The 56,411-nt window shown below is 63.8% G+C and carries 55 protein-coding genes and 1 pseudogene (1 of these 56 only partly in view); 21 read left to right on the forward strand and 35 right to left on the reverse strand.

Features of this window, described 5'->3' with window-relative positions; genetic code table 11:
- Positions 1-15 precede the first annotated feature (15 nt).
- Positions 16-1,779, reverse strand: coding sequence for a globin-coupled sensor protein (locus C458_RS06590; RefSeq protein ID WP_008574248.1), 1,764 nt, complete (start codon positions 1,777-1,779; stop codon positions 16-18).
- Positions 1,780-1,923: 144 nt separating this feature from the next.
- Between C458_RS06590 and C458_RS06595 the strand changes: the two genes are divergently transcribed.
- The 3 genes from C458_RS06595 to galK all read left to right on the forward strand — a co-directional run bounded on the left by C458_RS06595 (position 1,924) and on the right by galK (position 4,455).
- Entirely contained in the window at positions 1,924-2,559 is a 636-nt protein-coding gene (locus tag C458_RS06595; RefSeq protein WP_004063320.1) for a hypothetical protein, read from the forward strand.
- 100 nt (positions 2,560-2,659) lie between these two features.
- On the forward strand, positions 2,660-3,241 hold the full coding sequence (locus tag C458_RS06600) for an MOSC domain-containing protein (RefSeq protein WP_008574249.1): 582 nt from the start codon (positions 2,660-2,662) through the stop codon (positions 3,239-3,241).
- Positions 3,238-4,455: a galactokinase gene (gene galK / locus C458_RS06605; RefSeq protein ID WP_008574250.1), complete on the forward strand. Its 1,218-nt coding sequence runs from the start codon at positions 3,238-3,240 to the stop codon at positions 4,453-4,455. The genes C458_RS06600 and galK overlap by 4 nt, the downstream gene beginning before the upstream one ends.
- A 289-nt stretch (positions 4,456-4,744) precedes the next feature.
- On the opposite strand, the gene C458_RS06610 is transcribed toward galK, so the two are convergent.
- Entirely contained in the window at positions 4,745-5,983 is a 1,239-nt protein-coding gene (locus C458_RS06610; protein WP_008574251.1) for a mandelate racemase/muconate lactonizing enzyme family protein, read from the reverse strand.
- 84 nt (positions 5,984-6,067) lie between these two features.
- Positions 6,068-6,514: a luciferase family protein gene (locus tag C458_RS06615; RefSeq protein WP_008574252.1), complete on the reverse strand. Its 447-nt coding sequence runs from the start codon at positions 6,512-6,514 to the stop codon at positions 6,068-6,070.
- 413 nt (positions 6,515-6,927) lie between these two features.
- On the opposite strand from C458_RS06615, the gene C458_RS06620 reads away from it, so the two are divergent.
- A complete protein-coding gene (locus tag C458_RS06620; RefSeq protein WP_008574253.1) occupies positions 6,928-7,542 on the forward strand; it encodes a hypothetical protein in 615 nt (204 codons plus the stop codon).
- 29 nt (positions 7,543-7,571) lie between these two features.
- Here the strand turns inward: C458_RS06620 and C458_RS06625 are convergent, their stop codons facing one another.
- Positions 7,572-8,798, reverse strand: a complete 1,227-nt coding sequence (locus C458_RS06625; protein ID WP_008574254.1) for an HAD family hydrolase — start codon at positions 8,796-8,798, stop codon at positions 7,572-7,574.
- Positions 8,799-8,949: 151 nt separating this feature from the next.
- Here C458_RS06625 and C458_RS06630 point away from each other — a divergent pair, with 151 nt between their 5' ends.
- Positions 8,950-9,396 carry a DUF5799 family protein gene (locus C458_RS06630; protein ID WP_008574255.1) on the forward strand — a complete coding sequence of 149 codons (447 nt, stop codon included), beginning with the start codon at positions 8,950-8,952 and terminating at the stop codon, positions 9,394-9,396.
- Between the two features lie 118 nt (positions 9,397-9,514).
- Here the strand turns inward: C458_RS06630 and C458_RS18390 are convergent, their stop codons facing one another.
- From C458_RS18390 to C458_RS06710, 17 genes and pseudogenes are all read right to left on the reverse strand, one after another.
- Positions 9,515-9,664, reverse strand: coding sequence for a hypothetical protein (locus C458_RS18390; RefSeq protein ID WP_004043442.1), 150 nt, complete (start codon positions 9,662-9,664; stop codon positions 9,515-9,517).
- A gap of 200 nt (positions 9,665-9,864) precedes the next feature.
- A complete protein-coding gene (fba, locus tag C458_RS06635; protein WP_004043441.1) occupies positions 9,865-10,857 on the reverse strand; it encodes a class II fructose-bisphosphate aldolase in 993 nt (330 codons plus the stop codon).
- 166 nt (positions 10,858-11,023) lie between these two features.
- Positions 11,024-11,500, reverse strand: a complete 477-nt coding sequence (ptfB, locus tag C458_RS06640; RefSeq protein ID WP_049896974.1) for a fructose PTS transporter subunit IIB — start codon at positions 11,498-11,500, stop codon at positions 11,024-11,026.
- Positions 11,497-13,194, reverse strand: a complete 1,698-nt coding sequence (ptsP, locus tag C458_RS06645) for a phosphoenolpyruvate--protein phosphotransferase (RefSeq protein WP_008574257.1) — start codon at positions 13,192-13,194, stop codon at positions 11,497-11,499. The genes ptfB and ptsP overlap by 4 nt, the downstream gene beginning before the upstream one ends.
- Positions 13,195-13,197: 3 nt before the next feature.
- Positions 13,198-13,467 carry a phosphocarrier protein HPr gene (ptsH1, locus tag C458_RS06650; RefSeq protein ID WP_008574258.1) on the reverse strand — a complete coding sequence of 90 codons (270 nt, stop codon included), beginning with the start codon at positions 13,465-13,467 and terminating at the stop codon, positions 13,198-13,200.
- A complete protein-coding gene (gene ptfA / locus C458_RS06655) occupies positions 13,467-13,931 on the reverse strand; it encodes a fructose PTS transporter subunit IIA (RefSeq protein ID WP_004970773.1) in 465 nt (154 codons plus the stop codon). Before ptfA ends, ptsH1 (C458_RS06650) begins: the two co-directional genes overlap by 1 nt.
- Before the next feature lie 44 nt (positions 13,932-13,975).
- Complete coding sequence (gene ptfC, locus C458_RS06660; protein ID WP_004063295.1) at positions 13,976-15,103, reverse strand: fructose PTS transporter subunit IIC; 1,128 nt, start codon at positions 15,101-15,103, stop codon at positions 13,976-13,978.
- A 105-nt stretch (positions 15,104-15,208) separates the two neighbouring features.
- Positions 15,209-16,126 (reverse strand): 1-phosphofructokinase, encoded by a 918-nt coding sequence (gene pfkB / locus C458_RS06665; protein WP_008574259.1) that lies wholly within the window; start codon positions 16,124-16,126, stop codon positions 15,209-15,211.
- Entirely contained in the window at positions 16,123-16,890 is a 768-nt protein-coding gene (gene glpR / locus C458_RS06670) for an HTH-type transcriptional regulator GlpR (RefSeq protein WP_008574260.1), read from the reverse strand. The genes pfkB and glpR overlap by 4 nt, the downstream gene beginning before the upstream one ends.
- 202 nt (positions 16,891-17,092) lie before the next feature.
- Complete coding sequence (gene leuB / locus C458_RS06675; protein WP_008574261.1) at positions 17,093-18,067, reverse strand: 3-isopropylmalate dehydrogenase; 975 nt, start codon at positions 18,065-18,067, stop codon at positions 17,093-17,095.
- Positions 18,060-18,668: a 3-isopropylmalate dehydratase small subunit gene (gene leuD / locus C458_RS06680; RefSeq protein ID WP_008574262.1), complete on the reverse strand. Its 609-nt coding sequence runs from the start codon at positions 18,666-18,668 to the stop codon at positions 18,060-18,062. The genes leuB and leuD overlap by 8 nt, the downstream gene beginning before the upstream one ends.
- Entirely contained in the window at positions 18,665-20,086 is a 1,422-nt protein-coding gene (leuC, locus tag C458_RS06685) for a 3-isopropylmalate dehydratase large subunit (RefSeq protein ID WP_008574263.1), read from the reverse strand. Before leuC ends, leuD begins: the two co-directional genes overlap by 4 nt.
- A complete protein-coding gene (locus C458_RS06690; protein ID WP_008574264.1) occupies positions 20,079-20,342 on the reverse strand; it encodes a hypothetical protein in 264 nt (87 codons plus the stop codon). The genes leuC and C458_RS06690 overlap by 8 nt, the downstream gene beginning before the upstream one ends.
- A gap of 11 nt (positions 20,343-20,353) precedes the next feature.
- Positions 20,354-21,373 (reverse strand): annotated as a pseudogene (gene ilvC / locus C458_RS06695) (ketol-acid reductoisomerase).
- Positions 21,370-22,026, reverse strand: a complete 657-nt coding sequence (gene ilvN, locus C458_RS06700; RefSeq protein WP_004043428.1) for an acetolactate synthase small subunit — start codon at positions 22,024-22,026, stop codon at positions 21,370-21,372. The pseudogene ilvC and the gene ilvN overlap by 4 nt, the downstream one beginning before the upstream one ends.
- Positions 22,023-23,801: a biosynthetic-type acetolactate synthase large subunit gene (ilvB, locus tag C458_RS06705; RefSeq protein ID WP_008574266.1), complete on the reverse strand. Its 1,779-nt coding sequence runs from the start codon at positions 23,799-23,801 to the stop codon at positions 22,023-22,025. The genes ilvN and ilvB overlap by 4 nt, the downstream gene beginning before the upstream one ends.
- Before the next feature lie 364 nt (positions 23,802-24,165).
- Positions 24,166-25,410, reverse strand: a complete 1,245-nt coding sequence (locus C458_RS06710) for a LeuA family protein (protein ID WP_239638775.1) — start codon at positions 25,408-25,410, stop codon at positions 24,166-24,168.
- A 359-nt stretch (positions 25,411-25,769) separates the two neighbouring features.
- On the opposite strand from C458_RS06710, the gene C458_RS06715 reads away from it, so the two are divergent.
- From C458_RS06715 to C458_RS06725, 3 genes are all read left to right on the forward strand, one after another.
- The gene (locus tag C458_RS06715; RefSeq protein ID WP_004063285.1) at positions 25,770-26,057 is read left to right on the forward strand and encodes a DUF5779 family protein; all 288 of its coding nucleotides are present in this window, start codon (positions 25,770-25,772) and stop codon (positions 26,055-26,057) included.
- 133 nt (positions 26,058-26,190) lie between these two features.
- Entirely contained in the window at positions 26,191-26,877 is a 687-nt protein-coding gene (locus tag C458_RS06720) for a hypothetical protein (RefSeq protein WP_008574273.1), read from the forward strand.
- The gene (locus tag C458_RS06725; protein WP_008574274.1) at positions 26,877-27,416 is read left to right on the forward strand and encodes a hypothetical protein; all 540 of its coding nucleotides are present in this window, start codon (positions 26,877-26,879) and stop codon (positions 27,414-27,416) included. Before C458_RS06720 ends, C458_RS06725 begins: the two co-directional genes overlap by 1 nt.
- 50 nt (positions 27,417-27,466) lie before the next feature.
- Here C458_RS06725 and C458_RS06730 read toward each other — a convergent pair whose 3' ends face one another.
- Complete coding sequence (locus C458_RS06730; protein ID WP_004063282.1) at positions 27,467-27,679, reverse strand: ribbon-helix-helix domain-containing protein; 213 nt, start codon at positions 27,677-27,679, stop codon at positions 27,467-27,469.
- A 135-nt stretch (positions 27,680-27,814) separates the two neighbouring features.
- Between C458_RS06730 and C458_RS06735 the strand changes: the two genes are divergently transcribed.
- The gene (locus C458_RS06735) at positions 27,815-28,141 is read left to right on the forward strand and encodes a hypothetical protein (RefSeq protein WP_008574277.1); all 327 of its coding nucleotides are present in this window, start codon (positions 27,815-27,817) and stop codon (positions 28,139-28,141) included.
- Positions 28,142-28,192: 51 nt separating this feature from the next.
- Here C458_RS06735 and aglJ read toward each other — a convergent pair whose 3' ends face one another.
- The 6 genes from aglJ to C458_RS06765 all read right to left on the reverse strand — a co-directional run bounded on the left by aglJ (position 28,193) and on the right by C458_RS06765 (position 34,673).
- Entirely contained in the window at positions 28,193-29,104 is a 912-nt protein-coding gene (gene aglJ, locus C458_RS06740; RefSeq protein WP_049896970.1) for an S-layer glycoprotein N-glycosyltransferase AglJ, read from the reverse strand.
- Between the two features lie 252 nt (positions 29,105-29,356).
- Complete coding sequence (locus C458_RS06745; RefSeq protein WP_049908235.1) at positions 29,357-30,142, reverse strand: IS6 family transposase; 786 nt, start codon at positions 30,140-30,142, stop codon at positions 29,357-29,359.
- A gap of 199 nt (positions 30,143-30,341) precedes the next feature.
- The gene (locus C458_RS06750) at positions 30,342-31,061 is read right to left on the reverse strand and encodes an FkbM family methyltransferase (protein WP_008574281.1); all 720 of its coding nucleotides are present in this window, start codon (positions 31,059-31,061) and stop codon (positions 30,342-30,344) included.
- Between the two features lie 102 nt (positions 31,062-31,163).
- On the reverse strand, positions 31,164-32,279 hold the full coding sequence (gene aglQ, locus C458_RS06755; protein ID WP_008574284.1) for a glycoprotein pentasaccharide biosynthesis putative isomerase AglQ: 1,116 nt from the start codon (positions 32,277-32,279) through the stop codon (positions 31,164-31,166).
- Positions 32,276-33,190 carry a glycosyltransferase family 2 protein gene (locus C458_RS06760; protein WP_008574285.1) on the reverse strand — a complete coding sequence of 305 codons (915 nt, stop codon included), beginning with the start codon at positions 33,188-33,190 and terminating at the stop codon, positions 32,276-32,278. Before C458_RS06760 ends, aglQ begins: the two co-directional genes overlap by 4 nt.
- A 52-nt stretch (positions 33,191-33,242) precedes the next feature.
- Entirely contained in the window at positions 33,243-34,673 is a 1,431-nt protein-coding gene (locus C458_RS06765; RefSeq protein ID WP_008574286.1) for a polysaccharide biosynthesis C-terminal domain-containing protein, read from the reverse strand.
- A 166-nt stretch (positions 34,674-34,839) separates the two neighbouring features.
- Here C458_RS06765 and C458_RS06770 point away from each other — a divergent pair, with 166 nt between their 5' ends.
- The 3 genes from C458_RS06770 (at position 34,840) to aglI (ending at position 38,040) form a co-directional block, all read left to right on the forward strand.
- Positions 34,840-36,216 carry a DolP-mannose mannosyltransferase gene (locus C458_RS06770; RefSeq protein WP_239638769.1) on the forward strand — a complete coding sequence of 459 codons (1,377 nt, stop codon included), beginning with the start codon at positions 34,840-34,842 and terminating at the stop codon, positions 36,214-36,216.
- A 156-nt stretch (positions 36,217-36,372) separates the two neighbouring features.
- Entirely contained in the window at positions 36,373-37,104 is a 732-nt protein-coding gene (aglF, locus tag C458_RS06775) for a UTP--glucose-1-phosphate uridylyltransferase AglF (protein ID WP_008574288.1), read from the forward strand.
- A 48-nt stretch (positions 37,105-37,152) separates the two neighbouring features.
- Complete coding sequence (aglI, locus tag C458_RS06780; protein ID WP_049896966.1) at positions 37,153-38,040, forward strand: glycosyltransferase AglI; 888 nt, start codon at positions 37,153-37,155, stop codon at positions 38,038-38,040.
- A gap of 8 nt (positions 38,041-38,048) precedes the next feature.
- On the opposite strand, the gene aglG is transcribed toward aglI, so the two are convergent.
- On the reverse strand, positions 38,049-38,990 hold the full coding sequence (aglG, locus tag C458_RS06785; RefSeq protein ID WP_008574290.1) for a glucosyl-dolichyl phosphate glucuronosyltransferase: 942 nt from the start codon (positions 38,988-38,990) through the stop codon (positions 38,049-38,051).
- A 116-nt stretch (positions 38,991-39,106) separates the two neighbouring features.
- On the opposite strand from aglG, the gene C458_RS06790 reads away from it, so the two are divergent.
- On the forward strand, positions 39,107-42,262 hold the full coding sequence (locus tag C458_RS06790; RefSeq protein ID WP_081603260.1) for an oligosaccharyl transferase, archaeosortase A system-associated: 3,156 nt from the start codon (positions 39,107-39,109) through the stop codon (positions 42,260-42,262).
- Between the two features lie 181 nt (positions 42,263-42,443).
- On the opposite strand, the gene aglM is transcribed toward C458_RS06790, so the two are convergent.
- Positions 42,444-43,736 carry a UDP-glucose 6-dehydrogenase AglM gene (aglM, locus tag C458_RS06795; RefSeq protein ID WP_008574292.1) on the reverse strand — a complete coding sequence of 431 codons (1,293 nt, stop codon included), beginning with the start codon at positions 43,734-43,736 and terminating at the stop codon, positions 42,444-42,446.
- A 121-nt stretch (positions 43,737-43,857) separates the two neighbouring features.
- Between aglM and C458_RS06800 the strand changes: the two genes are divergently transcribed.
- On the forward strand, positions 43,858-44,826 hold the full coding sequence (locus C458_RS06800) for a DUF368 domain-containing protein (protein WP_008574294.1): 969 nt from the start codon (positions 43,858-43,860) through the stop codon (positions 44,824-44,826).
- Positions 44,827-44,928: 102 nt separating this feature from the next.
- On the opposite strand, the gene C458_RS18055 is transcribed toward C458_RS06800, so the two are convergent.
- Together C458_RS18055 and C458_RS06805 are read right to left on the reverse strand one after the other, a co-directional pair.
- Positions 44,929-45,084, reverse strand: a complete 156-nt coding sequence (locus C458_RS18055) for a rubrerythrin-like domain-containing protein (protein WP_004041411.1) — start codon at positions 45,082-45,084, stop codon at positions 44,929-44,931.
- Positions 45,085-45,252: 168 nt separating this feature from the next.
- Positions 45,253-45,807 carry a class I SAM-dependent methyltransferase gene (locus tag C458_RS06805; protein ID WP_008574296.1) on the reverse strand — a complete coding sequence of 185 codons (555 nt, stop codon included), beginning with the start codon at positions 45,805-45,807 and terminating at the stop codon, positions 45,253-45,255.
- A gap of 221 nt (positions 45,808-46,028) precedes the next feature.
- Between C458_RS06805 and C458_RS06810 the strand changes: the two genes are divergently transcribed.
- Positions 46,029-46,217 (forward strand): HEWD family protein, encoded by a 189-nt coding sequence (locus C458_RS06810; RefSeq protein ID WP_013035288.1) that lies wholly within the window; start codon positions 46,029-46,031, stop codon positions 46,215-46,217.
- Positions 46,218-46,248: 31 nt separating this feature from the next.
- On the opposite strand, the gene C458_RS06815 is transcribed toward C458_RS06810, so the two are convergent.
- Complete coding sequence (locus C458_RS06815) at positions 46,249-46,929, reverse strand: phosphoglycolate phosphatase (protein WP_008574299.1); 681 nt, start codon at positions 46,927-46,929, stop codon at positions 46,249-46,251.
- A 108-nt stretch (positions 46,930-47,037) separates the two neighbouring features.
- The gene (locus tag C458_RS06820; RefSeq protein ID WP_008574301.1) at positions 47,038-48,258 is read right to left on the reverse strand and encodes a Cdc6/Cdc18 family protein; all 1,221 of its coding nucleotides are present in this window, start codon (positions 48,256-48,258) and stop codon (positions 47,038-47,040) included.
- 356 nt (positions 48,259-48,614) lie between these two features.
- Here C458_RS06820 and glpA point away from each other — a divergent pair, with 356 nt between their 5' ends.
- The 6 genes from glpA to ptsH1 (C458_RS06850) all read left to right on the forward strand — a co-directional run bounded on the left by glpA (position 48,615) and on the right by ptsH1 (C458_RS06850) (position 56,302).
- Positions 48,615-50,402, forward strand: a complete 1,788-nt coding sequence (glpA, locus tag C458_RS06825; protein ID WP_008574303.1) for an anaerobic glycerol-3-phosphate dehydrogenase subunit GlpA — start codon at positions 48,615-48,617, stop codon at positions 50,400-50,402.
- Entirely contained in the window at positions 50,389-51,657 is a 1,269-nt protein-coding gene (glpB, locus tag C458_RS06830; protein WP_008578209.1) for a glycerol-3-phosphate dehydrogenase subunit GlpB, read from the forward strand. The genes glpA and glpB overlap by 14 nt, the downstream gene beginning before the upstream one ends.
- Complete coding sequence (locus C458_RS06835) at positions 51,654-52,964, forward strand: anaerobic glycerol-3-phosphate dehydrogenase subunit C (protein WP_049896964.1); 1,311 nt, start codon at positions 51,654-51,656, stop codon at positions 52,962-52,964. Before glpB ends, C458_RS06835 begins: the two co-directional genes overlap by 4 nt.
- A gap of 363 nt (positions 52,965-53,327) precedes the next feature.
- Positions 53,328-54,860 carry a glycerol kinase GlpK gene (glpK, locus tag C458_RS06840; protein WP_008574309.1) on the forward strand — a complete coding sequence of 511 codons (1,533 nt, stop codon included), beginning with the start codon at positions 53,328-53,330 and terminating at the stop codon, positions 54,858-54,860.
- Positions 54,861-54,863: 3 nt separating this feature from the next.
- Positions 54,864-55,928 (forward strand): hypothetical protein, encoded by a 1,065-nt coding sequence (locus C458_RS06845; RefSeq protein ID WP_008574311.1) that lies wholly within the window; start codon positions 54,864-54,866, stop codon positions 55,926-55,928.
- A 98-nt stretch (positions 55,929-56,026) separates the two neighbouring features.
- Entirely contained in the window at positions 56,027-56,302 is a 276-nt protein-coding gene (ptsH1, locus tag C458_RS06850; RefSeq protein WP_008574313.1) for a phosphocarrier protein HPr, read from the forward strand.
- An 84-nt stretch (positions 56,303-56,386) separates the two neighbouring features.
- Here ptsH1 (C458_RS06850) and dhaM read toward each other — a convergent pair whose 3' ends face one another.
- A protein-coding gene (gene dhaM / locus C458_RS06855; protein ID WP_004063261.1) for a dihydroxyacetone kinase phosphoryl donor subunit DhaM crosses the window boundary here: on the reverse strand, positions 56,387-56,411 show its final stretch. Its footprint extends 362 nt past the window's final position; only the last 25 of its 387 coding nucleotides appear in the window; its start codon lies beyond the right edge, outside the window; it ends in the stop codon at positions 56,387-56,389.

Consider the following 56,411-nt stretch of genomic DNA (forward strand, 5'->3'; position numbering starts at 1 on the left):
GTGCAGCGGCCCGCGCTACTCGGTCGTTCCGCCGTCGTTGCTCAGGCGGTTCGAGGGCGGTTCGTCGAAATCGAAGTCGTCGAGGACGCCCTCCGGTGGGCCGTCGACGCCGCCGGCGGCCGCGTTGCCGGCTCCCGTCTCCGGGGGTGTGTTCGGTCCGGTGGCGTCGCCCGTCTCGCCGCCGAGGCGTTCGGCCGCGTCGCGAATCGAAAGCACCTGCTCGGTCTGCGAGCGGTTCGCGTCTGCGATTTCGCCGATTTGGTCCGACACGGTGGTCGCGCGCTCCGTCGCGTCGTCGACCATGCCGGCAATCTGCTCGGCGCTTTCGGCCTGGTCGTCGGTCGCCGAGGCGACTTCGCCGACGCCGACGGTGGCCTGTTCGACCGCCGCCGAGATATCCGAGAGGCTCCGCATCACGTCCTCGCCGCGGTCGATGCCGTCGTAGAGTCGCTCGGTCGTCTGCGAGAGGCTGTCGATGGTCTCCTGCGCCTCGGACTGGATGTCGCCCACCGTGCCTTCGACCTCGGCGGCGCGGGCCTGCGACTCCTCGGCGAGATTCTTCACCTCGCTGGCGACGACGGCGAAGCCCTCGCCCGCGTCGCCGGCGCGGGCGGCCTCGATGGAGGCGTTGAGCGCGAGCAGGTTCGTCTGCTCCGCGATGTCGTTGATGGCGTCGAGCACCTCGTCTATCTCCGCGATTTGGTCGTGCAGTTGCTGGACGTCCTCCGAAGCCGTCTCCGCGGCCTCGCTCACGTCGCGCATCACGTCGATGGCCTCGTCGGCCGCGTCTTCGCCCTCGGCTGCGCGCGTTGCGGCGTCGGCGCTGGTCCGCTCGACCTCCTCCGCGGTCGCCGCAATCTCCTCGACGGTCGCGCTTAGCTCCGACACTTCGGCGGCGACCGTCGCCATGTCGTCGGCCTGCGCCCGCGCCGTGGTCTCGATGTCGTCGGTCCGCTCGGTGACCTCCTCGGAACTCCGCAGGAGCGACTCGACGGGGTCGCTCACATCGGCTTCGACCTCGTGTGCGAGGGCGCGCCGACGCTCGGCGGCCTCGCGCGCCGCCTGACTGTACGAGTGGATGTACGTCTCCATCGCCACCTGCTGGTCGAGCGACAGGAGCTTCAACACGGGGAGGAAGCGCTCGACGACCTCGTCGACGGCGGCTTCGACCCGGTCGTCGCCGCCGCGGAGGCCGCTCGAAACGCCGGACGCGCCGCCGAGAAGTCCCGAGAGCAGGCCGCTGTCGGCGTCGGTATCGCCGGCCGCGTCGCCTTCGAACTCGGTGTCAGTGTCGCTCCCGACCGTGTCGCCGCCGGTGAACTCCGCTTTCACTTCGTCCGCGACGGCACCGAGAATGCCCTCGTAGTAGACCGAATACGCGCCGAGATAGAACTTCGGCCCGAGGTCTATCATATCGTGTAGCTTCCCGATACGCGCCCGCTTCGCGAAGTAGTCCTCGCCGTACTCGCCGCGACCGAGTTCGCGGAGGTAGGTCGCCTGGTCGGCCCGCAGCATTTCCGTGGTCTTCGTCGAGCGACCGAAGAACTTCGTCGTCGCGTGCTCGCCGAGGTGGTCGTAGAACTCCGCCGCGAACTCGTCCGCGAACTCGTCCAAGAGCGGTTCGAGGTCGCTCAGGCGGCGCTCGTCCGCGTCCGAGAGGCGAACGAACGATTTCCGGCGGTCGATTTCCGCCGCGTCGATATCCAACTGCGAGAGCAGCGCGTCTCCGTCGACGCGAGCTCGCGCGTTGGCGTCGACTTGCCCCGAGGAGTCTGTCATATACCTCTCTCAACAGACACCGGTATTTCAACCCTCTCCGCGGAGTATCACGAATGATAGAGCGGGGAGAGAGGGATAACCGTGAGAATCTCGTTCTCGTGGGCCGGACCGAACGTTCACGTCGCTGGCGGACCGAGAGGCGGTATGGACGCCGATTCGTTCCGCGAGTCAGTCGAGACGGCGAAGCGAACCCAACTCGACCGGCTCGGCTCGTCGAAGCTCCTGTTGGCGCTGACCGAGGCGGACCTCTCCGAGCCGGCGGTGCTCCGCGCCGCCGCGTACTCCGAGCACGCGGCCCGCGGGACGTTCGCGGCGTGGGCCGAAGACGAGACGGACGAGGAAGCGAGCGCCGCGTTCGAGGCCGCCGCGGCGCAGGAAGCCGAGCACCTCGACCGCGTCCTCGGCGCGCTCGACGAGGCGGTCGACCTTCCCGACGAACCCGGCGTGATGCACGCGTACCTCCGCGGTCGCGAGGACGCTATCGAGCGGGTCGCCGCCGGCATGGTCGGCCGCGGCCTCGTCTCGATTCGGACCCACACCCAGGTCATCGGCTTCTTCGTCAACGAGGCGGACGAACCCCGTGCCGACCTCTTTCGCGACCTGAAAGCCGAGACCGAAGAGACGCTTGCGACCGGCCTCGACCTCTTGGCCGACCGCTGTGCGACCGACGACGACTGGGAGCGCGCCCGGATGGTCGCAGAGTACGTCGTCCAACTGGCGTACGACGACTACGCCGACGGCCTCGCCGAACTCGGCGTCGACCCGAAGCCGCTCTGCTGAGTCGACGCCGCGACGCCCGGCCCGCACTGCCCCGCACCGCCCAGCCCAGCCCCGCACCGCCGACCCAATCTATTCGTGTCCCCGAGTGGTAGCCGATGGTATGACTTCCGAGGTTCGCGGGCGCGTCGAGGCGCTCTACACCGCGCCGTCGAAGGGTGAGCCGATGGTCTCCCACGAGGCCGTCTCGGTCGCGCGAGGCGGCATCGAAGGCGACCGCTACTTCGACGGCGACGGCTTCTACTCGGCGACCGACGGCTGTCAGGTGACGCTCGTCGACGCCGCGGTGCTGGACGACGCGGCCCGCGAGTACGGCCTCGACCTCGCTGACGGCCAGCACCGCCGGAACGTCGTCGTCCGCGGCGTCGACCTCGACGCCCTGCTCGACGCGACGTTCGAACTCGGCGGGGCGGAACTCCGCGGAACGAAGCTCAGGCCGCCGTGCGCGCACCTCGCGGACCTCGTCGGCGACGACGACGTGGGCGAGGCGCTCCGCGAGTCCCGCGGCGGCATCTGCGCGGACGTGCTCTCTCCCGGCCGGGTCGCCGTCGACGACGACCTCCGCGTGACCGAGGCGAACCCGCGCGAACTGGGCCGAGAGATAGCCCGCCGGCTCGGCGGCGACGCGGGTGCGGCCGACGAAGCCACGGCGAACCACGGAGAACGCGGAGACGGCCACGAATGACCGGCGACGGCGACGACGATACGGCCGCCGGAGCCCCGGTCGAGCGCGCGAAAGCCGCGCTCGCGGCGCTCGGAGCCGACGGCGACGCCCCGAGTCAGCGTTCGCGGTCGACGACGACCCCGACGGTCGCCGTCGCCCCCGGCCGCGTGAACCTCGTCGGCGGCCACACCGACTACAACGACGGCCTCTGCCTCCCGATGGCCGTCGACCGCCACGTCGCGGTCGCGGCCCGTACCCGAAGCGACGACCTGCTCCGCGCCCGCGCCGCCGATTTCGACGAGGCGGCCGAACTCGCCCCCGAAGACGACCCCGGCGGCTGGGCCGCCTACGTCGCCGCGGTCGCGCGCGTCCTCCGCGAGGATGGCCCGGTCGATGGCGCGGACCTCGCCATCGCCTCCGACGTACCCACCGGCGCGGGGCTTTCCTCGTCGGCCGCGCTCGAACTCGCGGTCGGCCGCGCGCTTCTCGCAGTCTCCGGGCGCGACCTCCCCGCCGCCGACCTCGCGCTGGCGTGCTGGCAGGCCGAGCGCGAGGGTGTCGGCGTCGAATGCGGCATCCTTGACCAGTTCTCCGCGGCGCTGTGCGAGGCCGACTCGGCGCTCTTTCTCGACTGCCGAACCCGCGAGTTCGAGTCGGTCCCCCTCGGCGACGACGCCGGCGTGCTCGTCATCGACACCGGCGTCTCCCACGAACTGACCGAGTCGGGCTACAACGACCGCGTCCGCGAGTGCGCGGCGGCGCTCGATACCCTCCGCGAGGACACCGACCGCGACCTCGACTCCCTGCGCGACGTGGACCGCAACCTCCTCGACGCCCACGCCGACGCGCTGGAGCCGATACACCGCCGCCGGGTTCGACACGTCGTGACCGAAAACGAGCGCGTCCGTCGCGCCCGCGACGCGCTCGCCGCCGGCGACCTCGACCGCGTCGGCGACGCGATGCTCGCGGCCCACGAGAGCCTGCGCGACGACTACGAGGTGAGCTGTCCCGAACTCGACGCGGCGGTCGAACTCGCCGCCGAGACGCCGGGCGTCTACGGCGCGCGGATGACCGGCGGCGGTTTCGGCGGGAGCGCGGTCGCGTTAGTCGATGGCGACGCGCTCGACCGAGCCGAGCGCGCGATTCGAGACGCCGCGCCCGAGCGCGTCGGCCCCGACGCCGACGTGTTCGCCTGTCGGCCCTCCGGTGGCGTTCGGCTGGTCGAACAGGAGTGAGCGAGCCGACGGCTCCGTGTTGAATCTCGGAAAAATGGAAACGCGGGTCCGTGAGTACGGGTTCGGCTCGGTGAGTCGTTTCACTCCTCGTCGAACGAGGCGAATCAAAGATTCGCCGGCTCGACGAGTCATTTCACTCCTCGTCGAACAGCGCAGCACGCTGTGCTGCTGGCTCGCCGAAGCTTACGCTTCGTCGAACGTAACAGACGCTACGCGTCTGTTGGCTCGGTGAGTCGTTTCACTCCTCGTCGAATCGCGTCGAGCGAAACTCGACTGATTCGACTTCGGCTTACGCCTCGTCGAACAGCGTCTCGCCGTCGACCATGTGCTCCTCGACGGTGTCCATGTCCAGCGTCACGCCGAGCCCCGGCTTCTCGGGAATCTCGATGTAGCCGTCCTCGATGACCGTCTCCTCGACGAGGTCACCCCACCAGCCCAGCTCGTAGGAGTGGTACTCGACCGCCAGCGAGTTCGGAATCGCCGTGCCGACGTGCGCGGAGGCCATCGTCGCCACCGGCGACGAGACGTTGTGCATCGCGACCGGCACGTAGTACTGGTTCGCCACGTCCGCGATTTTCTGCGTCTCGCGCATCCCGCCGACCTTCGGCATGTCGGGCGCGACGATGTCGACCGCCTGATTCTCGATGAGGCGGCGAAGCTCCGTCACGCGGTAGCGGTTCTCACCGACCGTGATGGGCGTGAGCGTGGACTTCGTGACCTCCTCCTGCACGTCGAGGTTCTCCGGCGGGACGGGGTCTTCGAGCCACCACACGTCGTAGTCTTCGAGCGCGGCGGCCAGTCGCTTGGCGCTCCCGCCCGAGAACGTCCAGTGGCAGTCGAACGCCACGTCTGCCTTGTCTTTCACGCGCTCCGTCACCTTCTCGACGATTTCGGCTTTGTGCCGAATCTCGCCGGGGCGCAGGTGGCGGTTCGCGCGGTCCTTCTCGTGGCCCGAGGGCACGTCGAGGTCGAACTTCAGCGCGTCGTAGCCGAGTTCGTCGACCACGCGCTCGGCCTCGTCAGCACAGGCTTCGGGGTCGGCCTCCTCCTCGGTGTGGCAGTCGCAGTAGACCCGCACCTTGTCGCGGTACTTCCCGCCGAGAAGCTGGTACGCGGGGATGTCGAGAATCTTGCCCGCGAGGTCGTGGAGCGCGACTTCGATGCCGGCGATGGCGGTGACGGTGACGCCCTCGACGGAGCCCTCGCCGGACATCTTCTGAACGAGGTGCTCGTACAGGCGGTCGATGTCGAGGGGGTTCTCGCCGATGACGAACGGTTTCATGCGCTCGATGAGTTCGGGGACGCCCGCGCCCCAGTAGGCCTCGCCGGTGCCGACGACGCCCGCGTCGGTGTAGATGCGGACGAGGGTCCACGGGAAGTTGCCGTCGACCATCGTCGTCTGCACGTCGGTGATTTCGACGTCGCGGCCGCCGCCGCGCTTCGCCGTCACGCCCATCGTCTCCGCCGACAGCTCTCGCATCGTGTACTCCGCGTTCGGGTCGTGTAAGTCCGCGTAGTTCTTACCCATGAAGAGTGGTTTACTCGGACGTTAGTAAAGTTTTCCCGACCGGGACAGCTCTCCGCTCGGATCTCGGGGGAACGGGACGCGAAGTCAGACCGGTGCGCGCCGGTCGAGCGAGTCGCGGAACGCCTCTCTGACGAGTGCGTCGAGGTCGGCGGGGAGGTCGAGTCGGCGGAGGTCGGTGTCGGGGTTCGTCTCGGGGTCGAGGTCGATTCCGCGGCGTCGGACCGCGAGGAGTCGCCAGAGATACGCGAGTCTGAGCAGGCGCATCGCGTCCGGCACGTCGGCGTCGCTTCTGACGCGGTAGGTCACCCACGCCGAGTCGGGCACCACGCGGTGCGGGTCCGCGAGGCCGTCGGTGAGGAGCGCGTCGCGGACGCGCTTCGTGAGCGCGAGGTCGACGACGCCGGCGTCGTGGACGTGACCGAGTTCCCTGCCAGCGACGACGAACGCCGTCCCTCCGAAGCGGTGCGGCGCGGTCTCGACGCCGGGCCAACGCGAGACGCGCGAGACGATTCTGTCGATTGCGGCGGTCATTCGACGACTGTACGCGCTCCGAGAAGATAACGACAGAGCCGAAGCGAGTCAGACCCCCGCGAGAGATTGGCTTTTGAGGTCGTTCGACATCGCGTATCCGGGCGATAACCACAGGCTTTCCGGACATTCAGTTCACCAAGAGAGTCCGTCGAAAATAGACCCTCAGAGCGGCGCGATATTCGCGGATTAACACGGGTTAGGAACGCGAATTTTCGCATCCCGTGACGAGTTCCGACCGCGCAAGCACCGCGGGTGCTGGGTTCCGCGCGGAGCGCGTCGGTCCACGGCGGCGGCGAGCGGTAGACGAGTCGTAACGAAACCCCCGGGAGACGAACAACAGTTCGAACCATGCCTCTGACCCCCACGGATGTACCACTGCGGGGAATCGACCCCGACTCTCGGGAGGCGGACAGATGAATCTCGGCCAGCTCGGCGTCGGCGTCGTCGTCCTCGTCATCGTCGTGTTCGCGCTCCTCTCCGGCGGGGTGAACACGCCCGAGACGCCCGCCCCGGCCGACGACGCCGACGTGACAGAGCCCGACGCGGACGACGCGCCGCCCGAGGACGCCGACCCCGGAACCGAACAAGAGCCCGTCGTCGCTGACGACGACGGGGCCGACGACTCGGGCGACGACGGCACCGCAAACGAGAGCGAAAGCGAAAGCGGGACGTTCGAGACGGTCGAGACCGGCGACGACGACACCGACTCGCCGACGAGGACGACCAGACCGCGTGGCAGTCCGGTCAACATCTCGACCGACGATGGCGGTGACGGTGACGACGGCTCGTCCGACGACTCGTCTTCGGACGATTCGAGTGACGATTCCTCGACCGACGACAGCACCGACGATTCGGGCGACGACGATTCGAACACCGATGATTCGAACGGCGAAGACTCGAACACCGACGACACTGACTCGTCATCGGACGACTCGACCGACGACAGCACCGACGATTCGGGCGACGGTTCGAACGGCGGCGACTCGGGCGACGGATCGGGTGACGACATCGGGATGTGCACGGTGTGAATCCCGGGCACCGTGGCAACGCGACAGCCTCAGTCGACTAGGAGATTGAGGGCGTACGCGGTCCGGAGCACCGACGCGGCGTCCCCGCGGGGAAACACCAGCTCGTCCGTCTCGCGGACGTGGTCGAGCACGCCCGGCGAGGAGTGTTCCGGGGCCGCCGCGAGCCCGCAGTCGTTTTCTGCTGCCCACCGCATCACGTCGAGGTCGGACTTCGAATCGCCCATCACGAGGACGAACGGGTCGTCCACCCCGAGCACGTCGAGCGCGGCGCGGACGCCCGCCGCCTTGTTCAGGTCGACCGCCGAGAGCTCCGCGGCGTCGGCGTGGTAGTACGCGACCGTCACGCGTTCGAGCGTCTGTGCGACGGGGTCCGGAATCTCCGATTCCGCGTCCGAGTCGGGAAGCGCGTCGCGGGCGTCGAGCACGTCGCGTATCTCCGGGTCGCGCGCCGCGAAGTACGCCCGCGCCCAGTCGGGGCCGGCGGGGTCGTCGGTGAGCGCCTCGCCGAGGAGGTCCAGCAGGTAGACGAGCGCGCCGTCGATGACTTCCTCGGCGTCGTCGCTGCCGGTCTCGAAGTTCGGTTTGAGCGTGACGTTGAACTCGTTTCCCTGCAGGTGGACGCCACCGCGGAGCGCGTCGGGGAGGTCGCGGATGACGCGTCCGCGGACCGATTCGAAGACCGACTGCACCGAGTCGTCGAGCGTCTCGTAGAGGAGGCGCTTCGTGTCCGAGCCGTGACCGGGCGTGAAGACGCCGGTGCCGGCCTCGTAGACGATGCTCACGTTCCCCGAGTGGACGAGTTCGTTGCCGAGTCCCTGAATGGCGAAGCCCTTGACGTTCTCCAAGGTCTGGCCGGTACAGATGACGATGGGGACGCCCCGCTCGTGGAACTGCGTGAGGAGATGCAGCACCTCGCGGGGAATCTCGTTGTCCGTCTGGCCCGCAGAGCGCAGCGTCTCGTCCACGTCGAGGACGAGCGCGTTCACCGCCCGTCCGTACTTCGTGTAGAGGTCGAGGGCGGTGAACGCCTGGTCCCGCGTCGCACGCGCGGCGAGTTCCGCGTAGCGGTCGCCGTCCGAAAGCGCCCGGCGGATGCGGTCTTTCTTCCCCGCGAGTTCGTCGTCGACCTGCTGCCAGTGCGACAGCGCCACCGGCGAGCCGAGCGGCGGCAAGAGGTCGACGAAGTCCTGTGCGTCCCGGACCGCGTCCGCGTCGAAGTTCCCGTACAGTCTGTACAGGAGGTCGTACCGCTCCATGACTCGGGGTCGTCACCCAACCGCATTAAAGCCGCGTGAGAGACGGGTCGCCTCGCGGCGGCTCGTCGGGGCGGGGTCGTCGGTCGGTCGCGGTCGTCCGCGGTCGGTCTGCCCCGCAACTCTGATACCGACCGGCCGACGACGTGTGCACATGGCACATTGGACCGACAGCATCGTCGGCGACCGAATGACGGTGGACCGCGAGTTCAACGAGCAGGTGACGAACTCCCGGTTCAACAGTCAGGAGTGGGGGCTCATCATGACGGCGACGGAGTTCGAAATCGAGAACGCGGACGACCCCGAGGCGGCACGCATCGTCGCCGACACCGAGAAGGTCCCGCAGATTATCCCCGAACTCGACAACATCCGCAGTCAGATGGGCGCGATGGGCGGCGGCGGCGGCAACGACTCGTCGTCCGGCGGCGGCATCGTCGACTCCATCAAGGGCGCGCTCGGGATGGGCGGCGGCGGCAAGAAAGGCGAACAGGAGAAACTGGAGGCCGCGGAACGACTCACACAAGAGTACGCCGACGCGCTCCAAGACCACCTCGAAAAGAAAGGCAAGTGGAACCAGGTCCGCGTCAGCTACCTCGAATAGCGGGGCACCCCACCGGCGGGGTGGTGCTCCTCGCGGGAGCGCTCGCGCGGTGGCTCGGGGTTAACGACCCTCCGCGAATCAGTCGATAGAACGCCCGAGCGTCGATTCCGAGTCGAGTTCAGTACTCGTCGCCGGCGTGGAACAGCGTCCGTTCGCTCGCCTCGTAGATGTTCATCAGTTCGTTGATGAGGTCGTCGTACTCCTCGTCGTCCTCGCGGAGCGCGTCGAGTCGGGCGACCGTCTCGTCGTCGAGGTGAATCTGCGGCATACCTACACCCACGCCGCGTGACACCTTAAGCGCCGTGGGGGCGTCGGATTCGACCCCTTCATCCCCGAGAGCGCCGCCGCTGGGGGAGACGTACGAAACGAAAAACCGGCGGTGTGCCGGGTGGAGACGACGGCCGGTGTCGGCCCGCGATGCGGACGCGACGAGCGCTCGACGGTGAACGAGTCACCGTCCGCGCGGCGTTACTTGAACAGCGACTGGCCGGCGCTGCCGGAGACCTCGGTCAGGTCGGCGTGCACGTCGGCGATGCGCTCGCGGATGTCGCGACCGGCGACGCGGGGGTCGAACACGTCCTTGTTCGGCGACCAGTCGGTCTCGTTGAAGAACGTATCGCGGGCGTCCGCGACGCCCTCGGGCGGGACGATGGCGTTGGGCTCCTCGTTGTAGCGGTCGTACGCGGTGCGCGTGTACTCGTACTGGTAGCGGGTGTCCTTGTTGACCTTGCAGATGCCGTGTTTGAGCATCTCTTGCAGTTGGTCGGGCTGGACTCCCGAGGAGCCGTGGAGGACCAGCGGCGTGTCGAGGCCGTGGTCGCGCAGGGCTTGCCGGATGTCGTTGGCGAGGTCCGGACGGAGTTCGAGGTCCTTGCCCTTGGCGACGCCGTGCTGCGTGCCGACGGAGATGGCCAGCAGGTCCGCGCCCGTCTTGTCGACGAACTCGACGGCCTGTTCGGGGTCCGTATAGAACGCCTCCTCGGCCTCGATTTCGTCCTCGACGCCCTTGATTTGGCCGAGTTCGGCCTCGATGAGCACGTCGGAGCCCGCGGCCTCGACCATCTCGACGACCTCGCGGCTCGTGGCGACGTTCTCGTCGAACGGCTCGTGGGACGCGTCGATCATGATGGACGACGGGATATCGAGTTCGATCTGTTGCTCGATGAACTCGAGGTCCGTCTGGTGGTCCATGTTGAGGAAGACGCCGATGTCGTACCGCTCGGCGATGGTCTCGATGTAGTTCCCCATGGCCTTCAGACCCGCGACGGCGTCGCCGTCGCCCGCGAACCGACAGGCCCCGCCGCTCATCTGCAACAGGAGGTCCGAGTCCATCCGGTCGGCCCCCTCCATGAGACCCATCATAATGTTCGGCTCCGCGATGTTACTCGCGATGAGGCCGAATCCTTCGTCGAGCGCCTCGTCGTACACTGTGGCGAGTTCCTCCCCGCCGTAGAACGGCATTATGCGTTCACCTCGGTTTCGTCAACGACTGCGAGACTAATAATGTATGGGAAGCGAGTTTCGATTCTGCACGTTTTCGTTTGTTCACGTTCGAGTTAATTTCCATCGCCCGACGGAGCGCCGCCGCTGGAAGCGAGCAAAAAAACGGAAAAGCCGTCGGCGGGAGTTACGAGAACAGCTTCTTCAGGCGGGCGAACAGTCCCTTTTCGGGGTCGCCGCCGCGGCGCACGGGCTCGTCCGACTCCGCGGTGTCGGCGTCGCCGGACGACTCGTCGGTTCCGGCGTCGGCGTCCTCGCCGTCGTCACCGCTTCCGAACGTGACCGAGCCCGTCTTGCCGGCCTCGGCGAGTTCGACGGCCTTCTTCACGACGGCCTCGGCGTTGTTCACGCCGTCTTTGACCGTCCCCTTGAGGACGAGTTTGCCGTCGAAGCGGTCGCGGCTGACAGACGTGTCCGAGGTGATGATGACCGCGTCCGCCTCGGCGACGGCGTCGGAGGTCAGTTCGTCCTGCGTGCCCATCGCGCCCTGAACCTCGACGTCGATGTCGTGGCCGAGGCGCTCGCCGGCCTGCAAGAGGTTCTCAGCCGCCATCTGGCTGTGTGCGATTCCGGTCGGACAGGATGTGACTGCGACGAGTTTCATTGGTCTAGTGTAAGGATTTCCGCGACTTCAGCCTTCGTGTCGGCCTGGAGGACGCGCTCCGCGAGGTCGCGGGCGTCCGCGGTGTCGGTCTCCGCGACGGCCGCCTTGACCTGCGGCACCGTCACGGCGCTCATGCTCAGTTCGTCGAGGCCGAGCCCGACGAGCAGTTCGGTGAGGTCCGGGTCGCCCGCCATCTCGCCGCACATGCCGACCCAGCAGTCCTCGCCCTCGGCCGCCGAGACGGTGGCGTCGATGGCGCGGAGGACCGCCGGCTGCCGGTAGTCTCCGAGCTCAGAAACGCGCTCGTTGCCGCGCTCGGCGGCCATCACGTACTGCGCGAGGTCGTTCGTCCCGATGCTGAAGAAGTCGACGTGCGGCGCGAACTGGTCGGCCATGAACGCCGCGGCGGGCGTCTCGACCATGATGCCGAACTCGGGCAGTTCGTTTGCGACGCCCTCGGCGTCGAGGTCGGCGGCGACCGACTCGAACCGCTCGCGGCCGGCGCGAAGCTCCTCGACCGTCGAGACGAGCGGGAGCATCACCGACAGGTTCGCGCCGTCGGCGCTGGCCGCCGCGCGCAGCAGTGCGCGGACCTGCGTCTCGAAGAGGTCCGCGTCCGGGCCGAGCGACCGGCGGATGCCGCGCTCGCCGAGGAACGGGTTCTCCTCGTCCGGCAGGTCGAGGTACGGGACCGGCTTGTCGCCGCCGATGTCGAGCGTTCGGACGACGACGCGGCCCCCGTCGAACGATTCGAGCGCCTCGACGTACGCCTCGTACTGCTCGTCTTCGTCCGGCGGCGACTCGCGGTCGAGGAAGAGGAACTCGGTGCGAAACAGGCCGACGCCGTCGGCCCCGCGGTCGACCGCCGGGCCGAGGTCCGCCAGCGTGCCGATGTTGGCGGCGACCTCGATGTCGACGCCGTCGGCGGTTTCGACCGCCTCGTGTCGGATGTCCACGTCGGCGGCGGCCGCGGCGGCCTCCTTGCGCTCGTCGGTCGGGTCGACCACGAGGTCGCCCGACTCGCCGTCGACGACGACTTCCGTGCCGTCCTCGACGGACTGGAGCTCCTCGCCCACGCCGACGATGGCCGGCAGGGCGAGCGAGCGCGCGAAGATGGCCGCGTGGGAGGTGCGGCCGCCCGTCACCGTGACGAAGCCGGCGACGCGCTCCGGGTCGAGTTGCGCCGTGTCGCTCGGCGTGAGCCGCTCCGCGACGACGACGCTCCCCTCCGGCAGCGACGAGAGGTCGACGCGCTCGCCGTCCGAGAGGACGCGCACGAGTCGGTCGCGCACGTCGCGGAGGTCGTCGGCGCGCTCGCCCATGCGACCGCCCATGTTCTCGAACTGCTCGACGAACTCGGAGAACGTCTGCTGGACGGCGTGTTCGGCCGGGAGCCCGCCCTCGATGGCGTCGGTGACGCCGTCGGTTATCTGCGGGTCGTTGAGGAACTGGACGTGCGCGTCGAACACCGCCGCCTCCTCTTCGCCGACGCGTTCTGCGGTCCGCTCGCGCTCGGCTTCGAGTTCGTCTTCGGCGGCCGCGCGGGCGTCCTCGAAGCGCGCCAGTTCGGCCTCCGCGTCCACGTCTGCCGGGGCCGGCGGCTCGGGGAGGTCCGCGTCCGGGCGGTACCAGACGACGGTGCCGACGCCCGAAAGCGGTGTCACGCCGATGCCGGAGAGGGTTCGTTCGGTCATAGCTTACTGTTTGGCTTCGGGCGTCGAAAGGATATCCTCTAGGGCGTCGAGTGCCGCTTCCGCGTCGTCGCCCTCGGTGACGAGGCGAATCTCCTCGCCGTGGCCGACGCCGAGGCCGGTGACGGCCAGCATGCTGGCGGCCGGAACGAGGTCGTCCTCGTCGGCGCGGCCGAGTCGTACGTCGGCGTCGAACTCGTTTGCGGTCTCGACGAACTGCGAGGCCGGGCGGGCGTGCAGTCCGTCTTCGGGGACGACCGTGACGGTCCGCTCCATCACTCGACCACCTCGGCGAGCACGTCCTGAACGGTCTGTTTGCTCTCGGCTTCGAGGAGCTTCTCGCGCACGTCCTCGTGCATGAGCGACCGCGAGAGGGCGCTCAGAATCTGCAGGTGGTCCTCGCCGCCCGCCGCGGGGACGAGAATCATAAAGAGGAGCTTCGCCGGCTTGTCGTCCATGGCGTCGAAATCGATGCCCTCGGTCGAGCGCGCGAAGGCGACCGTCGGCTTCGAGACGGCGTCGGTCTTCGCGTGCGGGATGCCGATGCCGAAGCCGACGCCGGTCGTCGCCTCCTCCTCGCGTTCGAGGAGGGCGTCGAGCGCGGCGTCGCGGTCATCGACGCGACCGGCGTCGACCGCGAGGTCGAGGAGGAACTCGATGGCCCCCTCCTTCGTCGCCGGCGGCTCTTCGAGCGATATCAGTTCGAGCGGTGTGATGGTGCTGATGTCAGTGACGTCCATTGTATTGTACTTCGTTCGAGTCTGGAAAGATTAGTTCGGTGTGGTCAGTCGTCGGAGCTCTGGGCCGCCATCTTGGCGTCGAAGTTCGGCTTGATGGCCGTCGCGATGACGGCGGTCACGATGGAGCCCAGCAGGATGCACGCGATGAACATGAACGGCTGGTTCGACAGCGGAACGACGAAGATGCCGCCGTGCGGAGCCGGCATGTTCACGCCGAGCGCCATCGAGGCCGCGCCGGCGACGGCGCTGCCCGCGACGACGCTGGGAATGACGCGGGCCGGGTCGGCGGCCGCGTACGGAATCGCGCCCTCAGTAATGAACGAGAAGCCGAGGAGCACGCCGCTCTTGGCGTTCTCGTACATCTCGGCCGCGTACTTCTGCGGCGCGATGAAGTTCGACAGCGCGAGGCCGATGGGCGGGACCATCCCCGCAATCATGACCGCGGCCATCGGCGCGGTGACGCCCTCGGAGATGAGGCCGACGGAGAACACGTAGGCGACCTTGTTGACGGGGCCGCCCATGTCGGCCGCCATCATCGCCCCGAGGATGCCCCCGAGGAGAATCGCCTGTCCGCCGCCCTGCATATTGCTCAGGAACTCGGTGAGCCCCGCGTTGGCGATGGAAATCGGAACGCCCAGCACGAACAGCATGACGGGCGTGAGCACCGCCGTCGTCGCCACCGGAATGAGAAGCACGGGCATCATCGGTGCGATGAACTCGGGCACGTCGCGCTGCTTGAACCAGCGCGCGACGACACCGGCGAGGAAGCCGGCGACGATAGCGCCGAGGTAGCCCGCGCCGGCGGAGCCGCCCTGGAGACCGATGACGTCACCGGCCGCTTGCAGGACGTTGCCCTGCTGGATGATGTACGACAGGATGAAGCCCGGTGCGAGGCCCGGTCGGTCGGCGATTGCGTACGCGATGTACGCGCCGAGGACCGGAACCATGAGCGTCAGCCCGGCGCTCCCGATCTGCGCGAGGAACCAGCCGGCGGTCCCCGTGCTGTTGAACACGTCTTGTACGTTGTTCGAAAGCGAGGCTACCGCGTAGCCCAGCGCAAGGAAGATTCCGCCGATGGTCACGAACGGAATCATGAACGATACCCCGGTCATCAGGTCCTCCTTCACCGAAGTGAGGTAGGACCGAACTGCGTCTTCTGCGTCGTTTGCCATAGTGTTGCCACCCCTACGAAAGAACGTACGCAAATGTGCTCAAAAACCCTTTCGAATATGAACGTTACTGCGTGTTTCGGTCGTTAACAAACGTTCATCCGAGAGTCACCGGGTCCGAACGGTCGTCACCTCGACGCGGGTTTCGTTCGTCAGCACGTCTTCGAGGGCCGGGACGCGGGTCCCGGCGACGCCGACGACGCGCGCGGCCGTCAGAACGCCCATCCGGAGGGCGTCGGCGTCCGACAGGCCGTGTTCGCGCGCGGCGAGGAACCCGGACATGACGGCGTCGCCCGCGCCGACCGTATCCACGACCTCCACGTCGACCGCGGGCGCAGAGAGCACCTCGTCGTCGGTGACGAGGAGCGCGCCGTCCGCGCCGAGCGACGCCAACACGTACTCGAATCCGCGCGCGTGAAGCTCCTCGGCGGCCTCGACGGCGTCGGCTTCGGTCTCGACGGTCCGGCCCGTCGCCGCCGCGAGCTCAGAGCGATTGGGTTTGCAGACGTAGTAGTCGGCGTCCAGTTCGGCGAGATACTCGCCGCCCATGTCCACCGCGATTTTCCAGTCGCCCGCGCGGGCGAGCCTGTCCACGTCGGAAAGCGACATCCCCGGCGGGAGACTGCCGCCGACGAGGAGCGTGTCGGGCTCGTTCGCCTGCGCGGTTTCGACGAGTTCGTCCACGTCGGCTGCACGAATCTGCGGGCCGTTGTGATTGAGTTTGTACTCGCCGTCGTCCGCGAGGACGGTCGTGTTCAAGCGGGTGTCCGCGTCGATGGTGACGAAGTCCGAGGCGATGCCGTCGGCGTCGAGTCGGTCGCGGACGAACTTCCCGAAGTGGCCGCCGAGAAAGCCCGAGGCGGTCACGTCGGCGTCGAGCGCCGAGGCGTACTTGGCGACGTTGATACCCTTGCCGCCGGCGGTGAACACCGCGTCGTCGGTCCGGTGGACGACGCCGGTCTGAAGCGGTTCGTCGAAGTGAATCGTGTGGTCGACTGCTGGGTTCGGGGTGACTGTGAGAATCATCGTGCAACTCCGTCGACGACGGTGACGCCCGCGCTCTCTATCTCCTCGCGCGAGTCGGCGTCGAGCGTCCCGTCGGTGATAAACAGGTCAATCTCTTCGAGCGATGCGAACTGGACGAAGCTCCGTCGACCGAGCTTCGAGAGGTCCGCGACGAGGACGACCTTCGCGGCCTTCTCGACCATCAGCTCCTTCATCCGCGCCTCGTCCTCGTTCGGGGTCGTGAGGCCGGAGTCCACGTCTAAGGCGTTCGTGCCGAGGAACAGCAGGTCGAAGTTCGTCCGCTCCATGAACGATTCTGCGGTCGGTCCCACGAGCGCCTTCGTCCGCCGGCGGAGCGTCCCGCCCGTGAGTTTGACCTCGTTGTCCTCCTCGTTCAGTTCGATGGCGAGCCGCGGCGAGTTGGTGACGCCGAGTATCGTCCCGTCCTTGGGGACCTTGCGGGCCACCTCCATCGTGGTCGTCCCGGCGTCGAAGAACACGACCTGCCCCTCGGCCAGTTCCTCGACCGCGCGGTCCGCGATTGCGCGTTTCCCTTCGAGATTCTGTACTTCCTTCTGCCCGTAGGTCTGCTCGCGCCCGACGGAGGTCACGGGGACGGCCCCGCCGTGCGACCGCTCGATGAGCCCACGGTCTTCGAGTTCGCGCAGGTCACGACGTATCGTCGCCTTCGAGTAGCCGAGATGGTCTGACAGCGACTCGACCGACCGACCGTCCGAGTCGGAGACGAGTTCGACGATGCGGCGTTTGCGCTCTGCTGGTAACATCGGTGGCGATTCCTCGTTACGAGGAAGGTAGGTCGGGGAGCAGTGTTAATTGTTTATGTTGGATTCCGCCCGTATCTGCTCGAAACAGGCGAATCCCACACAGGAACGAAAACGGGGCGTTCGTCGGTGAGAAAACGATCAGAAACGAAAACGAGCGCGTTCGAAACGAGCGTCGAATTGCCGGTTCGGTTCGTCCCGACGCTCAGAGTCGGTCGAGAATCGCGGCGGTCACGTCCTCCGTGGAGGCGTCGCCGCCGAGGTCGGGCGTGCGCGGCCCGTCGGCGAGGACGCCTTCGACGGCCGACCGGACGCGGTCGGCTTCGGCCTCGTAGTCGAGGTAGTCGAGCAGCATCGCCGCGGACAGAATCGTCGCGGCCGGGTTGGCGATTCCCTCGCCGGCGATGTCGGGCGCGGAGCCGTGGACCGGTTCGAACAGCGCGGCGTCCGGGCCGATGTTCGCCGAGGGGAGCAGTCCGAGGCCGCCGACGAGGCCGGCGGCGAGGTCCGACAGCACGTCCCCCGCGAGGTTCGGACAGACGATGGTGTCGAACTGCGTGGGGTCCAGACAGACGCGCGTCGCGAAGGCGTCCATCAGGACCTCCTCGGTCTCGACGCCGCGCTCGTCGGCGACGGCGACGACGGCGTCGCGGAAGCGACCGTCCGTCTCGCGCATCACGTTCGCCTTGTGGGCGACCTGGAAGCTGCCGCCCTCGCCGCCGACGTAGTCGCAGGCGTACTCGGCGAGTCGCTCGGACGCCGAGGTGGTGACGACGCGCGTGAGCGTCGAGAGGTCCTCGGAGAGGCGGTCCTCGTGGCCCGAGTAGACGCCTTCGGTGTTCTCGCGGAGGAACACGAGGTCCGTCTCCGGACGCAGGGCGTCCACACCGGGGTAGGCCTTCGCCGGGCGGACGTTGACGAAGGAGTCCACCGCGGTCCGAAGCGGGAGGATGACGTCCGCCGCGGTCTCGCCGGCCGCGCCGAACAGCGTCGCGTCGGCCTCGGCGGCGAGGTCGTACGTCTCCTGCGGGAGCGCCTCGCCCGTGGCTTCCTTCACGTGGTCGCCGGCGTCGGCCTCGACGAACTCGAAGTCGCCGACGGCCTTCAGCACGTCAACCGCCGCGGGGATGACCTCCGCGCCGATGCCGTCGCCGGGGATGACGACGATTTCCTCAGTCATCGACGTAGGGCAGGGCGGCGGCTTTCTCGGCGACCGCGTCGGCGTTCGACTTCATGAGCGCCGTCGTGTCCCAGACGCCCTCGGTGAGCGCCTTCCGTTGTGCGTCGTCGACGGTCACGTCCACGGTGGTGTCGCCGTAGGTGACCGTCTCGTTTTCCACGTCCACGTCGATGTCTGCATCCGGGTGCTCGTCGACCCAGTCCTGCAGTTCGGTGACCGTCTCGTGGTCCGCGGTGACCGTCGGGATGCCGAGCGCGAGGCAGTTGCCCGCGAAAATCTCCGCGAACGACTCGCCGACGATGGCGTCGATGCCCCAGCGCATGAGCGCCTGCGGGGCGTGCTCCCGAGAGGAGCCACAGCCGAAGTTGGCGTTGACGACCATGATGGCGGCGTCCTGGAACTGCGGCTCGTTCATCGGGTGCTCTTTGGGTTCGTCGTTCTCGTCGTAGCGCTGGTCGAAGAACGCGAACTCGCCGAGGCCGTCGAACGTGACGACCTTCATGAACCGCGCCGGGATTATCTGGTCCGTGTCGATGTCGTTGCCGCGGATGGGCACGCCGGAGCCGGACGCGGAGTCGATTTCGGGGATTTCGTCGGTCATACCGTGGTCACCTCCTTCAGTTCGCGTACGTCAGTCACTTCCCCGGTGACGGCCGCCGCGGCGACCATGCGCGGGTTCATCAGGACGGTGCGGCCGTCTTTCGACCCCTGCCGGCCGATGAAGTTGCGGTTCGACGAGGACGCGGAGGCCTCGTCGCCCTCCAGTTGGTCCTCGTTCATGCCGAGACACATCGAACAGCCCGCCTCGCGCCACTCGAAGCCGGCTTCTTTGAACACCTCGTCGAGGCCCTCCGCTTCGGCGGCGGCCTTGACGCGCTGACTGCCGGGGACGACCATCGCGCGGACGCCGTCCGCGACCTGTCGGCCCTTCACGACCCCCGCCGCGCGGCGGAGGTCGGGCAGGCGAGCGTTCGTACACGAGCCGAGGAACGCCACGTCGATTTCGTAGCCCTCCATCGTCTCGCCGGGCGTGACGCCCATGTGTTCCTGCGCCATCCGGGCGGTGTCCTGCTTCTCCTCGGGCAGGTCTTCGGGGGCCGGAATCGGCTGGGTGATACCGACGCCCTGTCCGGGCGTGGTCCCCCACGTCACGACGGGTTCGAGTTCGGAGCCGTCGATGGTGACCACGTCGTCGTACTCGGCGTCGTCGTCGGAGCGGATGGACTCCCAGTACGGCTTGAGCTCGTCGAAGCGCTCGGGGTTCTCCTGGAAGTACTCGGTCTCTTTCAGCCAGTCGTAGGTGGTCTCGTCGGGGTTGACGTAGCCCGCGCGAGCGCCGCCCTCGATGGACATGTTACAGATACTCATCCGTCCCTCCATGTCGAGGTTCTCGATGGCCTCGCCGGCGTACTCGTAGACGTAGCCGACGCCGCCTTCGGTGCCGAGGCGACGGATGATTTCGAGGATGACGTCCTTGGCTTCGACGCCGGGGCCGAGTTCGCCCGTGACCTCGATTTTCCGCACCTTCTTTTTCTCCATCGCGACGGTCTGGGTCGCCAGCACGTCGCGAATCTGGCTCGTCCCGATACCGAACGCGAGCGCGCCGAACGCGCCGTGGGTCGAGGTGTGGCTGTCGCCGCAGACGATGGTCATGCCGGGCTGGGTGAGTCCCTTCTCGGGCCCGATAACGTGGACGATACCCTGCTCGCCCGACGTGGGGTCCGAGAAGTTGATGCCCGCGTCGCGGACGTTCTGCTCCAGTTCGGCCATCATCTCCTCGGCGGCGTCGTCGCGGAACGGCCGCGACTGGTCCGACGTGGGGACGATGTGGTCGACCGTCGCGTGCGTCCGGTTCGGGTAGGCGACTTCGAGGTCGCGCTCCTGCAACATCCCGAACGCCTGCGGGCTCGTCACCTCGTGGATGAGGTGCAGGCCGCAGAACAGCTGCGTCTGGCCGGTCGGCAGCTCCGAAACCGTGTGTTCCTCCCAGACCTTGTCGTACAGCGTTCCCTCACTCATGTCGGTCACCCGGTACGACGCGGTCGTCGCGGCCGCGTTCCCAGACCTGGTTCGCGCCCTCGCCGTTGCGGGGCGTGTGGTCCACGTCACCCATCGTCTCCGTCTCGGTCGCGTCCGTCGTCGCGGGCGTCGCGTCGCTCCGACCGCCGTCGGTGACGGCCGGGCCGCGCTCGTAGACCGTGGTGAACGTCTCGCCCGTATAGGGATTCGTGTGGTTGATATCTCGCATTCGGTCGGTCGTGTCGTCGCGTGTCATTGGTGTCGTGTTCAGTCGTCCGCCGGCGCTTCGGCTTTCTCCGCGTCCACTTCCTCTTCCTCGTCGGCCCACGCGAACAGGTCGCGCAGGGGCGCGCCGACCTGTTCGATGTGGTGGTTCTCCTCCGCGTCCTTGAGCTGGGAGTACGACGGCCGGCCCGCCTGGTTCTCCAGAATCCACTCGCGGGCGAAGGTGCCGTCTTGGACCTCCTCCAGAATCTCCTCCATGTTCTCGCGGGCGTGCTCGTCGACGACGCGGTCGCCGCGGGTCAGCCCGCCGAACTCGGCGGTGTCGGAGACGGAGTGCCACATCTCGCCGAGCCCGCCTTCGTACATCAGGTCGACGATGAGCTTCAGTTCGTTCAGGCACTCGAAGTAGGCCATCTCGGGGGCTGTCTCTTATACACANATGTGTATAAGAGACAGGAGGACGGCCTGCTCGCCGAACAGGTCGGTCTCGGTCTCTTCCTGGAACGTCGTCTCGATGACGCCCGCGCGGGTGCAGCCGAGACCGTGTGCGTACGCCAGCGCCTCCTCCTTGGCGTCGCCCGTCACGTCCTGGTAGACCGCGATGAGACCCGGCGTCCCCTCGTTGGACTCGTAGTTGCGGCGGACGAGGTGGCCCGGCGACTTCGGCGCGACCATCGTCACGTCGACGTCTTCCGGGGGTCGAATCTGGTTGTAGTGGATGTTGAATCCGTGGGCGAACTGGAGCGTGTCGCCGGCGTCCAGCGAGTCTCGAATCTCCTCGAACACCGCCGGCTGGACGGTGTCGGGGACGAGCACGGAGACGATGTCGCCCTCTGCGGCCGCCGCGGCGGGCTCTTCGACGCGGAGGCCGTCGGCTTCCGCGGCGCTTCGGGACGAGGAGTTCGCGCGCAGACCGACGACCACGTCGACCCCGCTGTCCGCGAGGTTCTGCGCGTGGGCGTGGCCCTGACTGCCGTAGCCGATGACGGCTACGGTCTTGTCGTCGATTTGGGAGCGGTCGGCGTCGTCGTCGTAGTACACTTCGGTGGTGAGTTCTGTCATTGCGTGTTGGTGTTGGGTTTGGTGGGTTCGCCGGAGGTTCCGGGTTCCTCTCCGGGGACGGTCTTCTTCGAGCCGTGGGCGAGCGCGGTCTGGCCGGTCCGGGCGATTTCGATGATGCCGAACCGTCGGAACGCGTCCACGGCGTCGTCTATCTTGCGCTCGTCGCCGGTGAGCTGGACCGTGATGGTCTCGGGACCGGCGTCGAGGGTGCGGCCGTCGTACATCTCCGTGATGGCGTGGACCTTATCGGGGTCTTCGCCGCGGACCTTCAGGAGGACGAGTTCCGCGCGAACGGCGTCGTCGTCCAGCTCGCCGACGGAGATGACGGGCTTGAGCTTCGCGAGCTGTTTTTCGATCTGGTCGATGCCCGGTTCGGGCTCTTCGACGACCATCGTGATGCGGGAGTGGTCCTCGACCGTCGTCGGACCCACGGTGAGGCTCTCGATGTTGAACTGACGGCGGGCGGCGAGGCCGGCGACGCGCGAGAGCACGCCGGGTTCGTCCTCGACGATGGCCGAAAAGACCGCGCGCCGCGGTTCGTGTTCCGATTCCGCTTCGGGGTCGATGCGGATGCCCTGCGCGTTGCGGCGGCCGTCGGGGTGCGGCCGCTCGTCGGGCGCGGGGCCTTGCAGTCCTGTCCGATTGTCGCTCATAACTGGTCCTCCGAGAGTGCGAATTTGCCGTTCGCGCCGCCCGAGGAGACCATCGGATAGACGTTCTCCGCCGGGTCGACGTGGAAGTCGATGACCGAGGGGCCGTCGTACGCGAGCGCTTCCTCGATGACGTCGGGAACCTCCTCGTAGGAGTCGACGGTCCAGCCGCGCGCGCCGAACGCCTCGGCGAGCTTGTCGAACTGGGGACACCAGTCGTAGCCGGCGGCCATGCGTCGGCCCTCGAAGAAGGCGTCCTGCCACTGGCGAACCATCCCGATGTACTCGTTGTTCAGGATGGCGACCGTGATGTCGAGGTTCTCGCGGACGGCGACCGACAGCTCCTGAATCGTCATCAGGAACGACGCGTCGCCGTCGACGCAGACGACCGTCTCGTCGTCGTCGGCCGCGACCCGCGCGCCGATTGCGGCGGGCAGGCCGTAGCCCATCGTGCCGAGACCGTGGGACGAAACCCACCGCCGCGGCTCGGTGAACGTCCAGTACTGGGCGGCCCACATCTGGTGTTGACCGACGCCGCTCGTGACGATGGTCTCGTCGGGCGTGGCCTCGTCGAGCGCCTCGACGACGAACTGCGGCTTCAGCGGCTCGGTGTCCGGGGCCGCGTAGTCCATCGGGTAGTCGTCTTTCCACGCGAGGCACTGGTCGACCCACTCGCGCGCGTCGGGGCCCTCGTCCAGTTCGGCGTCGACGCGCTCGATGGCGCGGCCGGCGTCGCCGACGACCGGGTAGTCCGCGTGGACGTTCTTCGAGATTTCCGCCGGGTCGATGTCGATGTGGACGACTTCGGCCTCGGGTGCGAACGTGTCGATGCCGCCGGTCAGGCGGTCGTCGAACCGCGTGCCGACCGCGATGAGGCAGTCGGTGTGCGTGATGGCCATGTTGGCGTAGCCGGTGCCGTGCATCCCCGCCCACGACAGGCAGAGTTCGTGGTCCTCCGGCATCGCGCCGATTCCGGGCATCGTGGTGACGACCGGAATCTGGTGCTCGGTCGCGAACTGCCGGGCCACCTCGGTCGCGTCGGCCTTGACGACGCCGCCGCCGAACAAGAGAAGAGGCTTCTCCGCGCGCTCGATTGCGCGCGCGGCGGCCTCGACCTGCGAGTCGGCCGGGTCGGTGCGGGCGCGACACGTCTCGGGGGGCTGTGCCGGCCCCGGCTCGGTGTCGGTCTCGTTGAGCGAGACGTCCTTCGGGAGGTCGACGAGCGTCGGGCCGGGGCGGCCCTCGGCGGCGAGCGCGAACGCTTCGCCGACGGTGTCGCCGACGGTGTCGGGCGACGAGGCGAAGTAGTTGTGCTTCGTGACGGGTGCGGTGACGCCCGTGGTGTCGGTCTCCTGGAACGCGTCGGAACCGACCATGTCGGACGGGACCTGTCCCGTGAGCGCGAGCACCGCGTCGGAGTCCATGTTCGCGTCGGCGATGCCGGTCACGAGGTTGGTCGCGCCCGGACCGGACGTGGCGAGACAGACGCCGGGGTCGCCGCGGACGACGCCGTACGCGTCGGCCGCGTGCGCCGCGCCCTGCTCGTGGGCCATCGTGACGTGACGGATGTCGGAGTGGTACAGCGCGTCGTAGATGGGCATTATCGCCCCGCCCTGCACGCCGAAGGCGGTTTCGACGCCGGCGTTTTCGAGGGCGCGGACGACGGCCGTCGAACCCGAGGTGACTTCGGTCGGCGTCTGGGCCGCGTCGTCGGCGGCGTCGGTCGCGTCGGGGTCGGTCGCGTCGGGGTCGGTCGTGGCTGCGGTTCGTTCGCTCATGTGTGGGCTCCGTGGTGTGTGGTCGGTCGTCGATACGGGCTGTCTGGTGACTGCGTGTGGTGCTGGTGCGCCATTGTGGGGACTGCGGACGTGTCTGAAAACGGTGCGAATACGCGGGACGGAGAGATGGTGTGGTAGGGGGCTATGCCCCTACAATAATGAGCGACCGAATCGCAGCGACGGCGGCATCGCTGGCCCCGGCGTCCGGGGTCGCGCGAACCGCGTGTTCGTCGTGCGAGGTCATCGTATAACACACGTCCGTCCCGTCGGTAATAACGCTTTCGCGGCGGGCAACGATTGCACGCCGGGCGGGAGGTCGAACGCGTGCAGGGCGGTCGCCCCGTAGGGCCACAGCCCGGCGCCATCAGGCGCGGACCTCCTCCTCCGTGTCGTCCTCGTGGGTGATACCCACGTCGCGGGCGAACACCTCGAGCGTCGCGTCGTCGACGCGTTCTTTCTCCGCGCCGTGGTCTTTGACGCGGCGGGTGACCTCCCGGACCTCGGCGTCCGTGGGGTCGAACCCGATATCTGCGAGGCGTTTACGCACCGAGTGCGTCCCCGTGTGCTTGCCGAGTACGAACTCGCGGGTCGCGCCGACCATCTCCGGGGTCATGACGCCCGGTTCGAACGTGTCGGCGTTCTCGATGACGCCGGCGGCGTGGATGCCGCTCTCGTGGGAGAAGGCGTTGCGGCCGACGACCGGCTTGTTCGCCGGAACCGGGATGTCGGACGCCGCCTCGACGACGCGAGCCAGCTCGGTTATCTTCGTCGTGTCGATGCCGGTGTCGACGCCGTAGAGGGATTCGGCGGCCATGACGACCTCCTCGTAGGCGGCGTTACCGGCGCGCTCGCCGATGCCGTTGACCGACACCTGCGCCTGTGCCGCGCCGGCCTCGAAGCCGGCCATCGCGTTTGCCGACGCCAGACCGAAATCGTCGTGCGCGTGCACGTCGATTCTCGCGTCGGTGTGCTCTCTGACCGTCGCCACCATGCGGGCGAAGCGAGTCGGCGTCGCCACGCCGCAGGTGTCCGGCAGGTTTATCCAATCGACGCCCGCCTCGGAGACGGCCTCGACGACTTCGATGAGGAAGTCCTCGTCCGTCCGGGTGGCGTCCATCGGCGAGAACATTACTTCAACGCCCGCGTCGCGGACGTGTTCGACACTGCGGACGGCCCGCTCGACGGCTTCCTCGCGGGAAGCGTGCATCGAGTCGGCCAACTGGACATCGCTGGTGCTCACGAACGTGTGCACCATGTCCACGCCGGAATCCAGCGCGGCTTCGATATCCTTGTCGACGACGCGGGCCAACCCGCACGTCGTCGCGTCCGTCGAAGCAGCGATATCTGCGACTGCTTCGAACTCCGCCTCCGAGTTCACCGGGAACCCGGCCTCGATGACGTGGGTACCCATGTCGTCGAGGGTCTCGGCGATGTCGCGCTTTTCCTCGTAGCTGAACGAGGTTCGCGGTGACTGTTCGCCGTCGCGGAGTGTCGTGTCGAAGATTCGTACGTCTTCGATTTCAGATTGTTGGGCTAATGTGCCCTGGAAGAACTCGACCCGCCGGGGAACCCGACGAATCCTCCGTGTCTTTGTGAGACATCGTGTCAGTCACGTGCCCGAACTCCTATTTAAACGTTTCTCCCCGACAGTATCACGAACGTTCAGCGGGTGTTACGTGACAACCTCTCTCGGGGGTAATCGCAGTACCTAAACGGCCTTATATGATTTCATGACATATATTGACTTGATATGTGCGCTCGCTGTTCGATGGCTCCGGAACGATAATACAACTAAATAGAATTTAGAAACAAAATTTAGTGCCCGGTGCGCGCACCGACGACTGGACAAACGTGGAGAGAATCTCGACTGTCGTGTGAAACGTGATAGCAATAGTCAATACTCGGCGCTCGGCCGCGGACTCACGCCCCGACCGAACCCTTTTCTCGTCGCTCGACAACCGGGCGGGTATGGGCGATTTCAATCTCAACTTACAGACGGCCGAAGAACACCTCGACGAGGACGACGCCGAGGGCGACGTGGTCCTCGGCGTCCTCGACGGGTCGACCCCGCCCGAAGAGTGGGTCCAGTCCGTCGCCCGCGGCAACGTCCTCTTTCTCGCCATCGAGGGCGACCTCAACAAGCTCGCATCGGGGTTCGCACGCGATATCAAGGATATGGACGGCCAGTTGATGCACTTCCGGAAGTTCCTCGTCGTCTCCCCGCCCGGCGTCGATATCAACACCGACAACCTCTGACCGGGCGGCCCGTGTTGCGGTCGTCGCGGCCGGCCAGCAACCGACGACCGACGACCGGCGACGAGCAGCGCGAGAACCGGGCGCATCGGCCGCGGGGAGAGTCCTTATGCGCCGCGCGACCCAGCATACTGGCATGCCGATGAAAGGTCAGGGCACGTCCGACCTCCGCGAAATCGACCGATGGGACCACGGCGTCGGCTGGCTCGCACACCCCGACGAGACCATGCAGCGCGCCAGCCACGCCGTCGAAGACGACGGCGACGTGTGGGTGTTCGACCCCGTCGATGCCCCCGGCGTCGACGACCTGTTCGCCGAGTTCGGCGACGTGGCCGGCGTCGTCGTCGGACTCGACCGGCACAAACGCGACGCGGCCGCCATCGCTAACCGCCACGAGGTTCCCGTCCACGTCGCCTCGTGGATGACCGATGTCGCCGACGACCTCGACGCGCCCGTCGAGCGCTTCGGCGCCGACCTCGCTGATTCCGGCTTCGAGGCGTTTCGCATCATCGACCGCGCCGTCCCGCCGTGGCAGGAAGTCGGCTTCTATCACGACGCGTACGACCTGCTCGTCGTCCCCGAGTCGGTCGGCACCGTCGACTACTTCTGCGCCCGCGGCGAGCACCTCGGCGTCCACCCGATGGTCCGGCCGTTCCCGCCGCGGCGCGTGCTCTCCCGGTACGACCCCGACCGACTGCTCGTCGGCCACGGCGCGGGCGTGCCGGTGGACGCAGGCGACGAACTCCGGACCGCCCTCGGGAACGCCCGCCGAAACCTCCCGAGCGCCTACGTCCGGGCGTTCTCCTCGATGCTCTCGAACTGATGCCCGACGAGACGACCGCCGACGACGACGAGCATCCCCTGGACGCGGAGGCGACACCCGAGCGCACGACCGAAAATGAGACTGCCGAACCCCGACCGACCGAGACCACCGAAACCGAGCGCCGACGGGTTCACGTCACGCGCGGACTCGCCGACCTGCTGCTCGATATGGCTGAAGACGCCGAGCCGTCGTCGGTGAACCTCGTGCTCGCTCCGACACCCGCGGGCGAGTTCGACGCGGACCTCGGCCTCGACCCGGAGACGCCCGTGCTCACACACTTCTACATGGCCGAGGCCGGGCAGTCCGTGAGCGCCGTCTTCGGGATGGACCTCGGAACGCCCGCCGGGCGCGGCCGCGCCCGCTTTCTCACGCACCCGCAGGGGCCGTTCGAACTCACGGAGCGCGACGACCTCGCGGCCGTGGTGCTCCTCGCGGTCCCCCCGTGGGAGCGGCGGACGCTCGCCGCGTTCGACCGCGCCGGTCGGAAGTTAGAACTCGCCGTCCTCGACGCCGAGCCACCGCAGGAAGAACTCGACTGAGCCGACCGCGTTCCGCTGCCCGGCGCTGCCGGCCCGCTCGCCTCGGTCGACTACCGCAGGTAGCCGAGGTCGGTCAGTTGCTCCGCGATTTCTTGGAACTCCGCCTCCGAGAGATCGCCGCCGGAGCGCTCGTGCTGGATGACGATGCTGCGCAGGAGGAACCGGACGAGATCGCTCGTACTCGAGAAGGTGGTTCCTTCGATGGTGTCGTCGACGCGAGCGGCCAACTCCTTCGGAATCGAGACCGTCGTGTACTCGGTCATGGGTCGACCGTGGCACCGGGCGAGGTTAACCCCAACGGTGGCGACCGGGACCGTCCGGCGCGGTTTCCCGGCGTTCACTGGCGATTTCGCCGGAGGTCGGGGGTTTTTCCATGCGGGACGTACTATACACGTTCGATGGCCGCGAGACCGCCGCAGAACGATACGTCGGAGCCGGACTCAATCGAATTCGGTATCGCCGCGCTCGCCGATGACATCGACACCGCAGACATCGACTACCCGGCAGACGCGACCGAGATCACACGGGCGCTCGACGACGTTTCCGTGCCGATTGACGCCGCGGGCAATACGGTCGCGATAAGCGACGCCCTCGCCGCCGCGCCGAAAGACCGATTCGACTCTCGCCGGGACCTCTTGGAGACGCTTCACCCGGTGTTCGAGGAGTTCCGCGCGAAGGCGTCGAAGAGCCTGATGGGTCGGCTTCGTTCGCTCGTCCCGTTCTGAAGGCGGTCTCGGTTGGCGCCCTCCAGTCCCGACGGCCCGGTTCGAACCGACTCACTCCAGTTCTTCGATTCGTTTCATCTGCTCGCGGTGTAGCGAGAGGATGAGATCCGACAGCACGCCGAACATCAGCAGTTGGACCCCGAAGAGAATACCCGCCATAGAGACGACGGCGATGACCTCGTGGGAAATCGAGCGAACGACCCACTCGTAGGCGACGTACAGGGCGAGCCCGAGCCCGGTCGCGGTCGACGCGAACCCGACGCTACCGAAGTAGAAAAGCGGGTTGTTGGTCTTGGCGCGGCGATACAGTTCCAGGAAGATGATACCACCGTCGCGGATCGGGTCGAGATTCGTATCCGAGCCGTCGGGCCGCGGGTAGTAGGTCGTTGGCACGACCGTCGTCTTGATACCACGCTTCGCGCACTCGACGGCCATCTCCGTCTCGATGCCGAAGCCGTCGGAAGTGAGCGTCATGTCGAGAAACGACTCGCGGGTGAACGCCCGGTAGCCGCTGAGGATATCACGAAAGTCCTGACCGTGAATAAACGCGAACGCCCGGTTGATGATGCGGTTTCCGACTCTGTTGAGCCGCGTCATCGCGCCCGGCCGCATATCGGCGAATCGGTCGCCGATGACGTGGTCGTACCCCTCGGTGAGCGGGTCGAGCATCTTGGTGGCGTCTGTCGCTTCGTAGGTCCCGTCGCCGTCGAGCATCAGGACGTACGGCGCTTGGATGTGGTCTTCAACGGCTTCCCTGACAGCCTGGCCTTTTCCGGACCCCGACTGGACGACGACATGAGCACCGGCGTCTTCGGCGAGTTCCCGTGTCCCATCTGTGGAGCCGCCGTCGATGACGAGGACGTTGGCGAATCCCTCATCTCGGTGATCTGAGATGACATCAGCGATTGTTTCCGCCTCGTTGTAGGTAGGGATGAGGATACAGACGGCATCGGGGGTGGGCATTAGTCTCGATATGATTGTGCTGAATAAAATAGTCTATCGTTTGGTCCACACAGTTGGAGATAACCAAATGTGGGCTGATATTAGTCTATCAACTCTCGGTGAGTACAATCATCCAATCAGATTATCCCGTTGACAACTATAATTATCAGACTACAACCTCTCGATTTGGACTGCACTATCGGGTTGATTACGTTGATCAGGGGCATCATCGAAACAGACATCCTACTATCCCTCTCTCAAAATATGAGTTGACTATTCTGGCACTGTATAGTTAGTCGCCTCCTCGACCGGTGTTCGTCCGTCGAGCGCTTGATGCGGTCTTTGAAAGTTGTAGTATTGCACAAATTGTATGAACCACTCGCGGACGCTTCCGTGACTGCCCACCCACGAATTATGGAAGCAGTCGACTCGCACTTTGAGNTTGTAGTATTGCACAAATTGTATGAACCACTCGCGGACGCTTCCGTGACTGCCCACCCACGAATTATGGAAGCAGTCGACTCGCACTTTGAGGGTGTGAAACCACGTTTCGATGAGGTTTCGCTCGACGTAGTCAAGCCGACCGCTCAATCCTAATCGAGAGAGGGCAGTCTGATAGCCGTAGCCATCAACGAGAAACACAGTGTCTGAGAGATCGTGTTTCTCGGAAAGTCGATGGAGAAACGCAGCAGCCGGGTCGGTACCATGTCGTCCAAACAATTCGACGTCAAGAATCAGCTTTGTCTCGGTGTCTATTGCAGCGTACAGCCAAGACCACTCACCATTGATTTTGACAGCGGTCTCGTCGACCGCAACCCGCTTCGGCTTCGCCTCAGGCGGGTTGTGACCGCTGTCGGCCAGCCGATGTACCCATTGCCAAACCGCTTGGTGGGAGCGTTCAACGCCGAGTAATCGAAGAATTTCTTTTGTCTCTCTAAGTGAACAACCGGTCGCGTGGAGCTGGACGGCGAACGCCCTGACGGGCGTTGCCGTCCGCTCACGCTCCCAAGTTTCTTCTAAATCCGTCGCAAAGCACTCGCTGAGCAGGTCTGCGAGCATCTTGACCAACTAACTCAACGACCTGCTCGTTCCTCAAACTGGCTTAACTAGACAGTGCCACTATTCTATAATTCGCACGTAGGCAGTTACACAACAGTCCACGAAAGACTCACATCAGCGCGCAACACAATAACATACAACAACTGTGCCGAGACTTAGACAAACGCCGATTGAGAGAGTCACTAACTAAATAGTGCATTTAATCATTTTGTCTGCGACCAATCACAAAGTCCTCATCACGATTTAATTTGGTAATCTCTGTGGAGAGTTTTGCCTCAGTGAGTAGTTTCGTCACGTCTTTCGGGTCGACGCCAGCGTGAATCTCAACTATTACAAAGTTAACAGACTGCAATGCATTGGTCATACCTTTTAGAACCTCTAATTCGTGACCCTCAACGTCAACTTTCACAACATCTGGTTTCGGAACCTCTCCACTCCCAACTAACTCATCTCCAGAGATTGTTTTGATAGTCATAGATCCTTCAGCCGATACTTTGTGTGTCCCGTTCGCTGCAATTGGGGAGGGTTCGAATGAGATATCCCCAGAAGAACTGGATAATCCATATCTCAGTGGTATAACCGTTCCTGGAGCGCGGTCCGAATTTTCTGTTAGACGATCAAACGTGTCTGGGTTTGGTTCGAAGGCGAACACATTGGCTTTTGTGGAGCAGATACATGCGTGAGTCCCAATATTGGAACCAACATCCCACAGAACATCGTCTTCTTCAGCCTCCTCAAGGAGCAACCGAATAACATCTTGCTCTCCTCGAAGATCTCTGATCCTCCAGATTTCTTCCACACTTTGAACAGTAAACCTGGCAGCATATCCACCAACTTCGGCAATCATTGGGGATCTGACGGCACCGGTCTTGAGTGCAACCCAGTCGCGAAGACGCGCCACTTTTTTAACTATTGTCATAGATTCAATATGAAGACTGATTGTCTCTGGTCTGTATACCTGTCGTACATCCTCAAATATTAAATCTGCGAGTCATTTGTCAATAGTTCGTCTTCTTTGTTGTTAGTCAAGATATATCTCGTAGTCATCTAATCGGGTTGCTTCGTATAACCGTGCAGCATGCGTCTGTTTATCATCAGTTCCTCTCGTTAGCAAGCCGGCTTTGGGGTCAAAAGAGTGCTGTATCTGTTCATTCACCCACATTTCTCGTTCTTCATATGAACCCACGCTAAATGTCTCCATTGCCGCAGGCACTTCGAAACCAGGAGGATTGTATGGATGCGAGAACTTGTTATCCGTAGTCGCTTCTCGAAACTCATCGGAGAGAGTATACTCAAGGATGTCCGAGAGCAGGTCAGTACTCCAGACCGAATGAGACGGAAATTCTCTTGCGAGTATTGCAAGAGCATAGAGATTAAATGAATGGTAGCCCTCAGCTTTGTTTCTCAGACGTCGTTTGCTTCTGGGTGGTCGGAGATAGTGAAGGAGATGGTTTCGAACCATACTACGGTGGACGTCGTGAGTCACTGACTCAGCGAGTTCGCTCAGATCCATAGATGGTCGAAGAGGATGCCTGATCAGTCCGTTTTCATATAGATCGATAGTTGAAGGAAGACTATCTAAAAAGTCACGAACACGTTGAGAAACTTCCCGGGGAGCAGTATGTGCAACAAGTCCTCCAGAGGCCGCAAACCAAAGTTGATGGTTGAACGTACGATCAAAACCTAATATTGTCCCATCAGTGTCAACGCGTTGCCACAATTTGAGCTTATCACAGAATGGGTGTGATAAGAACACATCTGCGGCGACAGCAGCAGCACGTTCGTTGTCAAGTTCTCTAGCTGCAAGCGCGAGGGCCTCCAGTGACCATGCCTGTCCCATCAGGCCATTGCATCGGTCCTTCGTATCGTTTTGTCTGTGTTCAAACGTATGGCCATGTGGTCGCGCCTCTTCACTCAATAGATAAGAAACCGCATCTGAAGCAGCTTGTCTAAATCTATTTTCATCCGTAAGTTCGTGTACCTTCAGAAATGTTACTAACCAGTGAGACGTGTTTCGAACAGGTGTTTCAGGGTCATGGTACGGGCCGTTGTGTCCTGCCGGCATTGAACCATCTGATCGCTGGAGTGAGAGTCCGGCCTCTGCACTAGAGACAAGAATATCAGAAAGAGAGGTCATTGTTCCTCCGATCTTAGGATATAAGAAAGACGGCCAGCATTCTCTGCGAGCCGACAACACCACGCAACCACAAGTATTCTGACGAACATTGCCTTCGTCACTGTCTGTCCAGTCCGTCGTAAATCTTGGGAGAGATAGTGTGGAGGTTTCGGGAGAAAGCCAACGAGAATCCACAATGCCAACGCGAATACTCGCCTCAGAGAGATTCTGTCTAACATCCACACCTGTATCTGCCCTTTGCCAACTCTGAATTGCTTCTTCAACAGTTCTCCGAACGGTCGAGCAGGATGACAACCAATCGCGTCGTGTGCGAAAGTTAATGAATACCCTGCGTCTGTAGCTCTCTTCGTCCAGTGGACATCACCACCAGAGATAAGGTGGTTTGGAAACGGACCAACGTCCTCAACGACATCCTGTCTAACAAAGAGATTTACCGTCTTCGCCACGTTTCGTTTAGATATACTCTCTTCCATTTGCATATTAGTAAACGAGTCGTACCGCTCAGCTGCGGTTCCTCCATTTGGATACGTGAATTCCACGTTACCTCCAACGAGGTCTACTCCTGTACTGGAGATTGTAGACACGCCGCGTTCAAGCCACTGTTGGTGTGGAGAGCAATCCCCATCTAAAAAAGCAAGAATAGCGCCGTTAGAATGCTCAATACCAGTATTTCGGGCAGCATAAGATCCTTGTTGTTCATCCTCAATCAGAATTTCGAGATTGTCGTAAGCAGTGCTAAACTGACGAGCGATCTCTTTCGTACCGTCCTGTGATCCATTATCTACGACGAGTACTTCATACTTTGACTTGGGGTACGTCTGTGATGTTACCGCATTGAGGCATTTTCGAATGTTTTCAGCCTCATTATAGACTGGAACGATGACAGATACAAACGGTAGAGTTGAAGTCATTAGTAGTAGGTGATAGTATCCCAAGCGAAAGTACTTGCGACCTAGTCATACCTCAACCGAGACTTTCAGATAGCAACTGTTGAACCCGTTCTCGAAAGTTTGACGAGAGGCTAAGAAGGACAAGGCCGTACGTAGTGGCTCCAGCAAGGACGTACAGGACAACTTCTATCGGTTGACCAATTGGCCGGTAGTTGAGAATTGTGAAGAGTACAACAGCCATCGCTCCCGCACTCACAAACTGGCTTCCGACAGCAGATACTGGGGGCAGTGTTTGAACGGCCTTCGGTAGTGCACGGACAGCGAGTATGCTACCTAGAGTCATTGAAAGAAGGGTAGCGATAGCCGCGCCAATCACACCGAACATCGGTATTAACGATACGTTAAGTATAATATTAGTCGTGATGAAGATAACTCCTATTCTAAACGTTCTGTCAGGTAGATCTAACGCATTGAGTGCTTGCATTACGAGCGTCTCGTAGCACTCAACAAGCCGTACGACGGAGAGGAATACTAACACAGATACAGCAACACCAACTGAGGAGACTGACGGACCATACAATGCAAGGATGTCACCTCCTACAAGAACTGAACCCACTAATCCAGGAATGGCAAGTACACCAGCCACTGAAAGCCCACGGTTGAGAATCCGACGAACTTTATTTAATTTGTCAGTGTCTCTTAGAGAACTAATTGTTGGGAATGTCGATTTGCTAATAGCTGTTGGGAGGAGAACGAATAATGCCGAGATTCGCCATGCTACTTCGTAGATACCGACCAACGATGTTGAGACAAAAAAGCCGAGGATTATGGTATCTAACCAAGAATATGACATCCGTTTCAAATTATCTAACCATCCATACCGTGCCCAGGCATAGAGGCTTATTGCAGCACTCCGTGTTGGAGACACAAATGAAAGATTGAGTGAATATACACCAAAGATACCGATGACAATGCTAGAAGTAATCTCTCCATAGAAAAGCGCATCTACACCCACGCCTGTGTAGACAAGAGCCAACTTCACAAGTGAAGATAGGATTCCCCAAAGAGCTTCGTAGAGACTTGACATCTCGACTCGGTTCTCACCCCGAAGCCCTCCCAAGACTAGCCGGAACGAAACGTTCGAGGCGAACATACCACCCACCAGTTGTGTACCACTGTAATCGAGGTACTGTTCAACGAAGGGAGAGTAACCCAAAAGGGCGAGAAGTCCAATTAGTATGATTGCGCCCGTGAGGACAGACGCGGTGGTGAAATACTCGCTTGGGGAAATGTCGTCACTTTCGTTCATTCGTGTTATTACCGCACCACGGATACCAACAGCCGGGATAGACGCCCATTTCACCAAAGCTGCAGAGAGCGCAAAAACTCCGAATGCACCAACGCTGAGTTCATTAATCACGTAGATTGTGATAATTGCTCCAACGAATGTCTGCGTAACGTTGGCCCCGAACTGCAGCGCAGAAGCGCGTGCTAATTTGGCCATAGAGTAGTTGTGACTTTGCAATTGATAAATTATAGTTTCTAGCAGAGATCTAGTTAATCACCTGAGTTAGCACTCGTCTGTTGAGCGTGCTCGCAGTTCGCAGTGCAGGAATCAAGTAACAGGAGAAACAGCAGAGTTATTCTATGTTGCTAATAGAGGGCCAAGTATGATGAAACGATTATCAAAAGCAGCACTCAGTCAAAATTCATTGACTGCCCCGATCGTCTCTACCGTTGTCTATCTTATTTCTGTTGTACGTGTGGTTCTCAATGGGAATTGGCCAATCACCTCACCAGATACGGCAATGTTTCAGCATATTGGATGGATGGTTTTCAGTGGAAAGAGATATTACATTGATGCATGGGATCCAAAACCACCACTGACACTCGAACTTGCGACGATAATTGCCTATATATCTAATGGCGATCCGCATCTTCAGCACACTCTATCCGTCGTAAGTACAATAGTAGCAGGGATTTTGCTAACATATTTAATCTCCCACATCACTTCAGAAATCACGGGGAATCAGTTCGCGGGTCTGCTTAGCGGCATTGTTTTTATTACATTTCCAGTTATTCATTATTCACCAGTCTTTGGGTATGAACCAAAATATTTTGTTTTTCTTTTCGGGCTAGGAAGTATCTATCTTTCCAGAAAACCGAAACCAATACTATCTGGGGCCGCCGCAGTAGCGTCAGCAGGCATGTGGCAATTTGCGATTATCTTCCCAATTATATCATTCGGAATTATCTCACGGCAAAAAAGCAAAGAGTTGATTTTTAAATATGTGTTTGGAGCCACAATTATTACTTTCTTTTCTCTTCTCCCAATCTATCTACAGGGCGGGATAGTTGCAATGACTGTTGAAGTGATAATTGCCCCGTTGTATGCAGGTGAGACACAATCATTCTTATACCGGTTGGTAAAAGGCGTCACTCATCTAAAATTAATGATCCCGATAGCACTTCTTGGAATGGCTGGGGTATTACTAGGCTTTCTAGACGACATTCGAGAAAGATGGTGGGTCGTAGGGCTTTTGCTGTGGTTCTGTATCCAGATATTCATCTTGGATTACGATGGTGCAGACGATTTATTTCTTGGGATCATTCTAGTTTCGATAGGTATTGGATTTGTATTCGAGAAACTATCAACCAAGTATGAGTCTGAGAGAATTAATTCGATAGTAACAGCGGTTGTCGTTTGCATGTTGATTTGGCAGGTGGTGACCTTGGGTGGCGTTGGCGTCATTACGAATCCATACTCTTACTCAGGGGATAACCCTGATCAAGCCATTCTCGAAAGTGGGATTCAACAGTTTGCTCATTTGTCTGGATACACAGAATACACAATAGGTGGATCACCCCCAGGTGAGCAATACAATGTCAAATCCAGATATGGTCCAGATAAGATAGAAGAATTGTTCTTTACATCAACAATCCCCTCGACATGTCATTACAGACTTAGTGGAATGGAACTTGAATGGATGACTCTGACAGAACAGTCATTCACAGAGAAAAAGTGTGGAAAATTGAGGGTTCCTTGATAACCACAGGACACCAACTCAGAGTCACTATATATATCTTGTAAACAACCGGTGTGGAGTAGACAACTATCGCAAAGGAGACGTTAAACTCAAAGCCTATCATAAGCCCTTATATCCAACCCATTTTATATGCTTGGCCTCGATGACTCTCTTACTATGCAAGCTGTTGTCCTCGCCGCCGGTAAAGGGACCCGTCTTCGACCACTCACCGAAGACAAGCCGAAAGGAATGGTGGAGGTCGACGGAAAACCGATTCTCACCCACTGCTTTGACCAACTCGTCGACCTCGGTGCGGAGAAACTTGTCGTCGTTGTCGGCTACAAGAAGGAGATCATCATTCAACACTACGACGACGAATATCGCGGCGTCCCCATTACCTACGCGCATCAACGTGAGCAGAAAGGTCTAGCACACGCCCTCCTCACCGTCGAAGACCACATTGACGAGGACTTCATGTTGATGCTTGGCGACAACATCTTCAACGCCAACCTCAGCGATGTCGTCAAGCGACAGCGGGAGGATCGGGCGGACGCCGCCTTCCTCGTCGAAGAAGTCGACTGGGACGAAGCTTCCCGTTACGGTGTCTGTGTAACCAACGATTACGGTGAAATCACAGAAGTCATCGAGAAGCCCGAAGAACCGCCGTCGAATCTCGTGATGACCGGGTTCTACACGTTCACGCCGGCTATCTTCCATGCTTGTCATCTCGTCCAACCATCGAACCGTGGCGAGTACGAAATTAGTGAGGCAATCGACCTTCTCATCCGCTCTGGGCGAACTATCGACGCGATTCGTATCGACGGGTGGCGGCTGGATATCGGCTACCCAGAAGATCGTGACGAAGCAGAACAACGACTACAAGAGGAAACGACACAGGCGACCGAGTAGACCGCTAATCACGTGTGCTTTTTATTAGTGGGAGTAAACCAGATTTCAATGGCTGATTCTCCGTTTCCTTGTGTCTCTGTAATCGTTCCAGTTTATAACGACCCCGCAGGAATACGTGACACACTGACTGCGCTGACCAAACAGACGTACCCGACGGAGAGAGTAAACATACTCCCCATCGACAACGGGTCGACAGACGAGACGCGTGACGTGATTCGTCAGTTCGAACGCGAGCACGAGAACGTTACACTCGTCGTCGAAGACGATATCCAGGGGTCGTACGCCGCCCGAAACGCTGGCATAGAACAGGCGACGGGGGAGATATTTGCGTTCGTCGACGCCGACATGTCCATGGACGATTCGTGGCTTGAAACGGCGGTTGACGCGATGGGTGAGGCAGCGTACGTCGGGTGCAACGTCAAACTGGTTATCGATGGGGAAGACACGTTAGCAGCAAGGTTTGACGCACAGACCGCCTTTCCCATAGCGCAGTATATTCGTCAGCAGCAGTACGCTCCGACGTGCGGGCTACTCGTCAGTCGGGAGGTCGTCGACGATGTCGGCCCGTTCGACGAGCGTCTCGTTTCGGGCGGTGACTCGGAGTTCGGCAGTCGAGTCGCAAACGCCGGGTACAGGCAAGCGTTTGCACCGGCGGCGACACTGTACCACCCAGTTCGAGATTCGTTCTCGTCGCTGGTGAAAAAAGAGCTTCGCGTCGGCCGCGGCTTGTGCCAGCGGCAAGAGTACTATGCCGAGCGGTTCGGCCGTCCCGGGATTCCGCCACGTCCGAGTGGCGTGAAGTCGCCCGATGAGGAGCCGGCCGGTCTCGATTTCGAGCGACTGCTCTTCGGCGTACTCTCGGTAGTGATGACTGGAGTTCGCGCCCTCGGGTATTATCGTGAGTACGTCCGATACGTTCGCGGGAACACCCGCTGAAACGCCAACTAACTATTCGTCTTCTCCACGAGGTTCGGCGTCAACAAACCGTAGACGTATCCAAATCCAACCGCCGCAGTGAAAACGAAGATAGCAATCAATTGTTGGACCTGCGCCAGCGACGGGTCTTTGACGAGATTCTTGAGCCGGTCAACAACGTAGACGAGCATCAAGTCCTTCAGATACGCGTTTTTATCATCTGACGCTTGTGGATACAACAAGTCCATCACGCGCTTCGAGTAGCCCTGCCAGAACGAACGAAAGACGAGCCAGTCAAACTCAGTTCGATATTCGAAGAGTTTGTGATTCACGCGCGCCTGTTTGTTATAGATGACGCGCTCGCCCGTCTGCTCGTAGATACGAATGCAGACGGGTGCTTCGTGTGCCTGGACGTGTTTGTCACCTTTTCGACCGGTGTTCGTGTCGTAGCCGCCCACTTCGAGAAAAACGTCGCGCTTGAAGGAGATGTTCGAGCCGTAGGTGTTCCGAACCTCCTCCATGTGCTCGCCGAACCCACGTTCGTCACACCCGACGAGCCAGTAGAACTCTTCTGGAAAGAAATCCGGTTTGCGAGCGACCCAGTCGGGGACGACGGTACCGCCGACAGCGACCGCATCCGGATTGTTTTCATAGGTTTCGACGAGTGTCTCGATCCAATCGGGTTCTGCCGTTGCGTCGTCATCAATCATCGCGACGACGTCGCCGGTTCCGAGCTCAGCACCTTTGGTCCGACTGTACGAGATACCGCGGTTCTCGTCGTTACAGTGCAGAACGACGCCGTCGATGTCACCGAAGTCGTCTTGCACGCGGTCGAACACCTCTTCGTTCCCATCGACAACGATGACGAGTTCGAGGGGTTCGTAGGTCTGTGCGAGGACACTCTCGACGGTCTCGGAGAATGACTCGTACCGTTCCATCGAGTACGTACAGACCACGACGGAGACTTTCATAAGTCGGAGTTACCGAGGAGTCCCGAATAAGCATTGTCCTTCGATTTGTAACTAGCTATTTCTACCGACACAGACTATCACAAGGCTTATGAACGGCTTGGCGGTTGTTGGTCACAATGAGTGACGAGCAAACAAAGTATTCGCCCTCCATAGCGGATCTCGCTCGCGACTGGTATCACATACCGGTCCTCTCGACGATTATTCTCGTCATGCTGTGGATACGCCTCCGCAGTTATGACGCATTCATTCGGGAGGGCACAGTGTTCTTCTCAGGAAACGACGCCTGGTATCATCTTCGCCAGGTGGAATACACCGTCCGGAACTGGCCCGCGACGATGCCGTTCGATCCGTGGACCGAATTCCCGTTCGGCCGGACCGCAGGTCAGTTCGGGACAATTTACGACCAACTCGTCGCGACCGCGGCGCTCGTCGTCGGTCTGGGAAGCCCGTCATCAGACCTCGTAGCCAAGGCGCTCTTGGTCGCTCCGGCCGTCTTCGGTGCGTTAACCGTTATCCCAACCTACCTTATTGGGAAGCGTCTCGGTGGCCGTCTCGGTGGGCTCTTCGGTGCGGTCATTCTGATGCTTCTCCCAGGAGCGTTCCTCCAACGTGGGCTCGTTGGGTTTGCAGATCACAATATCGTAGAACCGTTCTTCATGGGCTTTGCCGTCCTCGCGATCATGATCGCCCTCACGGTTGCCGACAGAGAGAAACCCGTCTGGGAACTCGTTGCGGCACGCGACCTCGATGCGCTCCGTGAACCCCTGAAGTGGTCCGTTCTCGCCGGTGTCGCAACGGCCATCTACATGTGGTCGTGGCCACCGGGAATCCTTCTCGTCGGTATCTTTGGTCTCTTTTTGGTCCTGAAGATGGCTTCCGACTACGTCCGCGGTCGGTCGCCCGAACACACTGCGTTCGTCGGTGCCATCTCGATGACGGTCACCGGCTTACTGATGTTCATCCCAATCGAGGAACCGGGATTCGGGGTGACCGACTTCGGCTTCTTGCAGCCACTGTTCTCACTCGGCGTCGCCCTCGGTGCTGTGTTCCTCGCCGCACTCGCCCGGTGGTGGGAATCGAACGACGTCGACGAGCGATACTATCCTGCGGTGGTTGGCGGAACCATGCTTGTCGGGATAGTGCTGTTTTCTCTCGTCCTTCCGAGTGTTTTCGATTCGATTGCACGCAACTTCCTCCGTACGGTTGGGTTCAGCGCCGGCGCTGCGACCCGAACCATCAGTGAAGCCCAGCCGTTCCTCGCAGCAAACGTACTCCAGTCGAACGGTCAGACTGCTGTCGGCCGTATCATGTCCGAATACGGCTTCACCTTCTTCACAGGTGCTCTCGCGGCAGTGTGGCTCGTCGCGAAACCGCTTGTCAAGGGTGGAAACTCACGGAAGATCGGATACGCTATCGGGAGTCTCGCCCTCATCGGAGTACTCTTCTTGATACCGGCGCTTCCAGCAGGAATCGGCAGTGCCCTGGGCGTCGAATCGTCGCTCGTTAGCCTCACCATCGTCACCGCACTCATCGTGGGCGCAGTGATGCAAGCCGACTACGAGAGCGAACGTCTGTTCGTCCTCGTGTGGGCAGCCATCATCACGTCGGCAGCGTTCACGCAGGTTCGTTTCAACTACTACCTCGCGGTGGTCGTCGCGGTGATGAACGCCTACCTCCTCCGAGAGGCCCTCGGAATCGACTTCATCGGCCTCGCGAACGTCGAGCGCTTCGACGACATCTCGTATGGGCAGGTCGCAGCAGTCGTGATTGCCGTCCTCCTCATCCTCACGCCCGTTCTCATCATCCCGATTCAACTCGGCAACGGCGGCGTGTCTCAGACCGCCATGCAAGCGTCCCAGACCGGTCCAGGAACGGTCACTCAGTGGGACGGGAGCCTCACCTGGATGCAGAACAACACACCCGCAGAAGGTGAGCTCGGCGGCGAATCGAACCGGATGGAGTACTACGGGACGTACGAGTACACGGACGACTTCGACTATCCGGACGGTTCGTACGGCGTCATGTCTTGGTGGGACTACGGTCACTGGATTACCGTCCTCGGCGAGCGCATCCCGAACGCGAACCCGTTCCAAGGAGGTGCCACCGAGGCAGCGAACTACCTCCTCGCCGAAGACGAACAGCAGGCTGAGTCGGTTCTCACCTCGATGGGTGACGACGGCGAAGGCGACCAGACCCGCTACGTCATGGTCGACTGGCAGATGGCTTCGACCGACGCGAAGTTCAGCGCGCCGACCGTCTTCTACGACGAGTCGAACATCTCCAGGTCGGACTTCTACAATCCGATGTTCCGCCTGCAAGAACAGGGCGAGCAAACGACTGTCGCCGCCGCGTCGAGCCTCAAGGACCAGCGGTACTACGAGAGCCTGATGATCCGGCTCTACGCGTACCACGGCAGCGCCCGCGAGGCGTCGCCAATCGTCGTCGACTGGGAAGAACGTACGTCCGCCGACGGCTCGACCACGTTCAGAGTGACGCCCTCGGACGGGCAGGCGGTCAGGACGTTCGACAACATGAGCGCCGCGGAGGAGTACGTCGCGAACGACCCGACCTCCCAGATCGGCGGTATCGGCACGTTCCCCGAGGAGCGCGTGTCCGCCCTCGAACACTACCGCCTCGTGAAGTCCTCGAACAGCTCGGCGCTCCGCTCGGGGTCCTACCAGCGGTCGCTCATCAGCGAGGGCAACACCTACGGCCTCCAGCCGCAGGCGCTCGTCCCCAACAACCCCGCGTGGGTCAAGACGTTCGAGCGCGTTCCCGGCGCGACGGTCGACGGCAGCGGTGCCCCGGCCAACACGACGGTGACCGCGCGCGTCCAGATGCGCGACCTGACAACTGGCACGAACTTCACCTACACGCAGCAGGCGCAGACCGACGCCGACGGTGAGTTCACGATGACGCTCCCGTACTCCACGACCGGCTACGACGAGTACGGCCCGGACAACGGCTACACGAACGTCAGCGTTCGCGCGGCGGGCGGCTACGCGTTCACCGGGCCGACCTCGGTCACCGGGAACAGCACCATCGTCAGCTACCAGGCGGAGAACGTCGCCGTCGACGAGGGCCTCGTCAACGGTGCCGAAGACGGTACCGTGCAGGTCACCCTCGAACGGAACGAACAGGAACTCGACCTGCCCGGCGACTCCTCGTCCGAGGATGGCTCGTCCGAGGACAGCACGTCCGACGACTCGCAGACGAACGAGTCGGCGTCGGCCTCGGTCTCGGCGCCGGGCGCCGTCACGGTCGCCTCGTAACGAAACGAACGGCGACGAACGACGCTTTTTTCGCGTCTTCTGCGACATCGGTCACCGCTTTTCGAACTAGCCAGCGGCTATCGGACGGAGTGTACCGAAGAATCCGCTCGGGAGCGATCCGCGGGGCCGACGCAGACGAGCGATCCGTGAGTGAGATTCGGACGAGCGACGTGAAATCCCCTTACACGAGCGATTCGTAGTCGATGCCCTCGCGTCGAGTGACGATGCGACGACCGTCGATGACGACGGGCGAGCGCATGGCGTCGAACTCGTCGTCGAGCGCCGCGAACTCGTCCCAGTCGGTCGCGACGAGCGCCGCGTCGGCGTCTGCGAGCGCGTCCGCGGCCGAGTCCGCGTACTCGATATCGGGGAACCGCTCCCGCATGTTCCCGGTGGCGACGGGGTCGTAGCCGACGACGTCGGCCCCTGCGTCGAGGAGCGCCTGAATGAGTAACATCGCTCGGGATTTCCGGATGTCGTCGGTGCCGGGCTTGAACGCGAGTCCGAGCACGGCGACGCGCTTGCCGTTGAGGTCGAATCGCTCGCGGAGGAGGTCGAGCATACGCTCCGGTTGGCCGTCGTTGACGTCGACGGCGGCCTGCAAGAGGCGCGGTTCGTAGCCTTGAGCGCGGGCGGCGGCGATGATGGCGGTCGTGTCCTTCGGGAAACACGACCCGCCCCAGCCGAGACCCGCACCGAGGAACGCCGACCCGATACGGGAGTCGAGGCCGATGCTCTCCAACACTTCCGCGGAGTCGACGCCGAACTCCTTGCAGATGTTCGCGAGGTCGTTGGCGAGGCTAATCTTCGACGCGAGGAAGGCGTTGTTAGCGTACTTTATCATCTCGGCTTCGCTGATGCCGGTCTTGACGACGGGCGGGTTCCCGGCGCGTTCGACGAGCGGGGCGAAAATCTCGGCTAGCGTCTCGTACGCCCGGTCGGTCTGCGCGCCGAGAACGATTTTGTCCGGCGAAAGGAAGTCGTCGACGGCGGTGCCTTCGCGGAGGAACTCGGGGTTCATCGCGATATCGAACCCGTCGCCGACGCGTTTCCCCGAGGCCTCTTCGATTCGCGGCCCGATGACGTCGACCGTCGTCCTCGGAACGACCGTGCTCTTGGTGACGACGAGGTGCGAATCGTCTTTCCGAGCCAGCGTCTCACCGAGCGAGGTCGCTGCGGCTTTCATCGCGCCGAGGTCGATACTGCCGTCGTCGTTCGACGGAGTCGGCAGGGCGAGGAACGTCGCGTCCGTGTCGAGAATCTCGTCGTAGTCGGTCGTCGCTCGGAGTCGGTCTCCCGCGTACCGTTCGACGAGGTCGGCCAGTCCGGGCTCGTGAATCGGGGCCTGCCCAGCGTTGAGTGAGGCGACGATGTCTTCGTCGATGTCCACGTTGACGACGTCGTGTCCGAGTTCAGCGAAGCACGCCGCGATAGTCGTGCCGACGTACCCACTCCCGATGATACTGAGCTCCATTGGTAGAGTTGTGAATGCCAGGTGGTTTGATTCTTTCCGAGTCCCGTAGTTCACTGAGGGAACAGCCGGAATCACGTAGCGGTGGACTGATATCCTCCCCGAGAGAGGGTCCGACAACGAAATGGCGAGGAACTCAGACGGGGACACTCCCCGGCTCTCGTGGCTTCTCATCTACCTGAAAGGCGTCTGCATGGGTGCCGCCGATGCCGTGCCGGGCGTCTCGGGTGGCACAATCGCGCTTATCACCGGTATCTACGAGCGACTCATCAGCGCGGTGACGGCCATCACACCCGGCCGAATCAAGCGCGCCCTCGGCGTCGTCGTCCCCGGACGCCGGGCCGACGCGGTCGCGGCGATGCGCGAAGTCGACATCGGCTTCCTGCTCGCCCTCGGCGCGGGTATCGCCACCGCAATCGTGACCGTGATGCGCGTGCTCCACATCGCGCTCAACGACGCGCCGGTGCCCACCTACGGCTTTTTCTTCGGACTCATCGCCGCGTCGGCGGTCGTGCTGTACGCCCAAGTGTCGCTCGACGGCCCGCGTCAAATCGCGGCGGCCGTCGCCGGGTTCGGCCTCGCGTTCGTCGCCTCCGGCGGGAGCGGCGGCGCGTTCGGACACTCGCTGCCCGCGATTGCGGTCGCCGGCGGCATCGCCGTCAGCGCGATGATTCTCCCCGGCGTCTCCGGGTCGCTCATCCTGTTGATTCTCGGGCAGTACGAGTACATGAACGCGGCGCTCAACGCGTTCATCGACAGCCTTCTCGACGTCGCCGGCGGCGCACCGCTGTCGGTCGTCGTCGAACCGGGGACGGTCGTCGTCACGTTCATGGTCGGAGCCGTCGTCGGCCTGTTCAGCATCGCGCACGTCGTCCGCTGGGCGCTCGAACATTACAGGCGGGCGACGCTCGCGTTCCTCGTGAGTCTCATCGTCGGCGCGCTCCGCGCGCCCGTGGTGGAGAGCACCGCCGCGCTCGTCGACGCCGGACGGTCGTGGACGACGGAGCTCTACGCCGCGTTCGCCGTGGCCGCGGTCGTCGGCGCGGCGGTCGTCCTACTCGTCGACCGGTACACGGACGTCATCGAGTCGTGAGCGCGCATCGGTGCGGCGCGTCGAAGCGGGGTGCTCCGACGCCCCGTGAGAAGGAAGTCGGTCGTCCGAATCGATGACGTGCGGAATCGCGCGACTCGCGCCTCACTCGCGGGCGACAGCGATGTTTCGAACCGACCCGCCGCAGTCGGGACACTCCGACAGGTGGCTCGCGCTGACGGTCCGAGTCCGACAGGAACGACACTCGTAATACCCCTCGGTCGGGTGATAGTCGTCGATTACTGAGTTATGTAATACCATGTCATATTATACCATGGATTTTGTGGTAAGCGTTGTCCTGGTATTCACCAAATTACTCTAGGATATTAATATTCTACGCCAGCATGGGCACTCGAACGAGAATCGAATCAACTTCTGCACGGCGCACTGTTCAATTCCAACGGAGGTCACTTCACAGGTTCGTTCGCGTCAGCGCCGGGCGACGCAGACGAACGTCTCGCGTCGGGTCTCGCCGTGGGTGACGGTGAAGCCGGCCGCTTCGAGCGCGGAGACGGCGTCGCCGAGGCCGAATCGCTCGTCTCGCGGCGGGCCGTCTTCGCCCGAGCCGGATGTGGACCAGTCGACCACGACCACGGTGCCGCCGGGACGGACGACGCGAGCGAGTTCAGCGAGCGCCTCGTCGGTGGCGAACTCGTGGTAGGTCATCGTCGAGAAGGCGGCGTCGAGGCGGTCGTCGTCGAACGGGAGCGACGCCACGTCGGCCGTGACGAACTCGACGTTGTCGGGCGCGCCCTTCTCGCGGTAGTAGTCGTGCATGACCGCCTGCACGTCGACTGCGTAGAGCGTGCCGACGTGCGGGGCGACCTCGTCGGTGAAAAAACCGGTGCCGCTTCCGAGGTCGGCGACGACGCGTTCGGGCGCGACGCCGAGGTGCGAGAGCAGTTCCTCCCGCGAGACGAACCGGAATCTCGCGGGGTCGTCCAGTTTCGCCGCCCTGTCGGCGTCGAAGGTGTGAAAGCCCATGCGATTCACTCCGCGTCCCGAGCCGTAAGTCCCATCGGTTCCTCCCCGAGTCGTGTTTGTCTCGTGCATAGCCGCCGGTGAGTCAGTCCGCCACCGGGTCGGGCCGGAGCGGGTCAGTGCGGGTCAGTGCGGGTCGGCGCGGGTCGGCGCGGGTCCGAGCGACCGCCCGCGAAACTGCCGACGACGATGGGCTTTTTTGCCCGGCAGTCGGTCTCACAGGTATGGAACCCCAACTTCGACGGCCGACGCGACGCGCCTGCGAGCGCTGCGGTCGGGTGGAACGCTGGGACGACGACGCCGCGACGTGGCTCGTCGCCGAGACGGACGGCGAGAAACGGGTCGGAAGCCCCTACTGCATCCACGAGTGGGACATCAACGGCCGCTTCGCTCCCTTCGAGGAACCGGCCTGAGACGCCGACGAGCGGCGCGCGCAGTCGGCGGCTACGCCGCGTCTTCTTCTCGGAGCGAGTCGAGCACCGAGAGCGTGCCGTCCATGTACGACTGGTCGAGCACCGTGTCGGCGGCCTCCGTGGCTACGTCGTCCGCGTTGGCGACGGCGTACGACCGCCCGGCGACCCGGAACGTCGAGGCGTCGTTGACGCTGTCGCCGACGGCGACGAAGTCCACCGGGTCGTAGTCCATCGTCTCGCAGACGCGTTCGAGGCCGACGCCCTTCTCGACTCCCGGCGTCTTGATGTGGTAGGCGAAGCCGGTGTCGATGACTTCGACGTCGAACTCGTCTGCGACTGCCCGGAGGAGCGCCTCGTCGGCGTCGAGACGGGCGATGATTTCGGTCTCGCGCCAGCGGTTCGCGGTGTCCGCGGCGTCCCAGCCGAGGTCGCCGCCGCGGGCGACGAACTCGTCGGCGGCGGCCTGCGCGGCCTCGCGGTCGCCGGTGAACGTCACCTCGCCGTCTGCGAGGACGACCCCGCCGTTCTCCGCGATGACGGTCTGCGGGAGGCCGAGATAGTGACACAGCGAGACCGGGTACGGAAACGCCTTGCCGGTGGCGAGGATGACGGGCGCGTCCCACGCCGGGAGCACCTCGAACGCGCGGGGGTCGAGATGTCCGTCCGCGTCGGTGAGCGTCCCGTCGATGTCGAGTACGAGCGGCGGAACCATACCCGGAGTTGGGCGACGGGGGAAAAAGGTTCAGCGGTCGGGGAGAACCGCGCCGCGGCCTGCGCTCTCGACGCCGCCGGCGAACTCGCGGCGGCGAGCGCCGACGCCTCAGCGCTCGGCGTCGTCCAGCCCGCGGAACGCCAGCGTCGAGAAGTTCGGGACGGGTCGCGTCGCCGGTCTGCCCGGGCCGTCGGTGGAGTCGGAGTCCGAAACCCGGCGCACGATGCCGAGGTCCGAAAGCTCGTAGAGGACGCGCCGGACGGTCGCCGGCGACAGCGACACCCGCGGCGACGCGGCGATGTGCTCGGTTGCCGTCGAGACCGAGGCCGCCTCCTCGTCGTCGAGCGCGACGAACGCCCGGAGGACGCGCCGGCGGCTCTCGGGGAGCGCGAACACGCGGCCGAGCGAACAGCCGTCGTCGGGCACGGCGTCGATACCGGCGCAGACGTACTCGGTGTCGATTGTGTCCGCACCGTCGGCCGCGGCGAGCGTCGCCGCCCCGTAGAGCGCCGACAGCGCGTCGTGGGCGTCGCCGTCGGCCCACTCGGCCACCTCGCGCGTCGCCTCGTGCGGGAGCGCGTTGCGGGCGACGCCGTCCGACGCACGCGCGACGAGGATATCGACGAGGCTGTGGCGCTCGTAGGCCGAGACGGCGATGGACGCCGCGTCGGTCGCGTCGGTCGCGTCGGTCGCGTCGGTTACGTCGTCGTCATCACCGGCGTCGGTCGCGTCGCTCCGCGGGTCGCGGCCGACGGTGAGCACCGAGACGTGCGGCGACACCGACGAGAGCGTCTCGACCGCCGTCGCCGCGGAAACGGTCTCCGGCTCGCCGACGTGGTCGACGGCGACGACCGCGTGTTCGTCGTGGGCGACCCGCGCCGTGAGCCGCTCGCGGAGCGCCTCGACGCCGACGCCCTGCGAGGGCACCGACTCCTTCGAGAGCGTTTCGAGCGCCGCGTGAAGGAGCGCGAACTCGGTCGGAGCGTCCCGAGCGTCGACGTAGGCGAACGAGGTCGTCGGCGTGGCGGCGGTCCGCGTCGCGGTGTGGATGACCGACCGTCTGGCGGGGAGGGCGCTGGCGAGGTGCTCGAACAGCGCCGCGACGACCGCCGACTTCCCGACGCCCTTCGGCCCGTGGACGTGAGCGACGGGCGGCAACTCGCCGTCGAACACCGGGTCGAGATGGTCGAGAATGCGTTCGAGCGTCGGACCGCGGCCGGTCGGCTCTCGGGGATGAGCCGTCGGGTCGAGCGCGCTCAGGTCTCGGACGAGCCGCCGTCTCTTCCCGCCGCGTCGACGCCGCCTGGTGATTCTGTCTTCGAGGCGCATGGCGTGGAACGTTCCGTGGCTGACGGTATCCGGCGCACGCCTAAAAACCGACCACTACCGACAGCCGCCGTGTGGAATGAGAACACGAAACACTGAAATCGGCCGTCCGGAGCGCTTCAAAGGCAGTTGAGAGGTTCGTGACGACCGCCGAGATCGAAGCAATCGTAACTAATAGTAACAATAATTTTGAATTATTGCCGTCGTTTTGATTCGGCGTAGAAACGCCGAGATACGGTATTCTACGACCACTACGATGGCATTCCGGTCTGTGAAGTGGTCCGTTCTGTGAGACGAACGGGGCGCGAGACGAGTGAAGGTAAAATAAAGTGCCGTCGGTCCTACCTCACGAAAGACAGATGAAAAAATCGCCGAGCGTCCTCGTCATTGGCGGGGGGGCGACCGGCACGGGCATCGCACGCGACCTCGCGATGCGCGGGCTGGACGTGACCCTCGTCGAGAAGGGGAACCTCACACACGGGACGACGGGGCGGATGCACGGACTCCTCCACAGCGGGGGCCGGTACGCGGTGTCGGACCAGCCGTCCGCCAAGGAGTGTATCGAAGAGAACCGCGTCCTGCGGCGTATCGCGGGCCACTGCGTCGAGATGACGGGCGGGCTGTTCGTCCAGCGACCCGAGGACTCCGACGAGTACTTCGAGAAGAAACTGGAGGGCTGCCGCGAGTGCGGCATCCCCGCGGAGGTGCTGTCCGCCGAGGAAGCCCGCGAGATAGAGCCGTACCTCGCGAAGGACATCAAGCGCGCCATCAAGGTCCCCGACGGCGCGGTCGACCCGTTCCGCCTCTGCGTGGCGAACGCCGCGAGCGCCGTCGAACACGGCGCGCGCATCGAGACGCACTCCGAGGTCACGGACGTGCTCGTCGAGGACGGCGAGGTCGTCGGCGTCGAGGTCACCCACCAGACCGGCACCGGCCCGTACGTCCACGGCGAACCCGGCGAGGTCGAGGAAATCCGCGCCGACTACGTCGTCAACGCGACGGGCGCGTGGGCCGGCCAAATCGGTGACCTCGCGGGCGTCGACGTCGAAGTCCGCCCGTCGAAGGGCGTCATGACCATCATGAACACCCGGCAGGTCGACACGGTCGTCAACCGCTGCCGGCCGAAGGGCGACGCCGACATCATCGTCCCCCACGAGACGACGTGCATCCTCGGGACGACCGACGAGGAGGTCGAGGACCCCGAGGACTACCCCGAGGAGGGCTGGGAAGTCGACCTGATGATAGAGACGCTGTCCGAACTCGTGCCCATGCTGGCCGACGCGCGGACGATTCGCTCCTTCTGGGGCGTCCGCCCGCTGTACGAGCCGCCGGGCACCGGCACGGAGGACCCGACGGACATCACCCGCGAGTTCTTCCTGTTGGACCACGCCGACCGCGACGACCTGCCGGGCATGACGAGCATCGTCGGCGGCAAGCTCACGACCTACCGGATGATGGCCGAACAGATTTCGGACCACGTCTGCGGGAAGCTCGGCGTCGACGCCGAGTGCCGCACCGCCGACGAGCCGCTCCCCGGCAGCGAGGACTTCACCGTCCTCCGCGACTACATGGACGATTTCGGCCTGCGGTCGCCCATCGGCCGCCGGTCGGCCCAGCGACTCGGCTCGCGCGCCGACGAGGTGCTCAACAGCGTCGACCCCAACCCGGTCGTCTGCGAGTGCGAGGCCGTCACCCGCGCCGAGATTCAGGACGCCCTCGACACCGCGGGCACGGACCTCAACTCCGTGCGCATCCAGACGCGCGCCTCGATGGGCAACTGTCAGGGCGCGATTTGCTGTCACCGGATGGCGAACGAACTCGCGCCCGAGTACGACGAGGAGACCGTCCGCGCCTCCCTCGACGACCTCTATCAGGAGCGCTGGAAGGGCGAGCGCCACGCCATGTGGGGCACGCAGCTCTCCCAGACCGCGCTGAAGCACATGCTCCACGCGGCGACGATGAACCGCGACGAGGACCCCGCCGCGGCCGACGCCGACATCGACTTCGCCGCCTTCGACGACGGCGGCGCTTCGGAGGGCGACGCCTCGGGCGTCGCGTCCGGCGGCGCGGTGGCAGACGGCGGCCGCGAACGGGCCGCGGACCGCGCGGGCGACGAGGCCCCCGGAGGTGCAGATGGCGATAACTGACGACGTGCTCGTCGTCGGCGGCGGCATCGCCGCCTGCACGGCCGCGCTCTCGGCCGCGGAGACGGGCGCTCGCGTGCGCCTGCTCGCCCACAAGAAGAGCACGCTCCGACAGGCCAGCGGCCTCGTGGACGTGCTCGGCTACGCCGGCGGCGACGGTCCCCTCTCGGACCCCTACGCCGGCCTCGACGCGCTCCCGGAGAGCCACCCCTACCGCGTCGTCGGCGAGGACGGCGTCCGCACCGGTCTCCGCATCTTCGACGAGGCGGTCGGTGACGCTTACCGCGGCGGCCACACCGATTCGAACGCGCTCGTGATGACCCACGGCGGTGCGGTGAAGCCGACCGCTCGGTATCCCGCGTCGGTCGCGCCCGGCCTCGCCAGTTCGTCGGGCGACACGCTGCTCGTCGGCTTCGCGGGTCTCACGGACTTCGACGCGCCCGTCGCGGCCGACCACCTCGCGGCCGCCGGCGTGCCGTTTTCGGCCCGCGGCGTCACCGTCGAGTTCCCCAAGCGGTTCCGCGCCGACGCGAAGGTGACCCGGTTCGCCAAGGCGCTCGACCGCGACGAGGACGTGGACGGCGGCACGGTCCGCTCCGTCCTCGCTGACACCGTCGCCGACGAGTTAGACGGCGAGTCGCGCGTCGGCTTCCCGGCGATGCTCGGCGACGACCGCGACGAGGACGTCCGCGCGGAGCTTTCCGACCGCCTCGACATCCCCGTCTTCGAGGTGCCGACCGGCCCGCCGAGCCTGCTCGGGCTCAAGCTCGAAGACATCCTGTTCGACGCGCTCGACGAGGCGGGCGTCCGCATCTCCGCGGGCAACCCGGCGGTCGATTTCGAGGCCGACGACGGCCGCGTCGAGACGGTCATCGTCGACCAGAAGAGCCGACCGACGCCCTACTCGGCCGACCAGGTCGTCCTCGCGACGGGCGGCCTCGTCGGCAAGGGCCTCGACTCCGACCGCGAGTCGGTCACAGAGCCCGTCTTCGGCTGTCACGTCCCGCACCCCGAGGACCGCTACGACTGGTCCGAACCCGAGGCGTTCGACGACCACGCGTTCGCGCGCTTCGGCGTCGTCCCCGACGACGAACTCCGGCCGACCGACGAAGACGGCGAACCGCACTTCGAGAACCTGCGCGCCGCGGGCGGCGTCGTCGGCGGTGCCGACGTGGCGCGCGAGAAATCCGCGAGCGGCGTCTCGCTGGCGACGGGTGCCGTCGCCGGCCGCCTCGCGGGCGAGGAGGCAACCAGATGAGTGACGCAGAATCCCCAGGCAACCCGACTTTGACCCCCGACGCACAGACAGACGACTTCGAGGCCGTCGAGGTGTTCCCCGACAGCACCGACATGGACCTCCGTCCCGGCGCGGACAACTGCTACAAATGCACCGCCTGCGACGTGTCCTGTCCGGTCGCGGAAGTCGACGACGAGTTCCCCGGGCCGAAGTTCCAGGGGCCGGAGCAGTGGCGGCTCAAGCGCAAGGAAGACGAGGCCGTCGACGACTCCATCATGTCGTGTTCGAACTGCATGCGCTGTGACGACGCCTGTCCCTCGGGCGTCCCGCTCAGCCAGATGCACAACACGGCCCGCGGTGAGTACGTCGACGAGCAGATGGACAAGCTCTCGCGGGAGTACATCCGCAACCGCATCCTCGCCAACTACGGCACGCTCGCCCAGTTGGGCGGCATGTTCCCCCGGCTGGCGAACGCCGTCATGGGCAACTCGGTCGTCCAGCAGATAAACGAGAAACTGCTCGGCATCACGGCCGAACGCGACTTCCCCGAGTTCGCCACCCAGACGTTCCGCGAGTGGTGGAACGAACGCGGCGGCCCGCAGGTCCGCTCCGAGGAAAAGCGCGTCGCCTACTTCCACGGCTGTTACTCCAACTACAACACGCCCGAGGTGGGCAAGGCGATGGTCCGCGTCTTCGAGTCGTTCGGCTACGAGGTCGTCGTCCCCAAGCAGCGCTGTTCGGGGACGCCGATGTTCGCAAACGGGATGCTCGACGACGCCAAGCGCGCCGCCGGCATCAACGTCGAGAACTTCGCGGGGCTCATCCCCGAGGGCTACGACATCATCGCGTCGTGTACCTCCTGTTCGATGTCGCTCCGACAGGAGTACCCCGAACTGTTCGACATCGACGGCATCGAGGACCTCTCGGCGCACACCTACGAGGCGCTGGAGTACCTCCGCATCCACGAGGACCTCGAAGGCGCGGTTCGCGAGGCCTCGGTCGACGACCAGGCGTTCGCGTACCACGCGCCGTGTCACGGCCGCAATCAGGGCCTCGACCGGCAGGCGGTCGAGCTGTTCCGCCAGCTCGACGGCGTCGAAATCGAGGACGTGGGCGACTCCTGTTCCGGCATCTCGGGAACCTACGGCTGGAAGGAAGAGAAGTACGACAAGTCGATGCAGATCGGCGCGGACATGTTCGACCACATGGAGCACGCCCAAGGGAGCGTCGGCATGACCGAGTGCCCCACCTGCTCGATGCAGATGGAACACGGCACGGGCTACGACATCAAGCACCCGCTCCAACTCCTCGAAGAGGCGCTGGTCTGACTCGCGCGCACGGCTGACGACCGTCTTCGTTCGAGCGCCGGACCACCCGAACGGCGTCGCGCTCGGCGCGCGCGCCGGTTCGGCGGCGGTTTAGAGGACTGTGTTGCCGGTTAATCGCCGTTTTTTCCCGTTAATCGGCGGACGCGGTCGTTCTGTTCGCCAGACCGACCCGCTGGTTAAAACGGTCGAAAAAAGCGCCCGTGTGAAATAAAACTCCCGAATACAGCGGGTACGAGACCTCTATCCCAAGTACAAACGCCACAGTATGCGGGGCAGTAGTAAAGAAACATTTATCATATAATTTGTACACGTTTGTAGTGGTAGGACTCTCACACCGAGAGTTCGTATCGAGGTTGGTTAGAAATGTCAGGAGAAACTTACGTCGGTGCCATCGACCAAGGTACCACAGGCACGCGGTTCATGGTGTTCGACCACGACGGCAAGGTGGTCGCCAACGCCTACGAGAAGCACGAACAGATCTACCCGGAGCCCGGTTGGGTCGAACACGACGCAAACGAGATTTGGGACAACACGAAGCAGGTCATCGACTCGGCGCTTTCGAGCGCCGGGCTCGACGCCGAGCAGTTGGAAGCCATCGGCATCACGAACCAGCGCGAGACGACGCTCGTCTGGGACCGTGAGACCGGACAGCCGATCCACAACGCCATCGTCTGGCAGGACCGTCGGACGACCGACCGCATCGAGACGCTCGAAGCGGAGGGCAAAACCGACGACGTGCGCGCGAAGACGGGGCTCGAACCCGACGCGTACTTCTCTGCGACGAAAGCCGAGTGGCTGCTGGACAACTCCGACCCCATCAAGCTCCAGCGCTCCCGGCCCGAAGATATCCGAGACCGCGCCGCCGACGGCGAACTCGCCTTCGGGACCATCGACACGTGGCTCATCTACAATCTGACGGGGAACCACATCACGGACGTGACGAACGCGTCGCGGACCATGCTGTTCAACATCCACGACATGGAGTGGGACGACGAACTCCTCGACGAGTTCAACGTCCCGCGCGAACTCCTCCCCGAGGTCCGCCCGTCGTCCGACGACGACTACTACGGCACGACCGACGCGAACGGCTTCCTCGGCGCGGAAGTCCCCGTCGCCGGAGCGCTCGGTGACCAGCAGGCCGCGCTGTTCGGCCAGACCTGTTTCGACGCCGGCGACGCGAAGAACACCTACGGTACCGGCTCGTTCATGCTGATGAACACCGGCGACGAGGCGGTCATGTCCGAACACGGCCTCCTCACCACCGTCGGCTTCCAGCGCTCCGGTGAGCCGGTCCAGTACGCCCTCGAAGGCTCCATCTTCATCACGGGCGCGGCAATCGAGTGGCTCGAAGACATGACGCTCATCGACAACGCCGCCGAGTCCGAGAAGCTCGCTCGGTCGGTCGAGTCCACCGACGGCGTCTACTTCGTCCCCGCGTTCACGGGCCTCGGCGCGCCCCACTGGGACCAGCGCGCCCGCGGCACCATCGTCGGCATGACCCGCGGCACCCGCCGCGAGCACATCGTCCGCGCGACGCTCGAATCCATCGCGTTCCAGACGCGCGACGTGGCCGAGGCGATGGAGTCCGACAGCGACATCGACCTCTCCAGTCTCCGCGTCGACGGCGGCGCTGTCAAGAACAACTTCCTCTGTCAGCTCCAGTCGAACATCCTCGACACGGAAATCGTCCGCCCGCAGGTCGACGAGACGACCGCGCTCGGGTCGGCGTACGCCGCCGGCCTCGCCGTCGGCTACTGGGAGACGCTCGACGAACTCCGCGACAACTGGCAGGTGGACCGCGAGTTCGAGCCGAAAGACCCACAGAACGTCGAGCATCGCTACGGCCGCTGGAAAGAGGCCGTCGACCGCTCGCTCGACTGGGCACGGGAGGAATAACACGTGTTCGAAGCATTCGCACTCCAGATTCCGGTCATCGACGTCAGCACGGAACGGTTCGTCGTCCTCCTGCTCGCGGCGTTCGCCGGCGGGATGTTCGGCGCGGCGCTCGGCGCGCTGCCGTCGTTCATCTTCACTGGCTTCGTCGTGCTGCTCGGCGAGACGGCGGGCATCGTCATCCGACAGTTCGAAGGTGCCGACCTCGTCACCGCCGGCGAACTCGGCACGGGTATCACCGGCAGTATCGGGTTCGGTCCGTTCGTCGGCCCGCACATCGCCTTCGCCGGCGGTGTCGCCGCCAGCGCCTACGCGGGCAAGCGGTACGCCGACATGAACCCCAGTGAAGGCGGCTACCACTTCGGGAAGGACATCACGTACGCCTTCGGCACGAAGCCCGACATCCTCGCCGTCGGCGGCCTGTTCGGCGTCCTCGGGCTCCTCATCTCCCGCATTGCCGGCGGTATCGGCCTCCCGCTCGACAGCGTCGCGCTGTCGGTCATGACGACGGCGCTCATCGCACGCGTCGCCTTCGACTACCCGCTCATCGGCTCGCCCGCCGGCAGCGGCCTCCTCGACATGTCGCCGTTCGAGAAGGGCGAGATGCGCGGCGACGGCAGCGGCCGACCCGCGACCGAGCCGTGGCTCCCCCACCAGTACAAGTGGGTCAACATCGTCGTCATCGGCCTCGCCGCCGGTATCCTCGGCGGCTGGGCGTGGCTCATCACGGGGAGCTTCTTCCTCGGCTACGGTATCTCGGCGGCCAGCCTGCTGTTCTTGAACCTCGGCGTCGAGAAGATTCCCGTCACCCACCACATCACCCTCGGCGGGTCGGCGTTCGCGGGCGTCGCCGCGCCGATGGTCGGCGGTAACGAACCGCTCATCATCGTCGCCGCCGCGGTCGGTGGCGTTATCGGTGCGCTCCTCGGGGAACTCACCCAGCGTATCGCCTACGCGCACTCCGGAACGCACGTGGACCCGCCGGCGATGTCGATTACCATCTACTCGCTGCTCATCGGCGTGCTGTTCCTCGTCGGGGTCATCCCGAACTCGGCGTACCTCGGGCTCTAAGCCCGGACGCCTCCGGCCCCGCACACGTCGTTCACGATTTTTTCGTTGCCGCGTTCCGCAATCGGTAGCGATAACGCTCCGCAGTCGATACCCGACGTATGGAACGCATCGTCGCCGTCGTCCCGAAAGACGGCCTGCACGCACGTCCCGCCTCCCAGTTCGTCGAGACCGCGAACTCCTTCGACGCCGACATTCAACTCGGCCGGGCCGACGAGGACGACCTCGTCCCCGCCGCCAGCATGCTCGCCGTCACCGGCCTCGGCGTCGGCCACGGCGAGGAGATTCGCCTCGTCGCCGACGGCGACGACGCGGAGGCCGCGCTCGACGCGCTCGAAGCAGTGCTCTCGACGCCCGAAGCCGGCGACGAAGAATAAGAACCGGCGGCCCGCCGCTCCCGCGACGGTCTCTTTTCCGGTCGGTCGGTCGATGGCCCGGACGCCCGGGTCGTCCCGGCCGGGTCAGTTCAGCTTCCGGTAGTCGCGG

The organism is Haloferax sp. ATCC BAA-644, from assembly GCF_000336975.1.
Classification (GTDB): Archaea; Halobacteriota; Halobacteria; order Halobacteriales; family Haloferacaceae; genus Haloferax; species Haloferax volcanii.

Coding starts and splice junctions, on each gene's coding strand:
- C458_RS06590 (WP_008574248.1), bottom strand. CDS start 1,779: ATGACAGACTCCTCGGGGCAAGTCGACGCCAACGCGCGAGCTCGCGTC.
- C458_RS06595 (WP_004063320.1), top strand. CDS start 1,924: ATGGACGCCGATTCGTTCCGCGAGTCAGTCGAGACGGCGAAGCGAACC.
- C458_RS06600 (WP_008574249.1), top strand. CDS start 2,660: ATGACTTCCGAGGTTCGCGGGCGCGTCGAGGCGCTCTACACCGCGCCG.
- galK (WP_008574250.1), top strand. CDS start 3,238: ATGACCGGCGACGGCGACGACGATACGGCCGCCGGAGCCCCGGTCGAG.
- C458_RS06610 (WP_008574251.1), bottom strand. CDS start 5,983: ATGGGTAAGAACTACGCGGACTTACACGACCCGAACGCGGAGTACACG.
- C458_RS06615 (WP_008574252.1), bottom strand. CDS start 6,514: ATGACCGCCGCAATCGACAGAATCGTCTCGCGCGTCTCGCGTTGGCCC.
- C458_RS06620 (WP_008574253.1), top strand. CDS start 6,928: ATGAATCTCGGCCAGCTCGGCGTCGGCGTCGTCGTCCTCGTCATCGTC.
- C458_RS06625 (WP_008574254.1), bottom strand. CDS start 8,798: ATGGAGCGGTACGACCTCCTGTACAGACTGTACGGGAACTTCGACGCG.
- C458_RS06630 (WP_008574255.1), top strand. CDS start 8,950: ATGGCACATTGGACCGACAGCATCGTCGGCGACCGAATGACGGTGGAC.
- C458_RS18390 (WP_004043442.1), bottom strand. CDS start 9,664: ATGCCGCAGATTCACCTCGACGACGAGACGGTCGCCCGACTCGACGCG.
- fba (WP_004043441.1), bottom strand. CDS start 10,857: ATGCCGTTCTACGGCGGGGAGGAACTCGCCACAGTGTACGACGAGGCG.
- ptfB (WP_049896974.1), bottom strand. CDS start 11,500: ATGAAACTCGTCGCAGTCACATCCTGTCCGACCGGAATCGCACACAGC.
- ptsP (WP_008574257.1), bottom strand. CDS start 13,194: ATGACCGAACGAACCCTCTCCGGCATCGGCGTGACACCGCTTTCGGGC.
- ptsH1 (WP_008574258.1), bottom strand. CDS start 13,467: ATGGAGCGGACCGTCACGGTCGTCCCCGAAGACGGACTGCACGCCCGC.
- ptfA (WP_004970773.1), bottom strand. CDS start 13,931: ATGGACGTCACTGACATCAGCACCATCACACCGCTCGAACTGATATCG.
- ptfC (WP_004063295.1), bottom strand. CDS start 15,103: ATGGCAAACGACGCAGAAGACGCAGTTCGGTCCTACCTCACTTCGGTG.
- pfkB (WP_008574259.1), bottom strand. CDS start 16,126: ATGATTCTCACAGTCACCCCGAACCCAGCAGTCGACCACACGATTCAC.
- glpR (WP_008574260.1), bottom strand. CDS start 16,890: ATGTTACCAGCAGAGCGCAAACGCCGCATCGTCGAACTCGTCTCCGAC.
- leuB (WP_008574261.1), bottom strand. CDS start 18,067: ATGACTGAGGAAATCGTCGTCATCCCCGGCGACGGCATCGGCGCGGAG.
- leuD (WP_008574262.1), bottom strand. CDS start 18,668: ATGACCGACGAAATCCCCGAAATCGACTCCGCGTCCGGCTCCGGCGTG.
- leuC (WP_008574263.1), bottom strand. CDS start 20,086: ATGAGTGAGGGAACGCTGTACGACAAGGTCTGGGAGGAACACACGGTT.
- C458_RS06690 (WP_008574264.1), bottom strand. CDS start 20,342: ATGACACGCGACGACACGACCGACCGAATGCGAGATATCAACCACACG.
- ilvN (WP_004043428.1), bottom strand. CDS start 22,026: ATGAGCGACAATCGGACAGGACTGCAAGGCCCCGCGCCCGACGAGCGG.
- ilvB (WP_008574266.1), bottom strand. CDS start 23,801: ATGAGCGAACGAACCGCAGCCACGACCGACCCCGACGCGACCGACCCC.
- C458_RS06715 (WP_004063285.1), top strand. CDS start 25,770: ATGGGCGATTTCAATCTCAACTTACAGACGGCCGAAGAACACCTCGAC.
- C458_RS06720 (WP_008574273.1), top strand. CDS start 26,191: ATGCCGATGAAAGGTCAGGGCACGTCCGACCTCCGCGAAATCGACCGA.
- C458_RS06725 (WP_008574274.1), top strand. CDS start 26,877: ATGCCCGACGAGACGACCGCCGACGACGACGAGCATCCCCTGGACGCG.
- C458_RS06730 (WP_004063282.1), bottom strand. CDS start 27,679: ATGACCGAGTACACGACGGTCTCGATTCCGAAGGAGTTGGCCGCTCGC.
- C458_RS06735 (WP_008574277.1), top strand. CDS start 27,815: ATGGCCGCGAGACCGCCGCAGAACGATACGTCGGAGCCGGACTCAATC.
- aglJ (WP_049896970.1), bottom strand. CDS start 29,104: ATGCCCACCCCCGATGCCGTCTGTATCCTCATCCCTACCTACAACGAG.
- C458_RS06750 (WP_008574281.1), bottom strand. CDS start 31,061: ATGACAATAGTTAAAAAAGTGGCGCGTCTTCGCGACTGGGTTGCACTC.
- aglQ (WP_008574284.1), bottom strand. CDS start 32,279: ATGACCTCTCTTTCTGATATTCTTGTCTCTAGTGCAGAGGCCGGACTC.
- C458_RS06760 (WP_008574285.1), bottom strand. CDS start 33,190: ATGACTTCAACTCTACCGTTTGTATCTGTCATCGTTCCAGTCTATAAT.
- C458_RS06765 (WP_008574286.1), bottom strand. CDS start 34,673: ATGGCCAAATTAGCACGCGCTTCTGCGCTGCAGTTCGGGGCCAACGTT.
- C458_RS06770 (WP_239638769.1), top strand. CDS start 34,840: ATGATGAAACGATTATCAAAAGCAGCACTCAGTCAAAATTCATTGACT.
- aglF (WP_008574288.1), top strand. CDS start 36,373: ATGCAAGCTGTTGTCCTCGCCGCCGGTAAAGGGACCCGTCTTCGACCA.
- aglI (WP_049896966.1), top strand. CDS start 37,153: ATGGCTGATTCTCCGTTTCCTTGTGTCTCTGTAATCGTTCCAGTTTAT.
- aglG (WP_008574290.1), bottom strand. CDS start 38,990: ATGAAAGTCTCCGTCGTGGTCTGTACGTACTCGATGGAACGGTACGAG.
- C458_RS06790 (WP_081603260.1), top strand. CDS start 39,107: ATGAGTGACGAGCAAACAAAGTATTCGCCCTCCATAGCGGATCTCGCT.
- aglM (WP_008574292.1), bottom strand. CDS start 43,736: ATGGAGCTCAGTATCATCGGGAGTGGGTACGTCGGCACGACTATCGCG.
- C458_RS06800 (WP_008574294.1), top strand. CDS start 43,858: ATGGCGAGGAACTCAGACGGGGACACTCCCCGGCTCTCGTGGCTTCTC.
- C458_RS18055 (WP_004041411.1), bottom strand. CDS start 45,084: ATGGTATTACATAACTCAGTAATCGACGACTATCACCCGACCGAGGGG.
- C458_RS06805 (WP_008574296.1), bottom strand. CDS start 45,807: ATGGGCTTTCACACCTTCGACGCCGACAGGGCGGCGAAACTGGACGAC.
- C458_RS06810 (WP_013035288.1), top strand. CDS start 46,029: ATGGAACCCCAACTTCGACGGCCGACGCGACGCGCCTGCGAGCGCTGC.
- C458_RS06815 (WP_008574299.1), bottom strand. CDS start 46,929: ATGGTTCCGCCGCTCGTACTCGACATCGACGGGACGCTCACCGACGCG.
- C458_RS06820 (WP_008574301.1), bottom strand. CDS start 48,258: ATGCGCCTCGAAGACAGAATCACCAGGCGGCGTCGACGCGGCGGGAAG.
- glpA (WP_008574303.1), top strand. CDS start 48,615: ATGAAAAAATCGCCGAGCGTCCTCGTCATTGGCGGGGGGGCGACCGGC.
- glpB (WP_008578209.1), top strand. CDS start 50,389: ATGGCGATAACTGACGACGTGCTCGTCGTCGGCGGCGGCATCGCCGCC.
- C458_RS06835 (WP_049896964.1), top strand. CDS start 51,654: ATGAGTGACGCAGAATCCCCAGGCAACCCGACTTTGACCCCCGACGCA.
- glpK (WP_008574309.1), top strand. CDS start 53,328: ATGTCAGGAGAAACTTACGTCGGTGCCATCGACCAAGGTACCACAGGC.
- ptsH1 (WP_008574313.1), top strand. CDS start 56,027: ATGGAACGCATCGTCGCCGTCGTCCCGAAAGACGGCCTGCACGCACGT.